Genomic DNA, 56042 nt, shown 5'->3' on the forward strand with positions numbered 1-56042 from the left:
GCTGTCGTAGGCAGGAGTCATCGCCAGCGGATCGATCGCGGCCACCGCCTCAAGGATGCGGCCCACGTCCGCTTCCGGTGCCTGCACCTCGAAAAGATGTGCCTCCGCCATGCGCAGCGAACGGGTTTCGAATGGAATGTTCATTTCCGGCCTCCCTTGTGCCGCACCGGGTTTGCCGCGATCCTGCTGCCATCTAGCTGGCAGCAGAGATGGGCAAGGTTCAGATCCATGAAACCGATCCGCATGCTCGATCTCATCGCGCTCCTGCGCGGGCGCCGCCGCCCGCTGACGGCGGCCGAGATCGCCGAGCGGCTCGGCGCCTCGCGCCGCACGGTCTATCGCGATATCGCGGGCCTGCAGGCCATGGGCGTGCCGATCGACGGGGCGGCGGGCGTGGGCTACATCCTGCGTCCCGGCTTCGACCTGCCGCCCCTCAATTTCACCGCCGAGGAGGTCGAGGCGATCGTCGTGGCCCTCGCCCTGCTGGCGCGCACCGGCGACCGGGGGCTGGTGGCGGCGGCCGAAGGGGTAGCCGCCAAGATCGCCGCCTCCGCACCCCGGCAGGCGGCAGCGACGCTTTCCGCTTCGGGCTGGCACGGCCTGCCGGAGGCGGGCGCCGACCCCGCCCTCCTGCGCCGCGCCATCCGGGATGAACGGCGGATCGCCTTTCACTACCGGAATGCCGGGGGAGACGAGAGCACGCGCGCCGCCCTGCCCCTCGCCCTCGTCTATTACATCGATTCCACTGTCCTCGCCGCCTTTTGCGAAGTCAGGCAGGATTTCCGCCATTTTCGCCTCGACCGCATGAGCGATTGTTACCTCCCCGGCGGCGGTTTCAAGGGGCGCGGCCGGGCGCTGCGCGCCGACTGGTCAGCCCGGGAAAGCGCAGCCCCGCCGGAGCCTGCCCGCGCCTGACGCTTGCCCTGCAAGCGGCTCCGGATCGCCTTGCCTTGGCGAAGCGATCCCGCTCTGGCCAATGACAAACTTTTGCCGCAGGCCACTGCCAATAGCCGTCGACAGAAACGCACCCAACTCCAAACTACCAGGACGCGAATCATGAAAAGGGTCTTCGCAGCCGCAGCCATCGCGACGCTGTTTGCCGCTACTCCGGCCTCGGCCGGCATCCCCTACGGATATTATGAGTTCGGCGAGATGGTCAGCGAACTGCCCGCCGAGGCCGCCGATCTGTTCGGTCAGCAGGCGACGCTCTGCCATCTCGTGCGCAAATATCACATTGCCTACATCCCGCTCTTCTTCCGTTCCGAGGGCTATGTCATCGCCGCCAACCATTGCGCAGCGGCAAGTTACGTCCCGCTGACCGCCGACCGGTTCGCGGCGCTGCAAGCCATGGGCATTGTCCCCAAATCTCTGCCTGCGGTTCCGTCGCTGTCCCTCGGCCAGCGCAGCCCGCCCGTTGCGATCGGCCTTCTCGTCGCCGCCTTCGTCATGGTCGTCGCTTCGGCGAAACGCCGCCAGCGGCGCCGGGTCGCGGATCTTGGCGACCTTCCGGACGCGACAAAGGCGCTTCTCGACATGCTCGCGCACGCGGCGACAGCATGCGGCGTTCCACGGACGGAGGCGGCCCCCCTCATCGCAGTGCTCGCCACGCACTTCTCTACGACGCCGGTTCAGGCGCAAGAGGTGCAGCGCGGCGCCGATATTGCCCTCGCCCGAAGCCTGCCGAAGCCGCGCCCGGTGGATATATCGATGCTTGCAAGGGCCGTTCCGACCGCCCATCGTCAAGCAGCGATGGAAGCGCTCATGACCCTTGTGGAGACGCAGGGCGCGTTGCCACCCAGCGCCCTGCCCTTCCTTCGCCACCTGTCTGCCCAGCTGAAGGCCGATGCCGGTCTCGCAAAGCGGCGCGCCTACGCCAATGTCTCGCCCGGTGGTCCGCTGCATGGGTTGATACGACCGGCAAAGGATCATGATCCGCGGCCGACCGGAAGCCACGACGAGCCGCCCCGGGCAGCACCGACAGCAACCGCCTCCGCCCCCGAACCGACCGTGAGCGCGGGTTTCCATACCGTGGCCGAGCCGCTTCCCCCCGGAACCCGCGTCGCGTTCGAGATCATGTGCCGCGCGGCGCTCAAGAATGGCCTTCCGGGACCATCCGAGGTCGAGGCCATCCAGGCGATGAGCCAGCTGCTTCTGCGGATGCCTCTCGATCCCACTTTCCTCGCGCGGATGATCGCTGCCGCGGCCAACCTGCCCGATCCCCCCGATTTCGCCCTGCTGCTGGCGGGTCTGAGTGCGCCGGAAAAGGAGAAACACGTGCGCATGGCGCTTCTCGTCGCGTCGAGCCGCGGCAACACCAGCCCGGCTGCCGCCGCCTTCGTCGCGCAACTGGCCAGGGCAGCCGGGCTCGATGATGCACGCCTGCGCGCGCTTTATGCAGAGCTGGAAGAGGCCTGAGGAGGCCCCGAGCCGATCTGACGGGCGCGGGGCTGGTTTTGCCGACTTGGCGGCCGGGTCGGCCGCTCCTATTGCGGTGCGATGACACACATACTCGCGCCCGCCCGCTTCGCCCCTCTCCTCCTCGTGCCACTTCTCGCCGCCTGCGACGATGTCGGCCCGGTCGCGACCAAAGCTGCCACCCGCCTTGTCCGGGACGCCAGTGCCAGCGGTCCGGGCTGGGCGGCGGACATCGACCGCCCGCTGGCCGAGATCACGCTGGACGGCCGCGCAAGGATCGGGCCCGTGACCCATGACGATGGCCCGAACGGCCGGACCTTCCGTGGCCAGTTCGACGGTCAGTCCTATGCGCTCCTTATCAGCGCCGGTCCTTGCGTGCAGGGCTCCGAGGGCGCGCCGACATCTTTCGAGTTCCACGCGCGCCTGACCATCGGCGACCGGGTGCTCGAGGGCTGCGCCAACCGTGGCCGGCTCAGGCGGTGAGGGCATGGACTTCCGCCCCGCCACGGGCTAGCGAGACCGTATGAACACCAATGACCGCCCGCTTCTGGGCGTCGTGCTGATGCTTGGCTTCTGCACGATCGCGCCCTTGATCGACGTTGCCTCGAAACTCGCGGGACAAGCGGTTTCGGTGGGCTCGATCACCTTCGGGCGGTTCCTCGTGCAGGCGGTGCTGATGGCGCCGATCCTCATCGCCATGGGGCTGTCCGTGCGCCTTTCGGGCCGGGCGCTGACGCTGACCCTCGCGCGCGCCCTCGTCTCGGTCATCTCCACCTGGTGCTTCGTCGCCGCGCTGCGGTCGATGCCCTTGGCCGACGCGCTCGCCATCGTGTTTCTGGAGCCGTTCATCATCCTCCTGATCGGCCGCTTCGCGATGGGCGAGCAGGTCGGGCCACGGCGGATCGGCGCGGCGGTCGTCGGCTTCGTCGGCTCGCTTCTGGTGATCCAGCCCGCCTTTGCCGCCTTCGGCCTGGTGGCGCTCCTGCCGCTCGGCACGGCGGTCAGTTTCGCGCTTTACATCCTGATCACCCGGGCGCTCTCGGCCCATGTCCATCCGGTCGCCATGCAGGTCCAGACCGCCTTCGTCGCGGGCGCCCTCTGCCTGCCCTTCTCGGGGCTCGCGTGGCTTGCGGGTGACCCGACGCTCAGCCTCTCGCTGCCGTCGGGCATTTTCTGGCTCTGGTGCTTCTGTGTCGGCCTCGCCGCCACGATCAGCCACATGTCGATGACCTATGCGCTGAAATTCGCACCTTCCGCCACACTCGCGCCTTTGCACTATCTGGAAATCGTGCCCGCCGCCCTCTTCGGCTATCTGGTCTTCGGCGATTTTCCGAACGCCGTCACCTGGGCGGGCATCGGCGTGATCGTCGCCTCGGGCCTTTACATCATCCACCGCGAGCGGATCGCCGCCCGCAGTGTCAGCGCAAGCCGTGCGCTGACAGAAGCCCCGTGACGGCGCGGTCCAGCTGATCCGCGGGCAGCACCACCAGCATCCCCGTCCGCGCGAAGGCCAGATCGACGGCCCCCGTCGCCTCGTTCGAGGTGCCGATCCTTCCGTCGGGCGACAGCACCAGCCCGTCGATCGGCCAGCGCAGGCCGCTTGAGCGCCCTTCGATCGCCGCCATCGGGAAAAGCGACAGCCGCGTGCCCGCCGCAAGGTCCAGTCGGAGGCGCGGCGGGGCGGCGAAAATCAGGTCCGTCTCGTCAAGGATGATGCAAGGTTTGCCCGCATGGCGCACCAGCGCGTTCATCACCGACAGGGTGTGATCGGCCCGCGCGCCGGTGAACCCCAGCCCGAGAATCAGCGGCGCCCGGACGCTCAGCAGGCACTTCTCGAAATCGGTCGTTTCCTGCTCGGCGATTCGCATCTGGCGCTCGGCCGGGATCGCGGACAGCGTCTCGGCCGTCACGGAATCGAAATCCCCGATCACGAAATCGGGACTAAGCCCTTCAGAAACCGCCATATTCGCGCCACCATCGACGGCTATCAGCGTTGGCGCCCGCTTCAGGATTGATCGAAGCAGGCCGGGGTTTGTTAGGCCCCCGCCCAAAAAAGTCACTGGTTCTTGGAATTCAACAGTTCTGTCTGGCATGATGAGTTTATTAGCGATTGTGGCAACGGCGGGTGCGGGCGGTCCGAAAGAATCCTTTAATTTACCTATATCTGTTCATGCTCGCGAACCAGTTCTGAGGTTCGATGAAGAGGAACGCCGTGATGGAAGGCAGACATAGAATGGTCGGGCCAAGCAAGATTCTCACCGTTTCCTACGGGACCTTTTCCTGCACGCTGGAAGGGTTCGACGAACCCTTCGTGATGATGAAGGCGGTCGCCGAATATTTCCGCGACCTCGCCGCCGAGGACCGGTATTTCGGCGCAGAGCCGCCGGTGCCGGACGCCGAGATGCTGCAAAAGATCGCCGAGCGCGAGATCCATCGCCGGGTCGAGGCGAAGCTGGGCGAACATGGCGTGACGCTGCGCCAGTCCGATCCGGTGGCGGAACCGGCCCCGGTCGCCGCAGCCGCGCCCCTGTCGGCCCCGATGCCTGCTCCGGCGCCCGCCCCGGCTGCTGCGCCTGAAGCGGCTCAGCCCGAAGAGACGGCACCAGTTGCCCCCGCCGCCGAAGAAACCGCGGCACCCGTGCCGGTCGAAGCCGCCCTCCCGGAAGAAGCCGCATTGCCGGTCGAGCCCGAACCCGCCGCAGCTGCATTGCCGGAGGCGGCGCAGGAAGACACACCGGAACCCGCCCTTGAGGTGATGGCCGAGGCCGCGCCCGCCGAAGAGGTGCCCGCCGACGATCTGATTGAGGCTGTCGCAGACGAAGAGGAGGCCGATACGGCCGAGATCGAGGCAGACGCGATCTCGACGGGCGCGGCGATCGAGGAGACTGCCGAAGCAGAGGCTGAAGCGCCGCTCGCCGCCGCCCCCCTCCCGGTCGCGCCCCCCCTGCCCGCCGCGCCGGAGCCGGTGCTCGAGGCGCCCGCCCCCGATTCGATCGCCGCCAAGCTCATGCGTATCCGCGCCGTGGTCGAAGGCGTTCGCGCCGCGCAGACCGCCGATATCGGTGACGATGACGAGGCCGACAGCGAAGGGATGGCCGCCGCCGGGCCGCAGATGGAAGCGGATTTCGGCTTCAGCCTCGACCCGAGCGACGACAAGCCGGAACTCGTGGCGGCAGAGGCCGCGCGCGCGGCCGAACGTGCCGAAACGGCGGCGGAAAAGACCCCCGACGAAGCGCCGGAACCGATCCGCGCCGAGGCTTTGGCCGAGGCGCCTGCGCACTATCTCGAGGATGACGAAACCGACCTGCCGCCCCTGGCCGAGGATGACGCGCTCCTGTCGCGCCTGACGGCGCTGCGCGAGGAAGCCCAGATCACGCCGGAAGAGGCGCCCGCCAAGACCCCGGCGCCGGAGCCCGCGCCGCAAGGCGCCGCGCCCTGGGCGCCGCCGCCCGGCTTCGATGACGACGAGGACATGGCCGAGGCGCCCGCCGAAGAGCGCGCGCCCGAGCCGGAGCCCACGAGCTTCTTCCAGCGCGCCCGCGCCCGCGTGATCCGCATCGGCCGCCGGATCGGCCACCCCGAAGAGGCGGAGGACCATCACGCGCCCGCCGCCGGTGACGATCATCTGGCGGATGCCGCCGGCGCGGACGAGGGCCATGATGTCGAACGCCTGATGGAAGAGGCGCGCCAGAAACTGGAAGGCGCCGAAAGCCGCCGCAAGTTCACCTCGATCTCGCATCTGAAGGCAGCCGTGGCGGCGACGATCGCCGACCGCAAGATGAACGATGGCGAACCGAAGGCGTCGGCGGGCGACGAGGAGGCCGACCTCGACCGCTATCGCGAAGACCTGTCGCGCGCCGTCCGTCCGCACCGGCCGACCTCGATGCAACCGACCACCGCGCGCCCCGCCCCCGTGGCACCGCTGGTGCTCGTCTCCGAACAGCGCGTCGACCGCCCGTCGGCTGGCGGGCGGGAAACCAGCATTCGTCCGCGCCGCATCGCCTCGGACGTCGAGACCGGCTTCGACGATGAAGACCATGAGTTCGACGGCGACGAGGAAATCTCTCCCGACAGCGTGAGCAGCTTCACCGAATTCGCCGAAAAGCTCGGCGCCCACGATCTGACCGAACTTCTGGAAGCGGCCGCCGTCTATACCGCCTCGGTCGAGGGGCGCCCCTATTTTTCGCGGCCCCATATCCTCAGGAAGGTCGAATTCGCCTCGTCGCGCAGCGATTTCAACCGCGAGGACGGACTCAGGTCGTTCGGGATGCTCCTGCGCGAAGGCAAGATCATGAAGATCAGCCGTGGCCAGTTCGCTGTCGCCGAAGCCTCGAAATACATGATCGAGACGCGCCGCGCCGCCAACTGAAACGCGGGATTTCCGGCTTGCGGGGGGCGCCCTTCCGGGCGCCCTTTCACTCGTCGGGGTCCGCCTGCCCGATCCCGCGGAAAAGCGGCTTCAGGGGCAGCGCCCAGGCGAAGGCAAGGATGGCATAGAGCGGCACTTCCGCCCAGATCGGCAGACGGCCGAAAGTCCGGTCAAGCCAGTTCACCAGGCTGACGGCCAGGATCACATAGACCGGCAGGCCGACGAGCAAGGCGACAAGGGCAAGGCGCTTGCGCGTGCGATGGGTCATGGTCGGGCCTCCTGAGACGGGGCCGCTCCTCCCTCCTTGCAGTCGGTCCTCGCTTGATCAGCGAAGAGCGACGGACCGGAGCGATGAGCGGCCGGTCAATCCGCGAACGGATCGGTGACAAGGATCGTGTCGTCGCGCTCGGGGCTCGTGGACAGCATCGCCACCGGGCAACCGATCAGCTCCTCGATCCGGCGGACATATTTGATCGCCGCGCCCGGCAGATCGGCCCAGCTGCGCGCGCCCTCGGTCGATTCCGCCCAGCCCTCGATCTCTTCATAGATCGGCGTGCAGCGTGCCTGCTGGTCCGCCGCCGTGGGCAGGTAATCCAGAACCGTCCCGTCCAGATCGTAGCCGGTGCAGATGCGGATCACCTCGAACCCGTCCAGCACGTCAAGCTTGGTCAGCGCGATGCCGTTGATCCCCGAAATCGCGCAGGTCTGGCGCACCAGCACCGCGTCGAACCAGCCGCAGCGGCGCTTGCGCCCGGTGACGGTGCCGAACTCGCGCCCCCGCTCGCCCAGCCGCTGACCATCGGCGTCAAAGAGCTCGGTCGGGAACGGCCCCTCGCCCACCCGCGTCGTATAGGCCTTCACGATGCCCAGGACGAAGTCGATGGCATTGGGCCCGAGCCCCACGCCCGTCGCCGCCTGGCCTGCGATGACGTTCGACGAGGTCACGAACGGATAGGTGCCGAAGTCGATGTCCAGAAGCGAGCCCTGCGCCCCCTCGAACAGGATCCGCTTGCCCGATTTCCGCGCCTCGTTCATCACCTTCCAGACCGGCGCCGCATAGGGCAGGATCTCGGGCGCGATCGCCCGCAGATCGGCCAGCAGCGCCTCGCGGTCGATCGGACCCAGGCCCAGACCCGCGCGAAGCGCATTGTGATGCACCAGCGCCCGATCCACCCGCAGTTCCAGCGTCGCATCGTCGGCCAGGTCCGCCACCCGGATCACCCGGCGCCCCACCTTGTCCTCATAGGCCGGGCCGATGCCCCGCCCGGTGGTGCCGATCTTGGCCACCGAATTCTGGCTTTCCCGCGCCCGGTCCAGCTCGCCATGGAACGGCAGGATCAGCGGCGTGTTTTCCGCGATCATCAGCACCTCGGGGCTGATCTCCACCCCTTGCGCGCGGATCGCGGCGATTTCCTTGACCAGATGCCAGGGGTCCAGCACCACGCCATTGCCGATGACCGAAAGCTTGCCGCCGCGCACGACACCCGAGGGCAGCGCGTTCAGCTTGAAGACCTTGCCGCCGATGACCAGCGTATGGCCCGCATTATGCCCGCCCTGAAAACGCGCGATCACGTCGGCGCGCTCGCTCAGCCAGTCGACGATCTTGCCCTTGCCCTCGTCGCCCCACTGGGCGCCCACAACGACGACGTTTGCCATGAACCCGGTCCTTGCCTTTCCGTCAAACCCTGCGTCCTATAGCGATGGCGGACCGGCAGCGAAACAGCAAAATCGCGCGCACCCCGGCCGGGCGAGGAGAAGGAGGCAAAGATGGGCATCATCCTGCGCTGGCTCGGGGCCTTCGCGCTGCTGTCGGCCACGTTCAACCCGACCGAAATCAACTATGTCCGCTGGGCCGAGGCGAACTATGCGGGCCAGTTCCCGCTTGTCCTTTTTCTCGGGCTTCTTCTCGCTGTCGGCTACATGATCTATGTCGTCGCCACCCTGCGTTCGATCGGCGCCTTCGGCATCGTGCTCATCGCAGCGATCTTCGGCTCGGCGCTCTGGGTGCTGATCGACTGGGGCGTGCTGACCTTGCAGAACCAAAGCCTAAACATGTGGCTGGCGATCCTTGCCCTCTCGATCATCCTCGGCGCTGGCCTGTCGTGGAGCATCCTGCGCCAGCGCCTGTCGGGCCAGGCCAGCGTCGACGAGGTCGAGGGCTGAGATGTTCCTCTACATCACCCTTGGCACCAACGACCTCGCCCGCGCCCGCCGGTTCTATGACGCGGTCATGCCCACCCTCGGCCTGATCCGCCGCGCCGACGAGCCGACAGAGGTGGGCTATGGCGCGGCAGATGACAGCCGCACCCGGCTCTGGATCACCGAACCTTTCGACGGCAAGCCCGCCACCGTCGGCAACGGCTCGATGCCCGCTTTCGAGGCCGAAAGCCGTGCCGCCGTCGATGCCTTCCACAAGGCAGCGCTGGACCAGGGCGGCACCGACGAGGGCGCGCCGGGCCTCAGGCCCTTTGGCGCAAGCTTCTACGCCGCTTACGTCCGCGACCCCGACGGCAACAAGCTCTCGGCCGTGTGCGAAGGGCCGACCTGATCGCGCCTTCGCCCTTGCGCCCCTGACACCTTGCGCCTAGATAGGCGCGTCAGCCACAAGACCCGGGTCCCATGGAAAACGTCATCCTCACCGTTCACCTGATCCTTGCGCTTCTCCTCATCGGGGTCGTGCTTTTGCAGCGGAACGAAGGCGGCGCGCTTCTGTCGGGCGGCGGCGCCATGACGGCGCGGGGTGCTGCCAACGCGCTGACCAAACTGACCTGGATCTTCGCGGCAGGCTTCATCGCCACCTCGATCACGCTCACCGTCCTCGCCGCGCGCAATGCCGCCGGTTCGTCGGTGATCGAGACCCCGCCCGCCGCCGCGCCTGCAAGCGAGACACCTGCCGACGCACCGGCGACGCCCGCGCTGCCGGAAGGCGATCTTCTGCCGCCTCCGGTTGAATCGGCCCCCGCGGACAGCGCGCCCTCGAACTAGGCCAGACCACTATTCTTGGGAGGGCGCCACAAATCGCCCTCAAAATCTTGCGGTCCGGTTGCGGGTCCGGGCCGAATCGGATATATCTTGACTCCCGTGATGCTGCGCGCCGGAAGGCCTGCGGTCAGAGAAAAACATTTCCTCACGGGGGCAGGTCCGGACATGGCGCGTTATATCTTCATCACCGGCGGTGTGGTCTCTTCGCTTGGCAAGGGGCTGGCATCGGCGGCATTGGGCGCGCTCCTGCAGGCCCGCGGCTATTCGGTCCGGCTCCGCAAGCTCGACCCCTATCTGAACGTCGACCCCGGCACCATGTCGCCCTTCGAACATGGCGAGGTCTTCGTCACCGATGACGGCGCCGAAACCGACCTCGACCTCGGCCATTACGAACGTTTCACCGGCGTCCATGCCCGCAAGACCGATTCCATCTCCTCCGGCCGCATCTATTCGAACGTGCTGGAGAAGGAACGCCGCGGCACCTACCTCGGCAAGACCATCCAGGTCATTCCCCACGTCACCAACGAAATCAAGGACTTCCTTCGCATCGGCGAGGACGAGGTCGATTTCATGCTGTGCGAGATCGGCGGCACCGTGGGCGATATCGAGGGGCTCCCGTTCTTCGAGGCCATCCGTCAGTTCATCCACGAACGCCCGCGCGGCCAGTCGATCCTGATGCACCTCACGCTGCTCCCCTACCTCGCGGCCTCGGGCGAACTCAAGACCAAGCCTACCCAACACAGCGTCAAGGAACTGCAGTCGATCGGCCTAGCCCCCGACGTGCTGGTCTGCCGCTCCGAACATCCGATCCCCGACCGCGAACGCGAAAAGATCGCGCTCTTCTGCAACGTCCGCCCCGACGCGGTCATCCCGGCCTACGACCTCTCCACCATCTATGAGGCCCCCCTCGCCTACCATCGCGCGGGCCTCGACCAGGCGGTCCTCGACGCCTTCGGCATCTCGCCCGCGCCCAAGCCGAACCTCGACCGCTGGACCGACGTGATGGACCGGCTGACCCATGCCGAGGGCGAGGTGCGCGTGGCCATCGTCGGCAAATACACCCAGCTGGAAGATGCCTACAAATCCATCGCCGAGGCGCTGACCCATGGCGGCATGGCCAACCGGGTGCGGGTGAAGGCCGAATGGATCGACGCCGAGATCTTCGAGCGTGAAGACCCCGCCCCCTGGCTCGAGGCCTTCCACGCCATCCTCGTCCCCGGCGGCTTCGGCGAGCGCGGGACCGAAGGCAAGATCAAGGCCGCCCAGTTCGCCCGCGAAAAGGGCGTGCCCTACCTCGGCATCTGCCTTGGCATGCAGATGGCGGTGATCGAGGCCGCCCGCAACATGGCCGGCGTCACCCGCGCGGGGTCGGAGGAGTTCGACCACGAGGCCGGCGCGAAACGGTTCGAGCCGGTCGTCTATCACCTGAAGGAATGGGTGCAGGGCAACCACACGGTTCAAAGGAAGGCCGACGACGACAAGGGCGGCACCATGCGGCTTGGCGCCTATACGGCGATGCTGGCGGAAGGGTCAAAGGTGGCCGAGGTCTATGGCGCCGCGACCATCGAGGAACGCCACCGCCACCGCTACGAGGTCGACATCAAATACCGCGACCGGCTGGAAAAATGCGGCCTGATCTTTTCCGGCATGTCGCCCGACGGGCGGCTGCCCGAGATCGTCGAATGGAAGGACCACCCCTGGTTCATCGGTGTCCAGTTCCACCCCGAACTGAAGTCAAAGCCCTTTGCCCCGCATCCCCTGTTTGCGGATTTCGTGCGGGCGGCGAAGGAAGTGGAGCGGTTGGTGTAGACTATTGACTTAGTGATGTCGACAAGCTACACGTCAAAGCACCGAACCGACACGGAGCTTGGGCGATGAGAACACTTGGATTTTGGAACAATAAGGGCGGCACAGGAAAGACGAGTCTGACTTTCCAGTCAGTCTGTGCTTTTGCGCAGATGAATGCGGAGAACTCTGTTCTGATCGTCGACGTCTGTCCGCAGGCCAACCTAAGCGAGCTTTTGCTCGGGGGACAGGAAAACACCGGCGGTCAAAACCTCCTGACACTGCATGGGATGCCAGGGAGGAGGTCAATCGGAGGTTATTTTCAAGGTCGCCTACCGAAGCCATTCGATAGAAGCGGAATAAATCCGAACGCCTTCATTTCAAGACCAAGCGACTACAACGCGAAAATTCCGGGCAATATTTCTTTGCTTGCTGGCGACCCCTTGCTCGAACTTCAGGCGAACGCTGTCTCAACCTTGGCCAATACCCAAATTCCCGGAACAAACAGCTGGGCGGCGGTTGCAAGCTGGTTAATTGACTTCTTCGACTGCCTGAATGGTCAGTTTGATTACATTTTTATTGATATGAATCCGAGCTTCTCGATGTATACGCAAATCGCTCTTGCGGCGTGTGATCGAATCGTTCTTCCTGTTACAGCTGATGATTCCTCGCGGCGCGGGATTCAGAACGCGATGAGTCTAATCTACGGACTTCAACTTCCGTCAGACATCTATGCGCAGCATAACTTTCACACTCGTATGAAGAACGGCGGAATTGAGCTTCCGACTATTCACATGATCGCCAAGAATCGGCTTACTCAATACATCAACACCGCAAAAAGTTATGCCGCTGTATTAAATGGAATTACGAAAGACGTAGAGAGAATTTTGAAAGATCATCCTGAATACTTTACGTTTAACACTGTTGACGAAGGTATGTTTGAAATGAAGGATTTTCAAACCTCTGGCGTCGTCGCCTTTGCGCGCGGAACTCCTTTTTCAAGCATGCCTTCTGGCACATTAAGCGTCGCGGGTCAGAGAGTGAAGGTTAATGCCTCGCAATTGCTTCAGAATCGAGAAAAAGTGGAGAATTTTGCGGCAAAGCTTTGGACCTAACTGGATAGAAATGACATTTTGCGTGCAGTCCGCTAGCCCATAGCCTTCAGAGGACCGACAGGGAGCGCGCCAGTGGCGCGTTGCCCGGTCCGATTGGCGCTGACGCAAGGCAGCGCCAAGGGGTGAGGCGGGATCGAGGAACGGTCCGGTGGACCGTTCCCCCGCCGAACGCCCGCGCGCACCGCGCGGGCCGGGCTCTTCGCAGAACCGGACGATCGGGCACGGGCGGCGCCTGCCCTGGCGGGCGCGAATGCGCCGCCGCCCTGAGGGCGGGCGCCGACCGTGCGTCGGGCGCGCGGACGGGACAGCGGCCGCCGGTCGCGGCGCCCGGGGCGCGATGGCCCCGGGCTTTGGCGGACGGATCGGCCCGTCTTAACGCTTCGCGAACCATAAGCGCGCAGCCTGTCCCCCATGCGCAATCTCACCTCGCCGCTCGCACCCGAGATCTGGCTCCGTGACCTCTTCACCTCGAAGGCGGTGCAGGACGGCGCCGTGATCCGTCGCAAGGCACGCGACATCGAACGGTTCGCGGGGATGGAGCGTTTCATGGCCGAGGTGCAGCGCCGGGGCTATCAGGTGGCCGAGACCGGCGGCCAGATCATCATCTTTTGCAACCGCGCCCCCGTCCGCTGGCTGACCTCTCCCCCCGCGCCGCCGCCGATTTCTTGAAAAGAAATCGGTCCGAAATCCTTCAAGGATTTCGGCTCCCGCCCCCCTGCCGACCCTTTCCATTTCCTTTGCGCCCCGCCCGCCCCTGTCGGGACGGATGCGGGACGGATGCGGGACGGGATACCGACGCTTGCGGGACGGTGGTTTCAGTGGAAATCGCGGCTGGGGAACAGCCGCTTGGCCTGCTCTCTCGGGTGCATGGCACGGGGGGGCTGGCGGGGCGGTTTGCGGGGCTGGCGGGGGGCCTCGTCGGCCCCGGGGCGGGTGATGCCCACTGCCCCGTCCAGCGGATGGCCAAGCTCCGACAGGCGGTGGGAGATATCCTCGATCTCGTCGGCGATCAGGTGGGTGACGATCCCCTCCCGCTCCAGCCGGCCGGTGACACGCAGAAGGCGGCCGCCCATGACAGCGCGGCGGAAACGTTCGTAAACCTTTGGCCAGACAACGATATTTGCGACGCCCGTCTCATCCTCCAGCGTCAGGAAGATGACGCCCGAGGCAGTGCCCGGCCGCTGGCGGGTGATGACGAGGCCGCAGACCGAGGTGCGGCGGAGGGGGGCGGCGACCAGCCGGTCATGCGGCAGAAGCCCCGGCAGCGCGGGGCGCAGAAGCTCCATCGGATGGGCGCGCAGCGTCAGGCGCAGGGCGATGTAATCCTCCACCACCTCCTCGCCCAGATGCATGGGCGGCAGCGTGACGCGCGGCTCTCGCACCCCCTCGCCATCAACCGGATCGGAAAACAGCGGCAAAGGCCCCGCCCCCTTTATCCCCCGCACCTGCCACAGCGCCTCGCGGCGGCTGAGACCCATCGACAGGAAGGCATCCGCCTCGGCCAGCCGTTCCAGCGCCGCCGGAAGAAGCCCCGCGCGCAGCCACAGGCTTTCGGGGTCGGGATAGCCGTTGCCCCGCGCGGCGACGATCCAGCCTGCCTCCTCCTCTCGAAACCCCTTGATCTGGCGGAAGCCGAGCCTCAGCGCCAGCGCCCCGTCGGCGCGGCGTTCCAGAAGATTGTCCCAAGCACTGCTGTTCACGCAGATCGGCCGCACCTCGACCCTGTGGTCGCGCAGGTCGCGCACGATCTGGGCGGGGGCGTAGAACCCCATCGGCTGGGAATTCAGCAGCGCGCAGGCGAAGACCGCCGGATGGTGGCACTTGAGCCAGGACGAGACATAGGTCAGCATCGCAAAGGCCGCCGCATGGCTTTCGGGAAAGCCGTAATCGGCAAAGCCCTCGATCTGTGAAAAACAGGCCTCGGCGATCGCCTGATCATAGCCGTTGGCCCGCATGCCCGCGATGAACCGGTCGCGGTGGGCGCCGATCGTGCCCATGCGGCGGAAGGAGGCGAGCGAGCGGCGTAGCTGGTCGGCCTCTTCGGCGGAATAGCCCGCGCCGACCACGGCGATCTGCATGGCCTGTTCCTGAAAGAGCGGCACGCCAAGCGTCTTTTCGGTAACCCGGGCGAGCGCGGGGCCGAACGGTTCCGGCGCCTCCAGCCCCTGGCGGCGCCGGATGTAGGGTTTGACCATGCCGCCCTGGATCGGCCCGGGGCGGACGATGGCGACCTCGATCACCAGATCGTAGAAGGTTGCGGGTTTCATGCGTGGCAGGAAATTCATCTGCGCCCGGCTTTCGACCTGAAAGACCCCCACCGCATCGGCGCGTTGCAGCATCCGGTAGGTTGCGCGGTCCTCCTGCGGCACGCTGTCGAGCGTGAGGCGGGTCCGTTCATGTTCCTCCAAGAGGTCGAAGGATTTGCGCAGGCAGGTCAGCATGCCAAGCGACAGGACATCGACCTTGAGGATGTTCAGCGCGTCGATATCGTCCTTGTCCCATTCGATGACGGTACGACCCTCCATCGCGGCATTCTCGATCGGGCACAGTTCGTCGAGGCGGCCGCGCGTGATGACGAAGCCGCCGACATGCTGGCTGAGATGGCGGGGAAAGCCGATGATCTCGCCGATGAGGCGGATGGTCTGCGCCAATCGCCGGTTGGTGGGATCAAGGCCCAGTTCGCGGATGCGCTCGGGCTCCGCCCCCCGGTTGGACATGCCCCAGATCTGGCCCGACAAGGCGGCGGTCACATCCTGGGACAGGCCCATGACCTTGCCCACCTCGCGGATCGCGGCGCGCGAGCGGAAATGGATCACGGTCGCGCAGAGACCCGCGCGGTGGCGGCCGTATTTTTCATAGATCCACTGGATGATCTCTTCCCGCCGCTCATGTTCGAAATCGACGTCGATGTCGGGCGGCTCGCCCCGGTGGCGCGAGATGAAGCGTTCGAAGACCATGCCGATCATGTCGGGGGACACATCGGTGATGCCCAAGAGGTAGCACAGCACCGAATTGGCCGCCGAGCCCCGCCCCTGGCAGAGGATGCCGCGCCTGCGCGCCTCGGTCACGATGTCATGGACGGTCAGGAAATAGGCAGCGTAGTTCAGCTCGCCCACCAGTTTCAGTTCCTTTTCCATCAGCCCCAGAACCCGGTCGGGCGCGCCGCCGGGATAGCGACGCGCAAGCCCCTCGCGCGACAGCCGTTCCAGCCGGGCCTGCGGGCTTTCGCCATCGGCCACCTCGTCGGGGTAATCGTAGCTGAGCTCCGAGAGGTCGAAGCTGCAGCGCGCGGCGATCTCCAGCGTGCGGCGCAGCGCGGCGGGATGATTGCGGTAAAGCCGCGCCATGTCGGCGGCGCCCTTCAGGCGGCGTTCGCCGTTGGGCAGCGCCCGGGTGCCGATCCGGTCGATGGTGATGCCTTCGCGCAGGCAGGTCAGCACGTCGGCCAGCTGACGGCGCGATGCGCGGTGCATCAGCACATCGCCCACCGCCACCATCGGCGCCGAGGCGGCAAGCGCCAGATGGGCGCAGGCGTCGAACCAGGCCTGATCGGAGCCGTCATAGCGCGGCGCGGCGCCAAGGAAGACCTGCCCCGGATAGCGCCGACGCAGCCGCTGGACGGGCAGGCGCGCGGCGGCAAGGTCGGCGGCCAGACCGGCAGGCGGCAGGGCGATCAGGATCATGCCCCGGCACCCTTCTTCCAGATCGGCCAGCGTCAGGTGACATTCGGCCTTGCCCGCGCGGCGCTTGCCGAGTGTCAGAAGCCGCGCCAGCCGGTGATAGGCATCGGGGTCGGCGGGCAGGGCCAGCCAGTGGACCGGACAGTCCGTCAGCACCAGCCGCGCGCCGACGATCAGCTTCGGCAGGACGGGCTTTTCGGGCACGACAAGGTCCTGCGGCGTGCCGATCACCTGCCGCGAGTTGGGATCGACCCGGTGGGAGGAGCGGATGCGCAGCTTCTCCTCGGCTTCTTTCCTCAGGGTCTTCAGCGCCGACCAGGCGCGCACCACGCCCGCCAGCGAATTGCGGTCGGTGATGGCGATGGCGTCGAGCCCCAGCTCAGTGGCGCGCAGGACCAGTTCCTCGGGGTGGGAAGCGCCGGTGAGGAAGCTGAAGTTCGAGGTGACGCACAATTCGGCATAGCGCGATCCGTCCAGCAAGGGATGCGGCATTCCGGCGGGGGTTGGCAGGGCGGCGGGCTTCGTCACGCGAATTCCCCCTGCACGAACCAGCCGGGATTTTCCGGCGTGTGAAAGAGCCACAGCCGACGGCCCTCGCGCGTGTCGACCTTCCAGTAATCGCGCAGGCCCGTGCGCCAGCCCTCATCCTCCAGCCACCATTCCGGGGCGATCCGTTCGGGGCCGGTGGCCTGCCCGGTGGTCAGCGCCATCCGCCGCCAGCGGAACCGGTCGGGCGGGCGGTTGCCCCGGCCCGTGATCGGTTCGGGCGCAAAAAGGCTCAGGGGCCGCGGGCGAGGGTTCAGCCAGCCGCCTTCGGGGCGGCTGAAGGCGGCTGGCGCAAGGGTGAAGGCGCGTTCGGGGATATGGCTGTCGGCAGGCAGGAAGCGGCGGATATTTTCCAGCCCGATTCTTGTGCCGATCCGGGTGATGAGGTCATCGAGCCGTTCGGGTTCATGGCGCGCCTCGCCGATGGCGATCTGCTGGGCGGCCAAAGGTTCGACCGCCACCGCCTCCAGCCGGATCTGGTCGATGCCGTAGCCCGCATCCACTTCGGCGATACCACGCTCGAAGAGCGGCAGGATGCGGGCGGGCTCGCGCATCGGGCCGGCCAGGCGCAGTTCGACCTGCCGGCTGGCCTGATCGACGCGCCTGAGGGTCAGCTGCAACCGCCGCGCCCCCGCGCCGTTCGCCTTCAGCCGCTCGCAGAGCGGCCCCAGAAGCCGCGCCGTGGCCGCCATCACGTCGGCGACCAGACCGATCGGTTCGGGCAGGGTCAGGCGCAGGCCGTAATGCGGCGGCTCGGCCAGGGGCGAGAGCGCCTCGGGCGCCTCTCCCAGCGCCTGATCGAGCCGCATCAGAAGGTCCGGCCCGAAGCGGCGCGAAAGCGGCGCCCGCGCGGTGGCCAGAAGATCGCCGATCCGGCGCAGGCCCAGCCGTTCGAGGCCGGTCGAGACCTCCGCCTCCAGCCGCAGCGCCGCGACCGGCAGGGGGGAAAGCGCCGCCCCTTCGTCCCCCGGCAAAGCGATCCCCTCGCCGTAATGGGCCAGCGCCCAGGCCGCGCCACGTGTGCCCGCAAGCCCGAGCCTCAGTTCCAGCCCCGCCCGCGCGGCGCGGGCGCGCATGTCGGCCAGCATCGCCGCCTCGCCGCCGAACAGATGGGGCGTGCCGGTGATGTCCAGGACCAGCCCGTCCATACTCTCCACCCCCACCCAGGGCGAATAAAGCCGGGCCCAGCGGCTGAGCGCGGTCAGGAAGCGCGCGTCGAGGTCGGGCCGCGCCGGGCGGCTGACCAGATCGGGGCAGAAGGCGCGGGCGTCGGCAAGGCTCATGCCCCGGTGAAGCCCCGCCTGTTCGGCCCGGATGTTCAGGCAATAAAGCCGCTCGGCATTCTGTTCTTTCAGCGTCAGGGCAAAGGGCGCCTCAACCGGGCAGGTCCGCAGAACCCGGTCGCTCGCCAGCCGGGGAAACCACATTGAGATGACGCGTTTCTTCATTCCAACGGACATGCCAGGCGCCAAGTGTTCCTGATTTGTTCTTGATACTTTCCCACCGCATCAGAGTCGAGTCCCGCGCGCCCGGATCGAAGAGAGGCGTGGCGCGCCAGCGGGTCTCGGCGGCGTTCGAGCCCATGCCTTCGGGGATGAGGCAGAGCCCGGTCGCGCGCCCTGCCTTGGCGGCGAGCTGAAGCCTTCTCCCCTCGCGCAGGTCCAGGGGCCGGGTGACCTCCACCACCACGAACGGCGCCGCGCCGTCCTTCAGCGCCTCTTCGGCAATGGCGAGACTGTCGGTCTGGTCCTTGCCGAGGGCCAGAAGCAGGCGCGCGGGATCGAAGAAGCGGGCAAGGGCGACCGGGTTCACGCTGTCGGCAAGCCAGCCCTCGCGCACCCAGATCACCGGACCCGTGGCGGACGCGGCGGCAATGGCGGCAAAGGCGAAGGCACCGGGGCCGCAGACCTCGTGCACACGCGCCCGCCGCAGGGGGAAGCTGGAAGAAAAGCCGGTTCGCATGCGCTGACGCTAGCCGAAAAGCCGACGCATTCCAACGCCCCCTTGTGACGGCTTCAGCGCAGCCGCTGTTCGGTGACCGGATCGAAGAAGAGCGCGCTGGCCGGATCGAAACCGACCTGAACCGGCGTCCCTTCGGCAATCGTGTCGTCATTGCGGGTCTCGACGATCAGCCGCACCCCGCCGGGCGCCGTGAGATAATCGTAGGACACGCCGCCAAGCCGTTCGCGGATATCGAGCGTGATGGCCGAGGCACCGGGCGTCACCGTCAGATGCTGCGGGCGGAGGCCTACAAGCACCGTTCCGCCATCGGCGGGCAGCGTCACCTTCGTGGCGATCGTCTGATCCCCAAGGGCCGCGATGCGCACCCTGCCCTTCTCGACCCGCCCTTCAAGGAAATTCATGCTGGGCGAGCCGATGAAGCCCGCGACGAAGCGGTTGTCGGGGTCGCTGTAAAGCTGCATCGGGCTGCCGACCTGTTCGATCCTGCCCGCGCGCAGGACGACGATCTTGTCGGCTAAGGTCATCGCCTCGACCTGGTCGTGAGTCACATAGATCATCATCGCGCCGATCTCCTTGTGAAGCCGCGCGATCTCGACCCGCATGTCGACGCGGAGTTCCGCGTCGAGGTTCGACAGGGGCTCGTCGAAGAGAAAAACCTCCGGTCCCCGCACGATGGCGCGACCGATGGCGACGCGCTGGCGCTGGCCGCCGGACAAGGCCTTGGGCTTGCGGTCGAGATAGGGATCGAGCTTCAGGATGCGGCTCGCCTCGGCGACCTTCGCCTTGATCTCGGCCGCCGGATGGCCGGTCATCTTCAGGCCGAAGCCCATATTCTCGGCCACCGTCATATGGGGATAAAGCGCGTAGGTCTGAAAGACCATCGCCACGCCGCGCTCGGCGGGGTCGAGAGCGGTGACGTCGCGCTGCCCGATCCGGATCGCGCCGGACGTGGTCTGTTCCAGCCCCGCCACCATCCTCAGAAGCGTGGACTTGCCGCAGCCGGAAGGGCCGACGAAGACGCAGAATTCGCCATCGCCGATATCGAGGTCAACGCCGTGAATGACCCCGACGGGCCCGAACTTCTTCACGACATTGCTCAGCGTCACTCCGGCCATACTCACCCCCCTAGTTGGTCTCTGGAAACTGCCAGGTTTCCGCCTCGGCGCCGACGGCTTCGGCACACTGCAGAAGCCGGGGTTTCAGCGCATTCAGTTCCTCAAGCGTGTGACGCGAGGTCGAGGTCGCGATGGACACCGCGCCGATGACCCGGCCAGACCGCGACCGGATCGGCGCCGCGATCGAGATGATGCCGCGCTCGTGCTCCTCCCGGTCGAAGGCGACACCTTCGGCGCGGATCACCTCAAGCTCGGCCATGAGCGACGCCGGCTCGGTATGGGTGGCGGGCGTATAGGGATGGAAGGATTGCTGCGGCATGACCTTGTCGCGGGCGGCATCCGGCAGGAAGGCGAGGATCGCCTTGCCCACGCCGGTGCAATAGGCGGGTGCTACCCGGCCCGCCTGGGCCAGCGTTTCGAACATGTCGGTCGACTTGCGCTTGTCGACGAACAGGATATGGCCGCTGTCGATCTGCGCCAGATGAATGGCCTCTCCCACCTCCGCCGCCAGCGCGTCGAGATGCGGGCGGGCGAGCGGCGCGAGCGAACTGTGCGCCCAGGCATTGTGGGCAAGGCGCACGAGCCGGACGCCAAGCGCATAGGCGCCGCTGTCGGCATCCTGAGTGAGCATGCCCTGATTCACCAGCGTCTGCAGCAGGCGGTAGAGCGTGGCCTTGGGATAGCGCGAAATCGCCAGAAGCTCGGAAAAGCGTACCGACCCGCCCTGATCGGCAACCATTTCAAGCACGTCAAGCGCCTTGCCCACCGTTCCGTCGGCATGACCCTCGCTGCCCATGCGACCACCTCTGCGACTCAGTTGACAGGATAGAGGATAGCGAACATAGTTTTCAATATTCAAGACTTAGTTTCACTTAATGGAACAAAGTCGGGAGGATACAATGGTCCATTACGCAAGGGGCGCGCTCGCCCTGACGGCGGCTTTGCTGATGACGACAGCAGCCGTTGCCCAGGACAAGCGCGTGGTGAAGTACAATGCCGACCACGATCAGGCGCCGCTTGCGGCGATGGAACGGGTGATCGCCGATCTCGAGGCCGCGAACCCCGACATCGACATCCAGCTGAACAATTTCGACCATGAAGGCTACAAGACCGCGATCCGGAACTTTCTGACCGCGGATGCCCCCGACCTTGCCAACTGGTATGCGGGCAACCGCATGGCGCCCTTCGTCAATTCCGGTCAGTTCATGGATGTCTCGGATGTCTGGGAAGCGAACGGGTTGAAGGATTCGTTTGGCTCGGCGCTCGCCTCGATGACCATCGATGGCAAGCAATGGGGCGTGTCCTATATGCGGGCACTTTGCCCCGACGCGATCCTTCTCCAATATGTCAACCCGATGGCAATCGACACCTGGTCCATCGCCGCGCGTTACCGGGATATCCGGCAGGTTGGCCTCTGCCATTCCGTGCAAGGCACTGCCCATGAACTGGCCCGCGATCTCGGGATCGACCCTGAAACGCTCGTCTATCGGGCGGGCGGCATCAATCATATGGCCTTCTACACGGAGTTCGGCCAGCGTCAGCCTGACGGCTCCATCCGCGACCTCTACCCCGCGCTGCGCGAGGGCTACCGCGCGGGCCGCATGCCGCTCGAAAGCAGCTGGAACCCGCGCTGCCCCAACCTCGTGCGCTACGAGGTGATGATGCATCTGGGGTATTTCGTCACCGAAAGCTCCGAACATTTCGCCGAATATGTGCCCTGGTTCATCAAGTCCCGGCGCCCCGACCTGATCGAACGCTTCCGCATCCCCCTGGACGAATATCCCAAACGCTGCGAGGAACAACTCGTCAGCTGGAAGGCGCAGGCCGCGAGCTATCGCACGGCCGAGCGGATCGAGGTGAACCAAAGCCACGAATATGTCGCGACGATCATGAATGCGGTCACGACCGGCACGCCATCGGTGATCTACGGAAATGTGGCGAACCACGGTCTTATCCCGCAGCTTCCCACGGGCTCTGCCGTCGAGGTGCCGTGCCTCGTCGATGCGAACGGCATCCAGCCGACGCCCGTCACCGACCTCGCCCCGCAACTGACCGCGCTGATGCGCACCAATGTGAACGTACAGGAGCTTACCGTCGCCGCCCTTCTGACCGAGAACCGCGACCATATCCATCATGCCGCCATGCTTGACCCCCACACGGCGGCCGAGCTTGACCTCGGACAGATCCGCGCGCTGGTCGACGATCTGATCGCCGCGCACGGCGAGTGGCTGCCGACCTGGGCACGCGGGGCAAAAGCCGCATGAGACTTGCCCTTTCATCTTGGTCCAAATACCTCCGCCGGAGGCTCCCGAACCCTCCGCTATTCCCGAAGGCAACATGACAAAGAACCGCCGCAACCGCGCCTGGTATGGCAAGCTCGACAAGGATGGGTTCATCCACAGAAGCTGGATGAAGAACCAGGGTTTCCCCGACCATGTCTTCGACGGCCGCCCGGTGATCGGCATCTGCAATACCTGGTCCGAACTCACGCCCTGCAATTCGGGGCTCCGCGACCTCGCCGAAGGCGTGAAGCGCGGCGTGTGGGAGGCGGGCGGTTTCCCGGTCGAGTTTCCGGTCATGTCGCTCGGCGAGACGCAGATGAAGCCGACCGCGATGCTTTTCCGCAATCTTCTGGCGATGGATGTCGAGGAATCGATCCGCGCCTACGGGATGGACGGCGTCGTGCTTCTGGGCGGTTGCGACAAGACCACGCCGGGACAACTGATGGGCGCGGCCTCGGTCGATCTGCCCGCCATCGTCGTCTCCTCCGGTCCGATGCTGAACGGCAAATGGCAGGGCAAGGATATCGGCTCGGGCACGGACGTCTGGAAATTCTCCGAAGCCGTCCGAGCGGGCGAGATGACCTTGAAGGATTTCATGGCGGCGGAAAGCGGCATGAGCCGCTCGAAAGGCGTCTGCATGACGATGGGCACGGCCTCCACCATGGCAAGCCTTGTCGAGGCGATGGGGATGAGCCTGCCCACGAACGCCGCCCTTCCCGCCGTCGATGCCCGCCGCATGGCGCTGGCGCATCTGACAGGCAGGCGCATCGTCGAGATGGTGGAGGAGGACCTGCGCCCGTCGAAAGTCATGACCCGCGCCGCGCTCGAAAATGCGATCCTCGCCAATGCGGCGGTCGGTGGTTCCACCAATGCGGTCGTCCATCTGCTGGCCATCGCGGGTCGCGTTGGCGTGGACCTGACGCTCAAGGATTTCGAGATCGGGTCGGACATCCCCCTCCTCGTCAACTGCATGCCCTCGGGCAAATATCTGATGGAGGATTTCTGTTACGCGGGCGGGATGCCGGTGGTGCTGAAGGCACTCTCCGCGCACCTGCGCAAGGCCATGACGGTGATGGGCAAGGACATCTCTGCCTATGCCGAAGGCGCCGAATGCTGGAACCGCGACGTGATCCGCCCCTTCGCCGATCCGGTGAAGCCTGCCGCCGGCATCCGGGTCCTGAAAGGCAACCTCGCGCCGGACGGCGCCATCGTGAAACCGTCCGCCGCCACACCCGCGCTTCTGGAGCATGAAGGCGTGGCGCATGTCTTTGAGAGCATCGAGGACATGAAGACCAATATCGACCGCGAGGATCTGCCTGTGACGGCAGAGACGATCCTCGTCCTGAAAGGCTGCGGGCCGAAGGGCTATCCGGGCATGCCGGAAGTGGGCAACATGCCTATTCCGCGCGCGCTGGTGAAACAGGGCGTGCGCGACATGATCCGCATTTCCGACGGCCGCATGTCCGGCACCGCCTTCGGCACGGTGATCCTGCATGTCTCGCCCGAGGCGCAGGTGGGCGGCACGCTGGCGCTCGTGAAGACCGGCGACCGGATCAGGGTGTCGGCCAAGGCCGGTGTGCTGGAGCTTCTGGTCAGCGACGCGGAGCTTGCCGCCCGCCGCACCGCCTGGGTGCCCGAGGAAAGCCCCTATACGCGGGGCTATGCGAAACTGTACATCGACCATGTCCTTCAAGCCGACCGGGGCGCCGACCTCGATTTTCTCGTCGGCAAGGATACAAGGCCGGTGACGCGGGAGAGCCATTGATGCTTCGGGCCGGACAAAATTCTTCGAAGAATTTTGCCAAGAGTTTTGCAAAACTCTTGGCGACAGACGGAGCCGAGCGATGACCCTTTCAGCGTGCTTTCCCGACCTTGAAGGCGCCTCGGTCTTCATCACCGGCGGCGGGTCGGGCATCGGCGCCAGCCTGACCGAAGGGTTCCTCAGGCAGGGCGCGAAGGTCGCGTTCGTACAGCGCTCGGATTCGGCCGCCTTCTGCGACGAGATGGAGGCGGCGACCGGCAACCGGCCGCTCTTCATCCGCTGCGACATCACCGACACCGGGGCGCTCAAGGCCGCCGTCGATCAGGCAGCGGAGGCGCATGGGCCGGTGCGGGTGCTGGTGAACAATGCGGCGAACGACAAGCGCCATGACGTGATGGAAGTCGACGAGGCGTTCTGGGGCTGGTCGATGGCCATCAATCTCAAGGCCTATTTCTTTGCCATTCAGGCGGTCGTGCCCGGCATGAAGGCACTGGGCGGCGGGTCGATCATCAACTTTTCCTCGATCAGCTACATGATGGGAAATGCGGGCTACACGCTCTACACCACCGCGAATTCCGGCATCAACGGCATGACCCGCAGCCTCGCGCGCGAATTCGGCCCCGACCGGATCAGGGTCAACGCGCTCGCCCCCGGCTGGGTGCTGACGCAAAAGCAGAAGGACCTGTGGGTGACACCCGAGGGCCTGGCGAAACATCTCGACCGCCAGTGCCTGAAGGATACGCTCGGGCCCGAGGATGTGGTGGGCGGCACGCTGTTCCTCGCCTCCGACATATCGAAGATGATGACCGGGCAGGCGCTGGTGATCGACGGCGGCGTAGTGGTGACAGGATGAGCGGCCCGGTCGAACGCGCCGCATGGGTCGCCATCGACTGGGGCACCAGCAACCTGCGGCTCTGGCGCATGGGTGCGACGGGCGAGGTCCTGGGCGAGGCGCGATCGGGCCTCGGCATGGGGGTGCTGAAGCCCGGGGAATTCGAGCCGGTCCTGTGTGACCTGATCGCGAACGACCTGCCGGAAAGCGGCCGCCTGACAGTCATCGCCTGCGGCATGGTGGGGGCGCGGCAGGGCTGGCAAGAGGCGCGCTATGTCGCGGTTCCCGCCCCGCCACCCGGCATCACGCAGGCGCTGAAGGTCGAAACCCGCGACCCGAGGCTTTCGGTCCATATCCTGCCGGGCATGAGTCAGGCCGCACCTGCCGACGTGATGCGCGGCGAGGAAACCCAGATCGCCGGGTTCCTGTCGGCGGAGCCCGGTTTCGACGGCGTCCTCTGCCTGCCCGGCACCCATTGCAAATGGGCCCATATCAGCGCGGGCGAGGTGGTGAGTTTCCGCACCTTCATGACCGGCGAGATCTTCGCGCTTCTGTCGGGCCACTCCGTGCTGCGCCATTCGGTGGCCGCCTCGGGCTTCGACGCCGAGACATTCGCCGCCGCGGTCAGCCATGTCATGTCGCGCCCGCAGGCGCTGGCGGGCGACCTCTTCTCGATCCGGGCCGAGACCCTTCTCGACGGGCTGGGTGCGGTGCAGGCGCGCTCGCGCCTCTCCGGCCTTCTGATCGGGGCGGAGCTTGCCGCCGCGCGGCCCTACTGGCTGGGGCAGGAGATCGTCATCCTCGGCGAGGGCGGGCTTGCCGCCGCCTACCGGACGGCGCTTGAGGCGCAGGGGGCGGATGCCCGCAGGGTCGATGCCGCCCGGCTGACGCTCGCGGGCCTCACCGCCGCCTGGCGGGCACTTGCCGGGGCGGTGGAATGACCGCCCGGCGCCGGACGCTCGGCGTCTGCTACTACCCCGAACATTGGCCCGAGGCGCTCTGGGCCGAGGATGCGCGGCGGATGGCCGACGCCGGTCTGACCTGGGTCCGGATCGGCGAGTTCGCCTGGGGGCGGATCGAGCCGGAACCGGGGCGGTTTGACTGGGGCTGGCTCGACCGGGCGATCGGGACATTGGGGCGCGAAGGCCTCAAGGTCGTGCTTGGCACGCCGACCGCAACGCCGCCGAAATGGGTGCTGGACCGCCATCCGGACATGCTGGCGGTCGATGCGGAAAGCCGCCCGCGCAAGTTCGGCTCGCGGCGGCATTATTGCTTCAGCCACGAGGGTTACTTGCAGGAATGCCGCCGGATCGTGACCGAGATCGCGCGGCGCTATGGCCGGAACCCGCATGTGGCGGCCTGGCAGACCGACAATGAATATGGCTGCCACGATACGGTCCTGTCCTATTCGGTTGCCGCGCGCCGAGCCTTCCGCGACTGGCTTCGCGCCCGCTTTCCGGCGAAAGGCGGAAATGGCGGCGACATCGGCGCGCTGAACCGGGCCTGGGGCAATGTCTTCTGGTCGATGGATTATGCCGATTTCGACGATATCGACCTGCCGAACCTGACGGTGACCGAACCGAACCCGGCCCACAGCCTCGCCTTCCGGGCCTTTTCCTCCGATCAGGTCGCGCGCTTCAACCGCGCGCAGGTCGAGATCATCCGCGCCTATTCCGACGCGCCGATCGCCCACAATTACATGGGCCGGGTGACCGAATTTGACCATTTCAAGGTCGGTGCGGACCTCGATATCGCGTCTTGGGACAGCTATCCACTTGGCTTCCTCGAAGACCGGGTGGGCGCGAGCGCGGAGGATCAGCGCCATTTCGCCCGGCAGGGCGACCCGGATTTCCAGGCGTTCCACCACGATCTGTACCGCGCGGTCGGGCGCGGCCGGTGGTGGGTGATGGAGCAGCAGCCCGGGCCGGTGAACTGGGCGCCCTACAACCCCGCGCCCCTGCCCGGTATGGTCCGCCTCTGGACATGGGAGGCGTTTGCCCATGGCGCCGAGGCGGTGTGCTATTTCCGCTGGCGGCAGGCGCCCTTCGCGCAGGAACAGATGCATGCGGGCCTTATGCGCCCCGACAGCGCCGAAGCACCGGGGCTGGCAGAGGCGCGGACGGTGGCGGCGGAACTGGCCGATGCCCCAGAGGTCGCACCGGCCCCGGCGCCGGTCGCGCTGATCTTCGATTATGCGGCAGACTGGGCCTGGGCGGTGCAACCGCACGGGCGGGGACTGAGTTACTTCGATCTGGTCTTCGCCCACTACCGGGCGCTGCGGCGGGCGGGACTGTCGGTGGATATCCTGCCGCCCGACGGACGGGATTGCGACGGCTATCGCGCGATCTTCGCGCCGGGCATGATGCACATGCCCGAGCCAGTGAAAGAGGCGCTGGCGTCATGCGGCGCCGAGGTGGTCATCGGCCCGCGCAGCGGCGCGCGCGACGGGCATTTCTCGATCCCGGTGCCGCTGCCGCCCGCCTTTCCCGGCCTCGACGTCACGGTCGCGCGGGTCGAAAGCCTCAGGCCCGACATGCCGCTGCCCGTCGCGGGCGGCGGCGCTGTCACCGGCTACCGTGAGGCGCTCGACACGACATGCGAGGCTTTTCTGCGGCTTGAGGACGGCCAGGCCGTCGCGGTACGCGCCGGGCGGATCAGCTATGTCGGCGGCTGGGGCGACGCGGCGATGCTGGACCGGCTGGTCGCCGCGATTGCCGGGCGCGCGGGTCTCGACACCCTTCGTCTGCCGAAGGGCGTCCGGGTCCGCGACAGCGGGCGGGAGCGGTTCTGGTTCAACCACAATCCCCATCCCGTCGAGTGCGCCGCGGGCATGATACCCGCAGCCGGAGTCATCCGTCTGCGCACGGACGCCGACTAGTCCTGTCCTGCCCACCTGCCAGAGGTGGCGACAAGGTCCGCCTCCTGCCCTGTCGCGCCGCACAGGGTGCGTGAAACCCGCCACTCATGCCGGCAGAGCAGCCCGGGAAGATCAACGCAGGCTGTACACGGCGCTTGCGGAATGCGAAAGATGGCCCCAGGGGCCGCGGAAATCGAGGGGCGGCAGGGGTTAGATGGACGTTCCAATCGGATTCTCGAATACGATTCTGCCGCTCTTCATTCTTTGCGCGGCGGCGATTTCCCTGCCGCGGCTGATCGTGCCAAAGGAAACCCGGTCCCAGCGGATGGTCGTCTCGGGTGTCCTGCTGTCGGCCTTTCTTGTCCAGTCCTTGTCCACCGCCCTCACGGGCTATCTCTTCGCCCAGACCGGCGCCAATGTCGGCGGGGCCTTGTCGGACGCGCCGGGCGAGACCATGTTCTACCTGATAAGGAACTCCTTCCTGCCTATGGTCGCATGGGGCCCGCTGATGATCGTTTCCTGGCTTTCGCTCTCCCGCCGGACAGAAAGGCTGCGCGGGCAGGATCTGGCGCGGGAACGGCTGAGGGAATGACGGGCCACGGGCGTCCGGAGACGAGGCAGCAATGAGACGGCTGATCGAAAAGGGGCTGATGTTCGGCAATCTGGTCGCCGTGGATTCGCCCGCGCTGGTTGAGCGCTACAACCGCGCGCTGGAGCGGCTGACCGGCAAGCGGACGGCTCTTTCGGATTTCCATATCGACCTGTCGGGCTACAGCCCGGAAGTGGGCGACGAGCTGGGCGACCACCTTTACCTCAACCCCAACGGCATGAACCGCCAGTTCATCCTTCTGACCACCGAACAGAAGGAAGCACCGCTGCTGAACGCCAAGTTCTCGACCTCGCGCGGCATTCTCGTGCGCTACATCGCGGAAAACGAAGAGCAGCTTTTCTCGCTCACCGCCCGCGACGCCGTGGCGGGCGAGTTGGAAAATACGATCTTCAAGCTTTCCACGCCCGGACAATTGCTCGACCTGCGGCAGGTGACGGTCAGGGCCGACACTGCCGGACAGGCGGTGAAGGGGGCCAAGAAGATGCAGGGCCTGATCCACCGGTTCCGGACCGAATATGACGCCTGGTACGACGATGCGCTGATCGGCGAGATGATCGATCTGGCCAAATCGACCGGCGACATCACCCGCAACCCGATCCGGCTGAGCGAGAAGGCCTACGATCAGGGCAATTTCTGGACCGCGCATTTCGGCGGGATCTATCTTTTCCCGAAGGTCGACTTTCCCGCCGCCATCTCCGTCGGCCCGAAGGAAGGGCTGGGCCGGATGCCGATCGCCTATACGTTCGACCTTGGCGACCGCAATCAGGTCGCGAAATTCCTCGACCTCAACGATCTTGCCGAACCGGTCGTCCATGCCCGGGGCGCCGATGCCGCCGCGATCCTGCGGCAGAAGATGGATTTCATCCTCGTCGATTTCGCCGCGCGCGCGGGGATCGACCATGGCGCGGGCACGCGGGCGGAACTGCGGCTGATCGCGAATACGCTCGCCGCGCAGCTGCCCGAGGAGTTTCACGGGCTGGCCGCCATGCTTCGCTGGGCCGAGGCGGGCGGCACATGGCCGCGCATCACCTCCGACCATCCGTCCTATTTCTACACGCTGCGCGCCAAGGCCGGACCCGACCGCGATCTGGTCAACATGCTTCTGGCCGAGCTTTCGCCCCTCGACATCCGCCAGACCTTCATCTGCCACAAGGAGCTGTTCTACCGGCTTTATTCCGGCTGGTCCGAGGCCAAGCAGGATTATGTGGCGACCTTCCTTGCCGCGGAATATCAGATGGACAGGGTCGGCACGCGCGAGGCCCTGTTCGGGCCTGAACCCGACATGGGCGACCATCTGCCCGATCTTGTCGCCCGCGTCGGTCCCTGGGGCGCCGTGCGCGCCAAACCTGCCCGAAAGGACAGACGATGATCGCCATCCTCCGCCTTCTGGTCTTTGCCTTCATCGGGCTGTCGGTCTTCTACCTGCTGCTCGGCGCCTACTGGCGATCGCTGCGCCGCGAGGCGCTGGAAAAGCAGTGGGACGCGGCCCCGCCCGAGGGCGAGGGCGAGAGCGAACGCGCGGCCTTCATCGCGAAGGGCATGGAGGCCTACGAGCACGGGCTGAAGAAGAAACTTCTCTGGCTCGTATACATCATCCCGATGGCGCTGATCGTGGTCATCGCCTATGTGCAGAACTATCAATAGGGGGCGCCGATGTCTGGCTATCTGGTCTGGGGGCTGATCCTTCTTCTGGTGATCGGGGGGGCGCTCTTTCTGCGCTACCGCTATCCCGAGGGCAGCACCGGGCGGCGGCGGATGAAATGGTCCTTCTGGGGCCTGGTGTTCCTGATCGTCGGCCTCTTCCTCAATTACACACTGCCAAGCCATGACGTGGTGCGGATCACCAATACCTACAATCGACTGACGACGGTTTCATGGGAAAACGCCTGGGCCTATGCCTCGCCCGACACCGGCACCGGCGAGGGGGCAGAGACGCGCGACATCCGCTTCATCGAGGCGGTGCATGACGACGACAGCGTGGTCGTGTTCCGCAACGAGGATACCGGCTGGGTCTGGCCGCCCTATTTCAAGTACGACAGTTCGAACCTCCATGCCGAGGCCTCGAACCTGAGGTCCGACAAGGCCGCGCCGCAATGGGTGATGGTCACCTATTACGGCTGGCGCCTGCCGATCCTGTCGATCTATCCGAACGCGGTGAAGGTCCGCGCCGTGGACAGCCCGGATGCGACGGTCCTGCCGTGGGTGAATATCCTCATCCTTTCCGCGCTTGCGCTTCTCGTGCTGATGTTGCGGCGGATGTGGCTTCAGTTCCGCGAGCGGACCATCGATCCCGTAGTGGAAGATGCGGGCGATTTCCTTGAAGGGATCGACGCGCAGGCCGATGCCGCCCGGGCGCAGGCGCGCGGCATGGTGGGGCGCTTCAAGGCCTGGCTAAACACCTGGCGGGCAAAGCCGAAGGGTTGAGCGGCCGCACGAGGAGGCTGCGTCAGCAGCAACGACGAGAGCGCGGATCAAAGATCGCGGAAATAGGGATCGACCGCCCAGTAGGTCTCCAGATCGGCGGCACGTCCCCGCGGCAGGCCGAGCGCCTCCATCGCATAGAGATCGGCGCCAAGGAGCGCCGCGAGCCGCCAGGCCTGCGCCGCATCGTCGCGGGCGGGGCTGCCGGGGCCGAACGTGGCCTCGATATCCGCCGCCGCCGTCGCCAGCGTGAAGATCAGCTCCGAGGGCCGCGCCTCCGGCCAGGCGTGCACCATGTCACGAACGACCGAGCGCCAGCCATCTGGCGCCTCGAGCAACTTCTCGATGGCAAAATGAACTTTTTCCACGCCGGCAGCCCCACCTGCTGCCTCGATATAAGCAGAAATCCCCTCCCGCGGCTACTTTGCGTCAAATTTGATCTGATTCTGGCGTCAGAAGACACCCTCCGTGCCAATTGTTGGCAGTTGCATCTCAAACGCAGACCAAATCCTGACCAACTGGTCAAATTTCGCGGTTGATCGGATCGCGAGCTTTGGCTAATGTCGGGGGCAGTTTCCACCCGTTTGATCCGGCCACGCGCGCCGCCCCGAGGTCCTCCATGTCCCTGAGCGCGAAAGAAACCCCTGCCAATTTCCCCCGAAACCCGGGCGTGCCCCTGCAGACCGACTGGTTCGACGCGATTGCCGTCAACACATCGGCCGCCGAACGGCGTGCCGCCACTCTGACCACGCGGCGGACCGTGAAGAAGGATTTCCAGGCCGCCTGGCTCGTCAATGCCATCCGCTGCATCGACCTCACGACACTGTCCGGCGACGACACGCCCGACCGTGTCGCGCGGCTTTGCGCGAAGGCCCGGCGGCCGCTTTCCGACGAGATCATGCGCGGCCTCGGCCTCGACCATCTCACCACTGGCGCGGTCTGCGTCTACCCCTCGATGGTCCCCGCCGCCGTGAAGGCGCTGAAGGGCACCTCGATCCCCGTCGCCTCGGTCGCCACCGGCTTTCCGGCAGGTCTCACCCCCCTCCCCCTCCGCCTGGCCGAGATCAGGTACGCGGTCGAGGAAGGCGCCGAGGAAATCGACATCGTCATCCACCGCGCGCAGGTCCTGAACGGCGACTGGCAGGCGCTCTATGACGAGGTCGCGGCCATGCGCGAGGCCTGCGGCGCCGCGCATATGAAGGCGATCCTTGCCACCGGCGAACTCAGGACGCTGCGCAATGTCTACAAGGCCTCGATGGTCGCGATGCAGGCCGGGTCGGATTTCATCAAGACATCGACCGGGAAAGAGGGCGTGAACGCCACGCTTCCCGTCTCGCTCATCATGGTGCGGGCGCTGCGCGACTACGGACGCCTGACCCGCCACAAGATCGGCTTCAAGCCTGCGGGCGGCATGAAATCCGCCAAGGACGCGATCGCCTGGCAGATCCTGATGAAGGAAGAACTGGGCAACGACTGGCTGCAGCCCGACCTCTTCCGCCTTGGCGCCTCCTCGATGCTCGCCGATATCGAACGTCAGCTCGAACATCATCTGACCGGCCGCTATGCGGCCGCCCACCGCAACGCGATTGCCTGAGGGTCCCATGTCCAAAGTCACGGAAATCCTCGCCACCATGGATTACGGCCCCGCCCCCGAAGCGAACGGCGAAGTGGTCAAATGGCTGAAGGCGCGCGGCAGCTTCGGCCATCTGATCGGTGGCGCCTTCACCACGCCTGCCAAGACCTTCGCGGTTCAGAACCCGGCAACGGGCGAGGTTCTGGCCCATGTCTCGCAAGGCTCCGCCTCTGACGTCGAGGCCGCCGTCAAGGCCGCCCATGCCGCCCTTCCCGGCTGGTCGCGGCTGTCGGGCCACGACCGCGCCAGATGGCTCTACGCGCTGGCCCGCGCGGTGCAGAAACGCGAACGCTTCCTCGCGGTCCTCGAAACCATGGACAATGGCAAGCCGATCCGCGAAACCCGCGACATCGATGTGCCGCTCGTCGCCCGCCACTTCTACCACCATGCCGGCTGGGCCGAGATGCTGGAAGACGAATTCCCGGGAATGGGCCCGGTCGGCGTCTGCGGCCAGATCATCCCCTGGAATTTCCCGCTCCTCATGCTCGCCTGGAAGATCGCGCCCGCGCTCGCCGCCGGCAACACCGTCGTCCTGAAACCCGCCGAATACACGCCCCTCACCGCCCTCGCCTTCGCCGAGATCTGCGTGGAAATCGGCCTGCCCAAGGGCGTCGTGAACATCATCACCGGCGACGGCGAAACCGGCGCGGCGCTGGTCGCCGCTGAGGTCGACAAGATCGCCTTCACCGGCTCGACCGAGGTCGGCCGCGCGATCCGGCGCGCGACGGCCGGAACGGACAAGAAGCTGACGCTGGAACTTGGCGGCAAGTCGCCCTTCGTGGTCTTTTCCGACGCCGACATCGACGGCGCGGTCGAGGGCGTGGTGGATGCGATCTGGTTCAACCAGGGTCAGGTCTGCTGCGCCGGATCGCGTATTCTGGTGCAGGAGGTCATCGCCGAAGATTTCACCCGCCGCCTCAAGGCACGCCTCGCGAAACTCCGCGTCGGCGATCCATTGGACAAGTCCACCGACATGGGCGCGCTCGTCGATCCGGTCCAGCTGAACCGCGTCTCCTCGCTCGTCCGCGAGGGCGAGGCCCAAGGCGCCACGCTCCATCAGGCGCCGTGCGTCCTGCCCTCGAAAGGCTCCTTCTTCGCGCCGGGCTTCTTCACCAATGTCGCCCCCGCCAACGTCATCAGCGAAGTGGAAATCTTCGGCCCCGTCGCCACCCTCACCACCTTCCGCACCCCTGACGAGGCGGTCGAGCTGGCCAACAACACCCGCTACGGACTTGCGGCCTCGGTCTGGTCGGAAAACATCAACCTCGCGCTTGACGTGGCCGCCCAGGTCAAGGCCGGCGTCGTCTGGATCAACGGCACCAACATCTTCGACGCCGCCGCCGGTTTCGGTGGCTACCGCGAAAGCGGCTTCGGCCGCGAGGGCGGGCGCGAAGGCATGCTCTCCTACCTCGCCGACGCGCCGGTCAAGGCAAAGGCCGAGGCCGCGCCCATCACCCCCGACACCGCGCCCCACCCCGAGGCGTCGGGCCGCGCCGACGGCATCGACCGCACCGCGAAACTCTATATCGGCGGCGCGCAGAAGCGCCCCGATTCAGGCTATTCCTATGCCGTGATGGCGAAGGGCCGCACCATCGGCCTCGCGGGCCTCGGCAACCGCAAGGACATAAGGAACGCGGTCGAGGCCGCACATGGTGCCAAGGGCTGGGGCAAGGCCACCGGCCACAACCGCGCGCAGGTCCTCTACTACCTCGCCGAAAACCTTTCCCAGCGCGCCGCCGAATTCACCGAACGGCTGAAATCGGCGGGCACCCCCAAGGCCGCGGAAGAGGTCGAAACCGCCATCCGCCGCGCCTTCTGGTATGCCGCGCAAGCCGACAAGTTCGACGGCGCGGTACATTCGACGAAATCCGCCCATGTGACGCTCGCGATGAACGAACCCTATGGCGTGATGGGCGTGGCCTGCCCGACCGACGCGCCGCTTCTGGGCTTCCTCAGCCTCGTCCTGCCCGCCATCGCCATGGGCAACCGGGTCATCGCCCTGCCCTCGCAGAACATGCCGCTCGCCGCGACCGACCTCTATCAGGTCCTGGAAACCTCTGACCTGCCGGGAGGCGTGGTGAACATCGTCACCGGCGCGCGCGACGAACTGGCCAAGACCCTTGCAGGTCACGACGATGTGGCCGCCCTCTGGTATTGCGGCTCGCCCGACGGCGCCCGCATGATCGAGGCGGAGAGTGCCGGCAACCTGAAGGTCACCTGGACCCCCGAAAACCGCGACTGGCTCTCGCCCGCCGGTCAGGGCAAGGCCTTCCTGACCCGCGCGACGCAGGTCAAGAACATCTGGGTGCCCTACGGCGAATAGGGCCGCTCATCCGCCCTGTCAGGCGTCTTCGCTGCATCCGACATCGATGAGCCCACGAAAGGGCGCGAAGAGCGGCCCGGCGGACTTCAGAAATCGAAGAGATCGCTCAGGAAACTTTCACGCTTCTTCGGCTTTCGACGGCGATAATCGTCGTCATCCTCATCATCGTCGCGACGGCGCGGTCGCTCGCGCCGTTCCTGCGCGAAGGCCGGTGCTGCGGCCTGCGGCTCCGGCAGGGGAACGGCGGCCTGCGCCCGGTTGCCCATCAGCGGATCGGCGCCCGTCGCCCGGTCGATGATCTTGTCGAGCTCCCCCCGGTCCAGCCACACGCCCCGGCAGGTCGGGCAATAGTCGATCTCGACCCCGTTGCGGTCGGCCATCACCAAAGTCTCATTGTCGACAGGGCAGCGCATGTCCGTTCCTTTCCTTGTTCCCGATCGAGATAGGGTGCCCGTCGCCCATCGCAAGTTCTCCCTTGCCAGAAGCCGCGCTCTCAGCCATTTTCCGCGCGAGCCGTGACGATGGCGTCGTCACAGGGGTTGCCCCACAGGCCACCCCGACGCTTGCGGGCCAAAGCCCCGCGACTGTCCTGTACGCCGGGACCTTTCGGGGTCTCGGTCACGCACAGACCCCATTCACAGAGGTCTGAAATGACGGAACGCCCACAGCAATACCGATTCCACCAGGGGGACCGCGTCCTTCCCTTCGCCGCATCCGAATATGACGCCCGCCTTGCCGGACTGCGGCAGATCATGGCCGACCAGGGGGTCGAGGCCGCGATCTTCACCTCGATGCACAATATCGCCTACTATTCCGGCTTCCTCTACTGCTCGTTCGGGCGGCCCTACGGCCTTGTCGTCACCCCGACCCAATCGGTGACGATCAGCGCCGGCATCGACGCGGGCCAGCCCTGGCGGCGCTGCCATGGCGACAACATCACCTACACCGACTGGCAGCGCGACAATTACTGGCGCGCGATCCTCTCGGTCACCGGGCCGGGCCGGGTGATCGGCTATGAGGGCGACCACCTGACGCTCCTGCAAAGCCAGAAGCTCGACGCGTTCCTCTCGCCGAAGGCGAAGGTCGACATCGCGCCCGCGACGATGAAAAGCCGGATGATGAAATCGAAGGCCGAGATCGAGCTGATCATCCACGGCGCGAACGTCGCCGATGTGGGCGGCTTCGCCATTCGCGAGGCGGTGAAGGAAGGCGCGCGCGAGATCGACGTGGCCATGGCCGGCCGCGATGCGATGGAACTGGAAATCGCGCGTCGCTTCCCCGACGCCGAGTACCGCGACACCTGGGTCTGGTTCCAGTCCGGCATCAACACCGACGGCGCCCACAACCCGGTCACCGCCCGCAAGCTCCAGCGCGGCGACATCCTCAGCCTCAACACCTTCCCGATGATCTCGGGCTATTATACCGCGCTCGAACGCACGATGTTCGTGGGCGAGTGCGATGCGGCAAGCCGCCGGATCTGGGACATCAACGTCGCCGCCCACGAATATGGCATCAGCCTTTTGAAACCCGGCGCCTCCTGCGCCGAGGTGACGCAGAAGCTGAACACCTTCTTCGAGGAACATCAGGTCCTGCAATACCGCACCTTCGGCTACGGCCATTCCTTCGGGGTCCTCAGCCACTATTACGGCCGCGAGGCGGGACTGGAACTGCGCGAGGATATCGACACGGTGCTGGAACCCGGCATGGTCATCTCGATGGAACCGATGCTGACGATCCCCGACGGCCAGCCCGGCGCGGGCGGCTACCGCGAGCATGACATCCTCGTCATCACCGAGGACGGCAATATCGACATCACCAAATATCCCTACGGGCCGGATTTCAACATCGTCGGCTGACAGGGTGGGGAGGCTCTGCCTCCCCACACCCCTCCGGGATATTTGCAAACGGAAGAAGCAGGGCCGCCCTCAGGACATGAGGTCGAAGGCCACGGCCCTTGTGTCCAGTCCGTTGATCCGGAAGGACAGGAGCTGCTCGCCCGGATAGTGGCGCCGGGTCGTCATCTCGCGGAACGGGTGGCTGAATCGCAGCCGCCCGCGAGGCAAGCGTCACCGCCATCTCCAGCCGCTCGCCCATCGCGACCCTGGCGGTGGCCAGTTCCGGCACCGGCTCGGCGATCTCGGGCGGCCCGCGGGCCAAGGCCGGACATATGGCGGGCAAGGTGCCCGGCCATCGCGCGGACGAGGTCTGGCGAGAAGAAGGTCTAGCAAGGTTCCCTCTCCGGATCGAACCACAAGTTGCAGTCGGGAAACAGTGGCCGGGTCATCACAGGGTGAACGGCTTTCGCTTGCGGCAGAAACTTTGCTAGGTATGTCCGGGACAGACCTCTCGCGCGGACGGAACATGCCAGTCACGACCCCAGCGCCCTCACGGCGCACCTTCATCGCCCTGGCCGGATCGGCCGCCCTGTCGGCTTGCGGGCCAAAGCCGCCAGCGGCGGACGATCCGGTGACGCGCTATGGCTTCACCCCGGTCGAAGGCTACGGCCCGCTGGACGACAACGGCTATCACCTGCCGCCGATCCCGCCGAACTATCTGGAATGGCCGAACCGGCGGCAGCTGGTCTTCTACGAAGGCGAACGCCCGGCGGGAACGATCGAGATCGACCCCCACGCCAAGTTCCTCTACTGGATCATCGGCGACGGCACCGCCTGGCGCTATCCGATCGCGGTCGGCCGCGCGGGCCTGACGCTCCGGGGCCAGACCACGATCCGCCGCAAGGAGGTCTGGCCGGGCTGGCAACCCACCGCCAACATGCTGCGCACCCAGCCCGAGGTCTATGGCCCCTTCGCGCGCGGCGTTCCGGGCGGCCTTGCAAGCCCCCTCGGCGCGCGGGCGCTTTATCTCTACCGGGGCGGCAAGGACAGCCATTACCGCATCCACGGCACCAACGATCTGGATTCGATCGGCAATTCGGGGTCTGCGGGCTGCATCCGGCTTTTCAACCACGACATCATCGACCTCTTCGACCGGATCGACATCCCGACCGAGGTCAACATCCGTACGCTCGAGGACAGCCAGCGCCTTCTTGGCCCGGCCAACACGCCGCGCGGGGTCGAGCTGCCGCCGAAGATCATCTCGCCCGAGACGATCTACGGCGCCACAAATGTCGCGACTGACCCCGGAACCTGACACGTTTCAGGTAAGGATCACATAATCCTTCCGTGTGCTCTCGATCACTTCCCATGTCCCGCGAAACCCCGGGCGGATCAGGAAACTGTCGCCCGGGGCTACCTCGAACGCTTCGCCGCCATCTTCGGTGATCACCGACCGGCCCGAGAGGATCCGGCAATATTCCCATTCGTCATAGCTGATCCGCCACTTGCCCGGCGTCGATTCCCAGATGCCTGCATAAAGCCCGTCCCGTTCCTCGGCGTTCCAGGTCGTATGGACCGGATCGCCCTTCAGCACCTTTTCGGGCGCGGGGCGCGTGGTTTCCGGGTCGGCGGCGGCAGGCGTGAGGCGCAGAAAGGCGGACATGGCAGGCTCCTTTTCGTTTGCCTTGGCCTAACGCGGCGCGGGCCGCCGGGCAAGCCGCAGCGGCAGGCAAGGAAGTGCTGGAAACCATGCTGCGGCGCAGCTAGATTACCTGCAGCAACCTCGGGGGGACGAAGATGAGCGCAACCGGCGTCGAGAAACGCATCACCCCCCCGGACATCCGCGCCCGCAAGGGGGCCGAGCCGATCGTGATGCTGACGGCCTATACCTGGCCCATCGCCCGCATCGTCGATCAGCATTGCGACATCGCGCTCGTGGGCGATTCTGTGGGCATGGTCGTGCATGGCCTGCCCTCGACCCTGCCGGTGACGCTCGAGATGATGATCCTGCACGGGCAGGCGGTGGCGCGCGGGCTGACCCGCGCCATGTTGGTCATCGACCTGCCCTTCGGCAGTTACGAGGAAAGCCGGGAACTGGCCTTCCGGTCGGCTGCACGCGTGATCCGCGAAACGGGTGCGGCGGCGGTGAAGCTCGAGGGCGGCGCGCATATGGCGGACACGATCCGTTTCCTGACCGAGCGCGGCGTGCCGGTCATGGGCCATGTCGGGCTGTTGCCGCAGGCCGTGAACACCGTCGGCGGCTACAAGGTGCAGGGCCGTGGTGCCGATGGCGACCGGGTGCTGGCGGACGCCCGCGCGGTTGCGGATGCAGGCGCCTTCGCCATCGTCCTTGAAAAGATCCCCGCCTCGCTTGCCGAGGAAATCACCGCCGCGGTCCCAGTGCCCACGATCGGCATCGGCGCCTCGGCCGCCTGCGACGGCCAGGTCCTGGTCACAGACGACATGCTTGGCCTCTTCACCAGCTTCCGGCCGAAATTCGTCAAGCGCTTTGCCGATCTCGGGCCTGCGGCGGACGAGGCAATCAAGGCCTATGCGGCCGAGGTCAGGGCGCGGACCTATCCGGCGGCCGAACATCTCTTCGCCGACGAAGCGCCAGGGAAGAAGGGCTGAGCGATGCGCACGATCCGCGATCTTTCGGTCCTCCGGACCCGTGCGCGCGACTGGCGCGAGGCGGGCGAGAGCGTGGCGGTGGTGCCGACGATGGGGGCGCTGCACGAGGGGCATCTCAGTCTCGTTGCCGCGGCGAAGGCAGCCTGCGACCGGGTGATCGTGACGCTCTTCGTGAACCCCAAGCAGTTCAACAATCCTCAGGACCTTGCGAAATATCCGCGCACCGAGGCGACGGATGCAGCAATGCTGCAGCCGCTGGGCGTCGATGTCCTGTTCGCGCCTGATGCATCTGTCGTCTATCCGGACGGGTTCCTGACCAAGGTCACGGTTGCCCGACTGCAGGATGTTCTGTGCGGCGCCCACCGGCCCGGCCATTTCGACGGGGTGGCGACGGTGGTGACGAAGCTTCTGCTGATGACCGCAGCGGATACCGCTTTCTTCGGCGAGAAGGACTGGCAACAGCTGCAGATCATCCGCCGTCTGGTCGAGGATCTGAACATTCCGGTCGATGTGGTGGGCTGCCCGACGCTGCGCGAGAAGGACGGGCTTGCCATGTCATCACGCAATCAGCGCCTGTCGACGGCGGACCGGGCGCGGGCACCGGCGCTGCATGCCGCGATGATGAAGGCTGCCGAATCGGCCCGGGCAGGTGGGGACGTCACGGCGTCCCTGTCCGCAGCGCGTGATGCGATCCTCGAGGCGGGCTTTGCAGAGGTCGATTATCTCGAACTCCGCCATGGCGCCACGCTGGAGCCACTCGACCGGGCGGCGCCCGAGGCCCGTCTCTTCGCCGCCGCCTGGATCGGCGGCGTGCGGCTCATCGACAATATCCCCCTCGCCTGACCCGTCGCATGGCCGGGCCGCTCGCCTGGCCCTTGCGCGCGCTCTTCGCTCTGGCCCCGTTTTGGCGGTTGCGCTGAGAACGGCCGCTTCTTAGGGTCGCCCTTGGAGGTCTTGCATGCAGCCTGGACCGCGTAATCTCATCACTGATGTCGCCGGACTACGGGTCGGCAATGCGGCCGACGCGCGGCTCAAATCCGGCGTCACCGTCCTGACGGCGGACCGCCCCTTCACCGCCGCAGTCCATGTCATGGGTGGCGCGCCGGGAACGCGCGAGACCGACCTTCTGGCCCCGGACCGACTGGTGCAGGAGGTCGATGCGCTTGTCCTGTCGGGCGGGTCGGCCTTCGGCCTTGCCGCCGCCACCGGCGTGATGGAAGGGCTGAGGGCCGCGGGTCGCGGCTATCCGGTCGGACCGGTACGGGTTCCGATCGTTCCGGCAGCCATCCTCTTCGACCTTCTGAATGGCGGCCAAAAGGACTGGGCCGACAATCCCTATCCCGTACTCGGCCGCGCGGCTCTCGCCGCCGCCGCCGAAGAATTCGCGCTCGGCACCGAGGGCGCGGGCCAGGGCGCCACCTTGTCGGGCCTCAAGGGCGGGCTCGGCTCGGCGTCTGCGATCCTGCCCAATGGCATGACGGTCGGCGCGCTCGTTGCCGTCAATGCGCTCGGCTCGGCGATCGCGGACGGAGCGGGGCGATTCTGGGCCGCGCCCTTCGAGTTCGGCGCCGAGTTCGGCGGCCTCGGCCTGGCGCAGGCCGCAAGCCCGGACCGCGATCCCTTGCCTTCGAAAGCACCCGGAGAGGCCACGACCATCGCCATCGTCGCCACCGACGCCGCGCTCAGCAAGGCGCAGGCCCATCGCATGGCAGTCGCCGCCCATGACGGGATCGCGCGGGCGCTGGTGCCGTCCCACACGCTCCTTGACGGCGATCTCGTCTTTGCCGCCGCGACTGGCGCACGTCCGCTCGCCGATCCGATCGCCGACCAGTTCGCCCTCGGCCATGCGGCAAGCGCCTGCCTTGCCCGTGCCATCGCGCGCGCCGTCCATGCGGCACGGCCGGAACCCGGCGATCTTCTGCCCGCCTGGAGGGAGCGTTACCGCAAGTGACTGCCACCGATCTCTATGCCGATCCGAGCCTGGCGGCCTTTTACGATCACGACAATCACTGGGACGCCGACGACCGGTTCGTCGCGGCGCTCGCGGAGGGGCGCCCGCGCATCCTCGATCTCGGCTGCGGCACCGGGCGGCTCGCTATCGGGCTCGCTGCACGGCCGGGCGCGCGGGTGACGGCCGCAGATCCGGCCCGCGCAATGCTCGACATCGCCCGTACCAAACCCGGCGCCGACAAGGTGCGCTGGATCGAGGCGGACGCACGCCACCTGCGCCTGGAAGAGCGGTTCGATCTCATCTGCCTGACCGGCCATGCCTTTCAGGTTTTCCTGACACGGACGGACCGGCGGGATGCGCTTTTGACCATCGCCGCCCATCTCGCGCCGGAGGGCCTGTTCATCTTCGACTGCCGCAATCCGGAGCGCCGCGAATGGGAGGAATGGACGCCGGAGCGAAGCAGCGAAACCAGAGACCTGCCGGGGATTGGCCGTGTGACAAGCTGGAACGAAGTAGCCTGGGACGCAGCGCGAGCCGTCGCCCGGTACGAGACCCTCTATCGGATGGAAGACGACGGCCAGCTCTTTCACGCCACATCCGAGATCGCCTTCCCGGGACGGGATGAGCTTGCGGACCTCATCGCGGACGCAGGCCTCGTCGTCGATCGCTGGCTCGGCGACTGGCAGGGAACGACTTTCACGCCCGGCATGGCGGAGCTCATTCCGATCGGACGGCTCCCCTGACCCTCTTTCGTTCGGAAATATCCTCCGGGAGAGCGCGAGAGGGTGGAAAACCCTCTCGCTCCCCCTTCAGCCCAGAAGCGCTGCCATCAGCGGACTGTCGGCGACCTCCAGCCCCTCGATCACGTTGAAATGGTGGCGATCGGGCTCTACCGTCACCGGGCAGGACCAGGCATTCCCCAGCCGCCGCGCCTGATCGAGGAAGCGCGGCCGCTCGATCCCGCCGACCCAGACATGCACCGGCGTACCCGGTCGGCGCTGCAAGAGCGCGGGGCTTTCCGCCTTTGCGACCGCCGCGTCGATCTTCAGATCGTCATTCATCGCGGTTTCCATCAGCGGCCTGAGATCGCTCAAGGGCGAGATCGGCACGACCTGTGCGATCCGCCCCGCGACCGCGCCCGGAAGGCCGATATCCGTCGTCGCCATGCGCGCCGAAAGATGCCCCCCCGCCGAATGGCCGGTGACGACGATCGGCCCGGCGATCCGTCCGGCGGCGGCGATCAGGGCGGAGCGAATCTCCGCCGTCATCTCTGGCAGGCTCGCTGAGGGCGCAAGCGTATAGGCTGGCAGCGCCACCGCCCAGCCCGCCGCCACCGGTCCCGCCGCAAGATGCGAGAAATCGCGCGGCCCGAAGGCTAGCCAGTAACCGCCATGGATGAAGACCACGAGGCCAAGGGGCTCGCCTTCAGGCAAGAAGAGGTCGAACCAGTGCCGCTCGCCCGCGCCATAACGAAGGCCGGGTTCCGCCCTCGCTCCCATCGAATCGCGAAAGCTTTCGGCCTTCCGCGCCCAGCGTGATGGAAAATCTTTTCCATCTGCTAAATATTTTGAATTGGCAAACGCATCGTCAAAGCGCATATATTCCCCCGTCAACCGGCTCTTCCGGCCCTACCCATGCCTGCCCCGTCCGGGGGCAATCCACAAGAGGTCTGCCATGCTCGATACCGTCACCGATCTGAGGTCGCTTCTCAAGGACCCGTCGCTTCTGGCCACGCAAGCCTATGTCGCGGGCGAATGGGTCGATGCCAGGGACGGCAAGACCTTCGCCGTCACCAACCCCGCACGCGGCGATGTGATCTGCCAGGTGCCTGACCTCAGCCGTGCCGACGCGACGCGCGCGATCGAGGCGGCCGACAAGGCGCGCCACGGCTGGGCGGCGATGACCGGCAAGGAACGCGCGGCCGTCATGCGCAAGTGGTACGACCTGATGGTCGCCAATGCCGACGACCTTGCCGCGATCCTGACCGCCGAGATGGGCAAGCCGCTTGCCGAGGCGAAGGGCGAGATCCTTTACGGCGCCTCCTATGTCGAATGGTTCGGCGAAGAGGCCAAGCGCATCTATGGCGAGACGATCCCCGGCCACCAGCGCGACAAGCGCCTGACGGTGATCAAGCAGCCGATCGGCGTTGCCGCCTCGATCACGCCCTGGAACTTCCCCAACGCGATGATCGCCCGCAAGGTCGCCCCCGCGCTTGCCGCGGGCTGCGGTTTTGTCGCCCGCCCCGCCGCGGAAACCCCGCTGTCGGCGCTCGCCATGGCTGTGCTTGCCGAACGCGCGGGCCTGCCCAAGGGCGTCTTCTCGGTCATCACCTCGTCGCGCTCCTCCGATATCGGCAAGGAATTCTGCGAAAACCCGGCGATCCGCAAGCTGACCTTCACCGGCTCGACCGAAGTCGGCCGCATCCTCCTGCGACAGGCCGCCGACCAGGTGCTGAAATGCTCGATGGAGCTTGGCGGCAACGCGCCCTTCATCGTCTTTGACGATGCCGACCTCGACAAGGCGGTCGAAGGGGCGATGATCTCCAAGTTCCGCAACAACGGCCAGACCTGCGTCTGCGCGAACCGCATCTATGTGCAGGCGGGCGTCTATGACGCTTTCGCCGAGAAGCTCGCGGCGGCGGTGAAGAAACTCGCCATCGGCGACGGGCTGAAAGAGGGCGTGACCACCGGGCCCCTGATCAACCAGGGCGCGGTCGAGAAGGTCGAGGAACATATCGCCGACGTCCTCGCCGGCGGCGGCAAGATCGTGACCGGCGGCAAGCGCCATGCGCTCGGCGGCACCTTCTTCGAACCGACCGTGGTCACCGGCGTGACGCCCGACATGAAGGTCGCGACAGAAGAGACGTTCGGACCGCTCGCCCCCCTCTTCAGGTTCGAGACCGAGGAAGAAGTGATCGCGCGGGCCAACGACACGATCTTCGGGCTTGCCTCCTATTTCTACGCCCGCGACATCGGCCGCATCACCCGTGTTCAGGAGGGCCTGGAATATGGCATGGTCGGCGTGAACACCGGCCTCATCTCGACCGAGGTCGCCCCCTTCGGCGGCGTAAAGCAGTCCGGCCTCGGCCGCGAGGGCAGCCACCACGGGATCGAGGACTATCTCGAGATGAAATACATCTGCCTCAGCATCTGATCGGTGGGGCAGCGGAAAATCCTTCGCGAAGGATTTTCCGCCCGGGCGACAGCGGGGTCGAAAAATCTTCGCGAAGATTTTTCGACCTCAAGCGTCCGGGCGGCTGCCTCGCACCATCAGTTCGACCAGCGCGAGCACTTCGGGCTTGATCTGATCGCGCGGCGCGCCGACGAAGCGTGCCTGCAGCGACAGGTGCACCACGCCGTGAACCGCGGCAAACAAGGTCTTCGCCCGCGTCACCAGCAGTTCCGGCGTCAGATCAGGCCGCAGGGTCGCGAGCGGGGCCGCGATTTCCCGGATCAGCACCTCATGGGCATCGCGGTACCAGTCGGGCATCGGCGTGCCCTCGGGCAGGCGGTGATTGAAGAGTGCCTTCCAGAGCGCTAGGTTGTCGAGCGCGAAATCCACATAGACGGCGGCCAGCTCCTTCAGCGCCGCGCCCGGATCGCGGTCTGCGGGCAGGCGGAGCGCCAGTGCCTCGCCCATGCGCGCGAGCGTGCGGACGTTCACTTCCATCACCAGATGGTCGAGGTCGGGAAAGACCGTATAGAGCGCACCCAGCGCGCAACCCGCGCGTTCCGTCACGTCGCGCGCCTTCAGGCCGCTCAAGCCATGCTCGGCAATCAGCGTCTCGGCGGCCGCCACGAGCCGGGCCCTCAGATCCTCGCGCTTTTCGTCGCGTTTGTTTCCCATATCGATCCACATTGTTTTTTGAACAGTGTTCAGATTTTTCTTGAACGACGTTCAGACTTCCCGCATACCAGCGCCATGAACATCGTTCATATCAAGGGAGACCAAAATGTTCAACCTGCTCGTCACCTACTTCCGCGGCGCCAGGGCCGACCGGACCGAACAGCTGGCCGACGCGATCGCCCTGCCGGTCCTGCGGCAACAACTGCGCGACAGTGCCGCCTCGGTCGAAACCGCCCGCCGCGCCGTTGCGGTCGTCATGGCCCATGCCGAACGCGAAAAGAAGAATGCCGACCGGATCGCGAGCCAGAAGGCCGATCTGGAGGATCGGGCGCTCGCCGCCCTTGCCGCAGGCAAGGAGGCGCTCGCCGCCGAAGCCGCCCAGACCATCGCCCATCTCGAGGCGGAACATGATGTGGCGCTGCGCGCCATCGCCACCTACGAGACCGAGATCGCCAATCTGCGCGCCATCGTCTCGGACAGCGAACTGCGCCTGAGGGAACTGGAGCGCGGCCAGAAACTGGCGGTCGCGACCGACAAGACCCAAAGGCTACGCGCAGAAATGCCGCAGATCGCGACCTCCTCGCTTGCCCAGGCCGAAGCCACGCTCGCCCGGCTGCAGGAACGCCAGGCCCATGCCGACGCCACCCGCCTTGCGCTGAACGAACTCACGACCACGTCGAACGCCGCGATGATGCGCGACCGCCTCGCGGCGGCAGGCTGTGGCGCGGCCCTGCGCCCTGATGCGCAAGCGGTGCTTGAGCGCCTGAAGGCCAAGATCAACTGATCTGACATCACACCAGACACATAGTCCCAGGAAAGGAACATCCCATGCAAGACGCAGCCTATCAGCGTGTCTATTCGAACACGTTCGCCATCTTCACCATCTTCAACTTCGTCGTTGCCGCCGCGATGATGGCGGGCGGTATCTACAACATGGACGCCACCTTCGCAGGCAAGGGCTTCTACGCCATGTCCGCCCTGATGCTCGTCTCCTCTGCGATCGCCATCACCAACACCCTGCGTGACCGCGAAGAAGCCCAGCGCCTGCACAACAAGATCGAGGAAGCGCGCACCGAGAAGCTCCTCATGGAAGTGAACACCTCGAAGAACATCTGATCCCTCTGGCGCCGGGGCTTGCCCCGGCGCCACCGCCATCGGAGAACCGACCCATGACCCAATCGCACCCCAGCCTTATCCGCCGTACCGGACGTTTGCTTGGACGGTCGGCCTTTTTCCTTACCCTTGCGCTTGTTGCCGGGCTGACCGCGACCGCGCTCACCGTGCATCTCCAGGGTACGGCGCTTTATCTCGCAGAGACGCTTCTGGCCGGGGCGGCACTGGGTGCGGCCCTATTGCGCCGCCTCGCCCGTCGCGCCGCCTGGGCGATGCTGGTGATGGTCACGCTGACGGCAGGGCTCTGGTACCAGACGATCACCCCGCGCGACGACCGGGCCTGGGCGTCGGACGTGGCCCATGGCGTCACCGCCGAGATCGACGGCGATCGCGTGACCCTGACCAATGTGCGCAACTTCCGCTGGACCTCCGAGGACGCAGCCGCCGAGGCCTGGGATACGCGCAGCTACGACCTGTCGAAACTCGCGTCGGTCGATATGCTGACCTCGGTCTGGGACAGCCCCGACATCGCCCATCTTCTGGTCAGCTTCGGCTTCGAGGATGGCGAACACATCGCCTTCTCGGTCGAAATCCGCAAGGAAGCGGGCGAGGAATTCAGCACCCTCGGCGGCTTCTTCCGCCAGTTCGAACTGGTGCTGATCGCGGCAGACGAAGAGGATATCGTCAAGCTGCGCACCAACTACCGTAAGGAAACCGTCAGCCTCTATCCGCTGGCGATCAGCGCCGAGGGGCGGCGGCGGCTCTTCCTCTCCTATCTTGATCTCGGCAACCGGCTCGCCGCGAAGCCGGCCTTCTACAACACCGTTACCAGCAACTGCGCCTCGACGGTCTATCGCACGGTCGGTTCCTTCAAGGAGGATGTGCCGCTCGACATCCGCCTTCTGAAGACCGGGCTCCTGCCGCAATATCTCGCCGATCTCGGCTATCTCGATCCCGCGGTTGCCGCGACGCCCGCCACGATCACCGCCCGCGCCCAGACCATGCCGCAGGGTGCGGATTTCTCGACCGGCATCCGGGTCAGATAGGATCACTCCGGCGTCAGATCCCAGGTCCAGTAGGTCGCGTCGGCGATCCGGCGCGCATCTGCCACGACCGAACGGACCTTGTCGGCAGGCACCTTGCGGCCCTTGGTCCGGAAACTCCAGCTCAGCTCCATATGGCCCGGTTCCGGCGCATATCCGGAGAAGGAGAAGAAGAACCCGTCATTGTTGATCGCCACCGACTCCGGCGGCAGGAAGTCAAGCGGCGCATTGATCACGATGACCTTCTTCGTCTCCTTCATCGCCGAGCCGAGCAGAAGGGGCGTCTCGCGCGGACCGGACAGGGCCACGACAAGGCGTTTGCCCCAGTTGTCGGCGAAGAACGGGAAATCACGGCCAAGTTCGGCAAGGAACACTTCATTGCGGGGAATGAAATAACCCGCGCGGACCCTGATTTCATTCTGTTCCACATCGTCCTGCAGCTTCGGCGGCGTAAGCTCCCTGATCCCTGGATAGACGCTCGCATAATAATCGAGATAGGCTTTGGCATTGACCAGGGCGGGCTCTTCGGCCCAGCGTCGGCGCTGACCGTTTGCCGCCTCGCCCTGAAACGCATCCTCGACGGTCAGATAGACACCGAGAAGGCCGAACTCGAAGGTCTCGGTACTGTCGACCAGCCAGCCCTGTTCCTGCAAAGGCACGACCGGCTGCAACCCCTCGGCAGTGCCATGGCCGATGGGCAGCGCAAACCCATAGTCCGGCGTCACCGCGACCCTCAGCCGCCCCGCTTCGTGCGTGGCGGTCGGGTCGACCCAGAAAGTCTGCAGGCCGATCCGGACGCGAACGATCATGTGGTCGAAGGCCCTGATCGCAGCCACTGCACCGGCAAGGCGGTATCCCTCGTCGATATCGGTCAAAGCGACATCGGCACCGATGCCGAGGGCGCGGAGCGACGTGACGAGAAGAAGCGACTTGTCCTTGCAGTCGCCGAAGCCGGCGGCGACCACCTCTTCCGGCGTGCGGGCGAAATAGCCGCCGACACCGACCTCGATCCCGACATAGCGGATTTCATCCTGCACCAGCCGCAGCGCAGCCGTCGCCTGCATCTCGCGGCTGGAATGCGAAGCCCTGATCGCATCGAGCTTCGCCATCCAGCTTTCCGGAAGGGCATAGGCCTTGTCGTAATAGGGCGAGAGCGCGTCATTCAGCGGCTGCCAGTCGCCCCAGGCGCCGTAGGACACTTTCGCCTCGCGCAGGTCCTCGACGGGTGTAAGCGCCTCGTCGGGGAACGGCATATGACCCCTGCGCCACCAGTCGAACCGCCTGACCGCGCCAAGATCGGCCTCGCGCCGCTCCACCCGGTCGGGCAGCGGCGCCTGATGGAACGGCCAGTCGCGCGGCCAGAGCACCGAATGGTGGACAAGCCCGACCGGCACGCCGAACTCCATCCCCGCGCCGCCGCTGCGGGTTGCCCCGTCAAACAGCGGCTCGCGACGGAAATAGACCGCATAATCGACCACATCGCCGACCCGCAGGTCGGGTATCTGCCAGTGAACCGTCAACTGCCCGTCGATGATCCCCGCATCGAGCCGCGTCTCGCGCCGGAAGATCTCTTCCTTCACCCGATCGGCATACTGGATCACCTCGTCCCCGCGCCGCACGTCGAGATGGACAAGGCGCAGGCTTTCGAAATTCGGGTCGAAATCGTACTGGACGGTCCCTGCCCGCTCCAGCCCCGCCCGGTCGGTCACCTGCATGACATAGCGGCCGTAGCTGATCTTGACCTCACCCTCATAGGCCGACTGGGAATCGTTCAGCAGATAGGCGATGCCGCCGTAGGAGGCGGCACGCAGCGCATCGGTCATCGGAGGCACCTCGATCGCTTCGACCCAGGGCGGCGCCGGGGCCTTGCCATAGTCGCCCGCAACCGCGGCCAGGGGCGCGAAAAACGCCAGACATACCATCCACATCAACCGCATCGTCACCTGCCGTCCCTGAACCCTGCCGCATCTCAGCGCATCGCCCGCAACCGCGCAACCCCCGAGAGAACCTGCCTCAGGACCGAAATGCTCTTCTGTCTTTTCTTTGGCCCCGGCCAAGGTTAGGGCTCTGTCACACGTCCAATGAATGTCATGCTGATGGACACGAGCGACGAAACCCTGGCCCAGGCCGCCGCGATGGGGGACCGCGATGCCTTCGCGGTGCTGCTCGGGCGGCATTACGACCGGATTTTCGCCCTCGCCTTCCGCCTGACCGGCCAGAGGGCAGAGGCCGAGGACCTGACCCAGGACATCTGCCTTGCGCTGCCTGCGAAGCTTGAAAGCTACCGGCGCACCGCGCGCTTCACCACCTGGCTCTACCGGGTGACGGTGAATGCCGCGCACGACCGGCGCCGCCGGGCGGCGACGCGGGCAAAGGCGGGCGACGGCTGGGGCGACTGGGAAATCGCGCGGCAGGCCACGATGGCCGAAGCCGCCGAGGCGCAGGACTGGCTCGCCACCGCCATGCACGGCCTGACGCCGGAATTGCGCGACACCGTGGCGCTGACCCTGGGCGAGGACCTCAGCCAGGCCGATGCCGCCGAGGTGCTGGGCGTTTCGGAAGGCACCGTCGCCTGGCGGATGAGCGAAGTGAAGAAACGCCTGCGCGCGATGGCGCGCGCGGAGGGCATGCTATGACCGACGATCTCGACGATCTCAGGAAAGCTCTGAGGGCGGTCGCGCCCGCCCCCGACCCGGCGGCGAAGGCGGCGGCACTTGCGCGCGCCATGGAAGCGTTCGATGCGAATGCGGCGCAGGCCCGCGAAGCCGCCCGCCAAGAATCCGCCGACCAACCGCGTCCCACGTCGGACCGCCCACGAAGGGCGGGGTTCCTGACAGGAGTACGCAAGATGCTTTCGAAACTGACCTCCCGCCCGATGCTCGCCGCGACGGCCTCGGTCGCCGCAATCTGCGTGGGCGTCGTCATCACACAGCCGGGGATTTGGCAAAGGCCCGATATCGCAGACACGGGACGGAAACCCGCTGCAGAACAGGCGCCGTCCAGCCAGTCGGCGGCGGTTGCGGCAGACACACAGATCGCGCCGCCACCCGCAGATGACCGGGCGCGCCAAACCGCTGTCACCACGGCCGAAGCGCCAGCCCCCGAAGCTGATGCTCCGCTGGCTGCTCCGCCAGCGCTGATCGACCAGGTGGCGGACGAGCCAGCCGTCGTTGCAGAGGAAGAGATGTCGGGCGATGCGCAGGCCGAAGGTCTGGCGCGCATGCCCAAGTCTGCCGAGGCCGATCCGAACGGCATGACGGCCTATTTTGAGGCCGCGCCAGCCAGCAACGCACTTTCCGACGCCGCGGCGCCCTCGCCCGAACCCAACACCGAGACCTTCTCGAACGACACGCCGAACCCGGTAAAGATCGTGGCCGAGGAACCGGTTTCCACCTTCTCGACCGATGTCGATACTGCCTCATGGTCGGTCGTCCGCTCCTCGGTCATGAATGGCTATCTGCCGCCCGCCGAAGCGGTCCGGATCGAGGAGATGGTGAACTATTTCCCCTATTCCTACCCCGCTCCCGAAGCCGGCGGCGCGCCCTTCCTCACCGAGGTCAGCCTGTTCCAGACCCCCTGGAACAAGGACACCCAGCTTCTGCGCATCGGCCTGCAGGGCCGTCTGCCCGCCATCGAAGAACGCCCGGCGCTGGACCTCGTGTTCCTGATCGACACGTCCGGCTCGATGGAGGATGCCAACAAGCTGCCGCTTCTGATCCAGTCCTTCAGGCTGATGCTCGGCCAGCTTCGCCCCGAGGACCGAGTGGCGATCGTCACCTATGCGGGTTCTGCCGGGCTGGTGCTGGAGCCGACGGAGGCGAAGGACCGCGCCAAGATCGAGGCGGCGCTCGGGCGGCTCGGCGCGGGCGGCTCGACCGCCGGGGCCGAGGGGCTTGAACTGGCTTACCAGACCGCAGAAAGCATGAAGGGCGAGGGCCGGATCGGCCGCATCCTGCTGGCCACCGACGGCGATTTCAACGTGGGCGTGTCCGACCCCGAGGGGCTGGAATCCTATGTCGCCAGGAAGCGCGAGAGCGGCACCTATCTGTCCGTCCTCGGCTTCGGGCGCGGCAATCTGGATGATGCCACCATGCAGTCGCTCGCCCAGAACGGCAACGGCACGGCCGCCTATATCGACACGCTGGCCGAGGCGCAGAAAGTGCTGGTCGATCAGTTGACCGGCGCGCTCTTTCCGATTGCCGACGATGTGAAGGTGCAGGTGGAGTTCAACCCCGCCGCCGTGGCCGAATACCGGCTGATCGGCTACGAGACCCGGGCACTCGCCCGCGAGGATTTCAACAATGACAAGGTCGATGCAGGCGAGATCGGCGCGGGGCTTCAGGTGACGGCGTTTTACGAGGTGACGCCGGTCGGCTCGCCCGCGCGGCTTTCCGATCCGCTGCGCTACGGCGCGCAGCCCGATTTCGAAGGCGATATCGCTGAGCTGGGCTTCCTGAAGCTGCGCTACAAGGACCCGGGCGAGACCCTGTCGAAACTGATCGAACAGCCGATCCCGCCTATCCCGGGCGAGGCCGACGAAGACGCCCGCTTCGCGGCGGCGATCGCCGGGATGGGCCAGCTTCTGAGCGAGCCGAAATATCTGGGCGGCTGGGGCTGGGATGATGCGATCGCCCTTGCCAATGGCGCGAAAGGTGCCGATCCCTATGGCTATCGGGCCGGGGCGGTGCAGATCATGCGGCTTGCGCAGTCCCTGAGAGGGAACTGAGGGGAACCTCGTCGTCGGCCTCCGGCCGCTCCTCGGCGAAGGGTGTGCGCGGCCCGCGCAGGCTCAATCCTGCACGGGCCGCTTGCCGGCCCGCCAGTCGCGCACCCGGTCGCTCAGCCCGTCGTGATCGCCCATCGGACGGGCGGGAATGTCGTCCCACCAGTCGTCGCGGTCGGCGCGCCGTTCGGGGTTCACGGCGTAATAGATGCGGTTCTCGGCCTTCGTCGCCTCGCCCACGACCAGAAGCCGGACGTCGCTGTCAGTGTTGTTGATGAACGTATGACACAGGCCGGTTCCGGCCGGAAAGCCCACCGCGTCGCCGGGCGCGAGCCGGTGCAAATGGCCATCGATCCAGGCGTCGGGCGCGCCCTCGATCACATAGACGAATTCCTCCTCGGCGCTTTCGGCATGAGGGTAGGAGCTGCGGTGCCCGGGCGGCAGGCGTTCGTGATGGATGCCGATCCGCGTCAGCCCGAAATGGCGGCCGAAAGCCGCACCGAGGCTCATCTTCTCGTCATCGCCGGAATAGGACCAGGCTTCCGCTTCCTCGATCTGATGCCAATGGGCGATGCAGGACGGTCGATCGGTCGGCATGAAACCTCTCCTCGGTGGACTGACCGGCAGAGTAGATCGCCTGGACGATAAAGAAAATGGCGCCCGCGGGGGCGCCATTCCGGCAAGGGCCGCTCATCGGGCGCGAACCGCGCCCTCTTCGCGAAGAGAGCGGTCACGCTCGATGAGCGACCCGGGGTCTCTCGGCTCAGGCCTCGATCGTCTCCAGCGCCTTCGCCTCGACCGTGTCGCCCTTGGCGATCTCGATCCGGCGCGGCTTCAGCGCCTCGGGCACTTCGCGGACAAGGTCGATATGCAGCATGCCGTCGGCATGGGTCGCGCCCGAGACGCGCACATGATCGGCCAGCGCGAAGCGGCGCTCGAAAGCGCGCGTCGCGATGCCGCGATGCAGATAGGTGCGCGGGCTCTCTTCGGCAGCCTTGCGGGCGGCGACGGTCAGCGCGCCGTCCTTCACCTCGACCGACAGCTCGTCGGCGGCGAAGCCCGCGACGGCGATCGAGATGCGATAGGCATTCTCGTCGGTCTTCTCGATATTGTAGGGCGGGTAGGCGGGCTGTGCGACATCGGCACTCAGCACCCGGTCCATCAGGTCGGCGATCCGGTCGAAACCGACGGTCGCGCGGTAGAGCGGGGCAAAATCATAGCTACGCATGGTCATCCTCTTCAAGCGATGGTCAGGGTCCGCCCCATATGGGCGCGGACAGGTTGATCGCCGGAACCCGCATGCGGCATCCCGGCCCCCTCCATCTGGGAAGACTTCGTCAGGCTTTCAAGGGCTTCGCAAGGCCTGCCTTCAGTTCCTCACGGTTTGAGGAATTTCGCCCCGTTCGCCCCGGCAGGCGCACCGATCTGCGGCAGACGGCTGAGCGTCACGCCCCCCTGCATTTCGGTCTCGGCACTGGCGAAAGCGCTGCGCAATTCGATTAGGGGCTCGCCGATCTGGGCGCCAAGCGAGACAAACTTGCCATCCAGTTCCGCCTTGGCAGAGACGACCGAAACGATGCGCGGCACGCCGCCCTCGACCCGGAAGATCGGCGCGCCGGACGAGCCGAAATCGACCGAGCAGGAAAAGACATTCATGCCCGGCTGCGGCCCGATCATCCGGCAGCTTTGCTGCAACGACGGCACCTCCGAGCGGTCGAATGCATAGGACACCACCTCGACCTGCTCATCTGTCATCGGGTCGGTGCCGATGGCGAAGGGTCGGACCTGTGTAAGCCGGATCGGCTGGTCCAGCTGCAGGATCGCCAAGTCATAGGGCACGCTGTTCACATTCTCCGGTCCGAGGAAGGCATAGGACGGATGAGCCATCGAGCGCCGCACGCCGCGATAGGCGACGGCGCGGCCATTGCGCCAACCGGCGAGGAATTTGAATTCCCCTGCGGAAAAAGGTCTGCCGCTGTACTGATCATACAGGCAATGGGCCGCCGTCAGCACCAGATCGGGCGCGATCAGCGCCCCCGTGCAGAAGGCACGGTCGGCGATGTCGATACGGCCGACCGCCTCCCAGCCCCGGCTCTTGTCCGCGGTCGCCAGCGCCTCGAGCGCCGAATCCTTCATGTCATCGGCCACGACCGGGCCAGCCAGTGCCGACATCAGCAACAAAAGCAGTGCAAGCGCACGCATCAGAGACTCCGCCAAACACCGTCGCGATACAGGACGGCTGCGGCGAGATTATGGCTCACATGGTTAAGAAGTCGCAATCATGTGGCGGCGCCCGTCGCAGGCCCAAGCGCCCGCGGCCGTGGCCCGCCGGTCGCCCAGTTGATCAGCTCGATCGTATGCACCACCGGGACCGCCGTGCCGGAGCCGATCTGCATCATGCAGCCGATATTGCCCGCCGCGATCACCTGCGGCGCCCGCGCCTCGAGCGTCTCGATCTTGCGCCGCTTCAGCTCGGCCGACAGCGCAGGCTGCAGGAGGTTGTAGGTCCCGGCCGAGCCGCAGCAGAGATGGCTGTCGGCGGGCTCGACCACCTCGAAACCCATGGCCCGCAGTAGATCCTTCGGCGCCGATTTCACCTTCTGGCCGTGCTGCAGCGAACAGGCGGCATGATAGGCGACCCGCAAGGGCTCGGGCGCCCTGCCCTCTGGCGCAAGCCTGACCAGCAGTTCACTGACATCGCAGGCAAGGCCTGCCACCGCCGCCGCATCCGCGGCAAGGTCGGAGGAGCGGAACATATGGCCGTAATCCTTCACCGTCGTGCCGCAGCCCGAGGTGTTGATCACGATGGCGTCGAGACCCTTCGCGCGCTTCTCTGCCATCCAGGCGCGGATATTGGCGGCGGCGGCGCCGTGCGCCTCCGCCTCGCGCCCCATGTGATGGGTCAGCGCCCCGCAGCAACCCGCGCCCTCCGCCACCACCACCTCGCAGCCGAGCCGGGTCAGCAGCCGGATCGTCGCATCGTTGATGTCGGTATTCAGCGCCTTCTGCGCGCACCCCGTCAGCAGCGCCACCCGCATACGCGGCGCGCCCTCGGGCGCGAAGCTTTGGGGATCGTCATTGCGGCTGACCGGCGGCACCTGTTTCGGCGCCATCGCCACCATCGCCCTCAGCCGCGCGTCGGGCAGAAGCCGCGCGAAGGGCCGCGCCATCTTCGCGCCCAAGAGCGCCAGGCGGAAGCGGCCGGGATGGGGAATGACTTTCGCCAGAACCCAGCGCAGCCAGCGATCACGCCAGGGGCGCCGGTAGGTCTTCTCGATATGGGCGCGGGCATGGTCGACGAGATGCATGTAATGCACGCCCGAGGGGCAGGTCGTCATGCAGGCGAGGCACGACAGGCAGCGATCGACATGGCGGACGACCTTCTCGTCGGCCGGTCTGCCGCTTTCGAGCATCTCCTTGATCAGGTAGATGCGGCCGCGTGGGCTGTCGAGTTCATCGCCAAGGATCTGATAGGTCGGGCAGGTCGCGGTACACATGCCGCAATGGACGCAGGACCTGAGGATCTCGTTCGCCCGCGCGAGCCCCGGGTCTTTCAGCTGATCGTCCGTGAAAAAGGTCTGCATCGCTCAACCCATCAGGCCGGGGTTCAGAAGATGCTTGGGATCGAACCTGTCGCGCAAGGCCCGCGCGAGCACCGCAACCGGCGGCGCCTCGGGCGGAAAGGTCGCGATCCGCGCCCGCGTCTCCGCCGCCGCCCGGATCAGCGTCGCGTGACCCGCGACAGGTCCAAGCCGTGCGCGCAGATCGGCCCCCGCCGCAACGCGCAGCCATATCCGCCCGCCGCCCCAGTCGAAAAGCGCATCCTCCGCCTCGGCCCGCGCCGCGATGCCCGGCGCGTCGGACGGTTTCACCGCAAGACACCAGACATCGCCCGGCATCTGGTGAAAGGCTGCCACATCGCGGACGGCCTGCCACTCCGCGCCGCCCTCGCCGATGTGGGACCAATCGCCAAACCGCGCGAGACGCGCGCAGAGCCGCTCCGCCCGATAGGCGACCGAGGGAGCGAAACCCTCTATCCGGATCAGCGTGCGTCCCGTGCCGCGATGATGCGCCGCCCCCGTCACCTCGAAAGGCGAGCCGAGCGCGTCGGCCATCGCCGCCACCGCCACCTCGGGCGAAAGGGTCTCGCACAGAAGCGTCGCCGCCGTCTCGGGCCGGGGCAGGAGCTTGAAGGCAACTTCGGTGATCAC

Annotated in this window: 55 protein-coding genes (2 of these 55 only partly in view); 34 read left to right on the forward strand and 21 right to left on the reverse strand. The window is 66.3% G+C overall.

Going from position 1 to position 56042, the window contains the following annotated elements:
* Window positions 1-144: the 5' portion of a YqfO family protein gene (locus P0645_RS05890; protein ID WP_284163649.1), read on the reverse strand. The gene continues 294 nt to the left of window position 1, outside the view; 144 of the gene's 438 nt are visible here — the first part of the coding sequence; the start codon lies at window positions 142-144; its stop codon lies beyond the left edge, outside the window.
* Between the two features lie 84 nt (window positions 145-228).
* Between P0645_RS05890 and P0645_RS05895 the strand changes: the two genes are divergently transcribed.
* The 4 genes from P0645_RS05895 (at window position 229) to P0645_RS05910 (ending at window position 3868) form a co-directional block, all read left to right on the forward strand.
* Complete coding sequence (locus P0645_RS05895; protein WP_284163650.1) at window positions 229-915, forward strand: helix-turn-helix transcriptional regulator; 687 nt, start codon at window positions 229-231, stop codon at window positions 913-915.
* Window positions 916-1056: 141 nt separating this feature from the next.
* Entirely contained in the window at window positions 1057-2415 is a 1359-nt protein-coding gene (locus tag P0645_RS05900) for a hypothetical protein (RefSeq protein ID WP_284163651.1), read from the forward strand.
* 81 nt (window positions 2416-2496) lie between these two features.
* Window positions 2497-2898, forward strand: a complete 402-nt coding sequence (locus tag P0645_RS05905; RefSeq protein WP_284163652.1) for a hypothetical protein — start codon at window positions 2497-2499, stop codon at window positions 2896-2898.
* 40 nt (window positions 2899-2938) lie between these two features.
* Window positions 2939-3868, forward strand: coding sequence for a DMT family transporter (locus P0645_RS05910; RefSeq protein ID WP_284163653.1), 930 nt, complete (start codon window positions 2939-2941; stop codon window positions 3866-3868).
* Here P0645_RS05910 and P0645_RS05915 read toward each other — a convergent pair.
* A complete protein-coding gene (locus tag P0645_RS05915; RefSeq protein WP_284163654.1) occupies window positions 3834-4508 on the reverse strand; it encodes a thiamine diphosphokinase in 675 nt (224 codons plus the stop codon). The two genes, P0645_RS05910 and P0645_RS05915, sit on opposite strands and share 35 nt — an antisense overlap.
* A gap of 140 nt (window positions 4509-4648) precedes the next feature.
* On the opposite strand from P0645_RS05915, the gene P0645_RS05920 reads away from it, so the two are divergent.
* Entirely contained in the window at window positions 4649-6784 is a 2136-nt protein-coding gene (locus tag P0645_RS05920) for a hypothetical protein (RefSeq protein WP_284163655.1), read from the forward strand.
* A 46-nt stretch (window positions 6785-6830) separates the two neighbouring features.
* On the opposite strand, the gene P0645_RS05925 is transcribed toward P0645_RS05920, so the two are convergent.
* Both P0645_RS05925 and P0645_RS05930 read right to left on the reverse strand, forming a co-directional pair.
* Entirely contained in the window at window positions 6831-7052 is a 222-nt protein-coding gene (locus P0645_RS05925; protein WP_284163656.1) for a DUF2842 domain-containing protein, read from the reverse strand.
* 95 nt (window positions 7053-7147) lie between these two features.
* Entirely contained in the window at window positions 7148-8440 is a 1293-nt protein-coding gene (locus P0645_RS05930) for an adenylosuccinate synthase (protein WP_284163657.1), read from the reverse strand.
* A 111-nt stretch (window positions 8441-8551) separates the two neighbouring features.
* Here P0645_RS05930 and P0645_RS05935 point away from each other — a divergent pair, with 111 nt between their 5' ends.
* The 6 genes from P0645_RS05935 to P0645_RS05960 all read left to right on the forward strand — a co-directional run bounded on the left by P0645_RS05935 (window position 8552) and on the right by P0645_RS05960 (window position 13335).
* Window positions 8552-8947 (forward strand): DUF6524 family protein, encoded by a 396-nt coding sequence (locus P0645_RS05935; RefSeq protein WP_284163658.1) that lies wholly within the window; start codon window positions 8552-8554, stop codon window positions 8945-8947.
* A gap of 1 nt (window position 8948) precedes the next feature.
* Window positions 8949-9332, forward strand: coding sequence for a VOC family protein (locus P0645_RS05940; protein ID WP_284163659.1), 384 nt, complete (start codon window positions 8949-8951; stop codon window positions 9330-9332).
* Window positions 9333-9403: 71 nt separating this feature from the next.
* Window positions 9404-9769 (forward strand): preprotein translocase subunit SecG, encoded by a 366-nt coding sequence (secG, locus tag P0645_RS05945; protein ID WP_284163660.1) that lies wholly within the window; start codon window positions 9404-9406, stop codon window positions 9767-9769.
* Window positions 9770-9931: 162 nt separating this feature from the next.
* On the forward strand, window positions 9932-11575 hold the full coding sequence (gene pyrG, locus P0645_RS05950; RefSeq protein WP_284163661.1) for a CTP synthase: 1644 nt from the start codon (window positions 9932-9934) through the stop codon (window positions 11573-11575).
* Between the two features lie 65 nt (window positions 11576-11640).
* Window positions 11641-12666, forward strand: coding sequence for a ParA family protein (locus tag P0645_RS05955; protein ID WP_284163662.1), 1026 nt, complete (start codon window positions 11641-11643; stop codon window positions 12664-12666).
* A gap of 411 nt (window positions 12667-13077) precedes the next feature.
* Window positions 13078-13335 carry an aspartate aminotransferase gene (locus P0645_RS05960; RefSeq protein ID WP_284163663.1) on the forward strand — a complete coding sequence of 86 codons (258 nt, stop codon included), beginning with the start codon at window positions 13078-13080 and terminating at the stop codon, window positions 13333-13335.
* Between the two features lie 146 nt (window positions 13336-13481).
* Here the strand turns inward: P0645_RS05960 and P0645_RS05965 are convergent, their stop codons facing one another.
* The 5 genes from P0645_RS05965 to P0645_RS05985 are packed head-to-tail and all read right to left on the reverse strand — an operon-like array spanning window position 13482 to window position 20765.
* A complete protein-coding gene (locus P0645_RS05965; protein ID WP_284163760.1) occupies window positions 13482-16838 on the reverse strand; it encodes an error-prone DNA polymerase in 3357 nt (1118 codons plus the stop codon).
* 32 nt (window positions 16839-16870) lie between these two features.
* Complete coding sequence (locus P0645_RS05970; RefSeq protein WP_502854481.1) at window positions 16871-18340, reverse strand: Y-family DNA polymerase; 1470 nt, start codon at window positions 18338-18340, stop codon at window positions 16871-16873.
* Window positions 18267-18854, reverse strand: a complete 588-nt coding sequence (locus P0645_RS05975; RefSeq protein ID WP_284163665.1) for an ImuA family protein — start codon at window positions 18852-18854, stop codon at window positions 18267-18269. Before P0645_RS05975 ends, P0645_RS05970 begins: the two co-directional genes overlap by 74 nt.
* A 53-nt stretch (window positions 18855-18907) precedes the next feature.
* Window positions 18908-19969: an ABC transporter ATP-binding protein gene (locus P0645_RS05980; protein ID WP_284163666.1), complete on the reverse strand. Its 1062-nt coding sequence runs from the start codon at window positions 19967-19969 to the stop codon at window positions 18908-18910.
* Between the two features lie 10 nt (window positions 19970-19979).
* Complete coding sequence (locus P0645_RS05985) at window positions 19980-20765, reverse strand: IclR family transcriptional regulator (RefSeq protein WP_284163667.1); 786 nt, start codon at window positions 20763-20765, stop codon at window positions 19980-19982.
* Window positions 20766-20868: 103 nt separating this feature from the next.
* Here P0645_RS05985 and P0645_RS05990 point away from each other — a divergent pair, with 103 nt between their 5' ends.
* The 9 genes from P0645_RS05990 (at window position 20869) to P0645_RS06030 (ending at window position 30736) form a co-directional block, all read left to right on the forward strand.
* Window positions 20869-22233 carry an extracellular solute-binding protein gene (locus tag P0645_RS05990; protein ID WP_284163668.1) on the forward strand — a complete coding sequence of 455 codons (1365 nt, stop codon included), beginning with the start codon at window positions 20869-20871 and terminating at the stop codon, window positions 22231-22233.
* Between the two features lie 73 nt (window positions 22234-22306).
* A complete protein-coding gene (locus P0645_RS05995) occupies window positions 22307-24016 on the forward strand; it encodes an IlvD/Edd family dehydratase (RefSeq protein ID WP_284163669.1) in 1710 nt (569 codons plus the stop codon).
* Between the two features lie 79 nt (window positions 24017-24095).
* Window positions 24096-24866: an SDR family NAD(P)-dependent oxidoreductase gene (locus tag P0645_RS06000; protein ID WP_284163670.1), complete on the forward strand. Its 771-nt coding sequence runs from the start codon at window positions 24096-24098 to the stop codon at window positions 24864-24866.
* Complete coding sequence (locus P0645_RS06005; protein WP_284163671.1) at window positions 24863-25786, forward strand: 2-dehydro-3-deoxygalactonokinase; 924 nt, start codon at window positions 24863-24865, stop codon at window positions 25784-25786. The genes P0645_RS06000 and P0645_RS06005 overlap by 4 nt, the downstream gene beginning before the upstream one ends.
* The gene (locus P0645_RS06010; RefSeq protein WP_284163672.1) at window positions 25783-27723 is read left to right on the forward strand and encodes a beta-galactosidase; all 1941 of its coding nucleotides are present in this window, start codon (window positions 25783-25785) and stop codon (window positions 27721-27723) included. Before P0645_RS06005 ends, P0645_RS06010 begins: the two co-directional genes overlap by 4 nt.
* Before the next feature lie 193 nt (window positions 27724-27916).
* Complete coding sequence (locus P0645_RS06015; RefSeq protein WP_284163673.1) at window positions 27917-28294, forward strand: hypothetical protein; 378 nt, start codon at window positions 27917-27919, stop codon at window positions 28292-28294.
* Window positions 28295-28325: 31 nt separating this feature from the next.
* A complete protein-coding gene (locus P0645_RS06020) occupies window positions 28326-29681 on the forward strand; it encodes a DUF6638 family protein (RefSeq protein ID WP_284163674.1) in 1356 nt (451 codons plus the stop codon).
* Window positions 29678-29956: a hypothetical protein gene (locus tag P0645_RS06025; RefSeq protein ID WP_284163675.1), complete on the forward strand. Its 279-nt coding sequence runs from the start codon at window positions 29678-29680 to the stop codon at window positions 29954-29956. The genes P0645_RS06020 and P0645_RS06025 overlap by 4 nt, the downstream gene beginning before the upstream one ends.
* Before the next feature lie 9 nt (window positions 29957-29965).
* Window positions 29966-30736: a DUF1523 family protein gene (locus P0645_RS06030; protein ID WP_349775070.1), complete on the forward strand. Its 771-nt coding sequence runs from the start codon at window positions 29966-29968 to the stop codon at window positions 30734-30736.
* A gap of 47 nt (window positions 30737-30783) precedes the next feature.
* On the opposite strand, the gene P0645_RS06035 is transcribed toward P0645_RS06030, so the two are convergent.
* The gene (locus P0645_RS06035) at window positions 30784-31101 is read right to left on the reverse strand and encodes a hypothetical protein (RefSeq protein WP_284163676.1); all 318 of its coding nucleotides are present in this window, start codon (window positions 31099-31101) and stop codon (window positions 30784-30786) included.
* 251 nt (window positions 31102-31352) lie between these two features.
* Here P0645_RS06035 and deoC point away from each other — a divergent pair, with 251 nt between their 5' ends.
* Window positions 31353-32327 carry a deoxyribose-phosphate aldolase gene (gene deoC / locus P0645_RS06040; protein WP_284163677.1) on the forward strand — a complete coding sequence of 325 codons (975 nt, stop codon included), beginning with the start codon at window positions 31353-31355 and terminating at the stop codon, window positions 32325-32327.
* A 7-nt stretch (window positions 32328-32334) separates the two neighbouring features.
* The gene (locus P0645_RS06045) at window positions 32335-34689 is read left to right on the forward strand and encodes an aldehyde dehydrogenase family protein (RefSeq protein ID WP_284163678.1); all 2355 of its coding nucleotides are present in this window, start codon (window positions 32335-32337) and stop codon (window positions 34687-34689) included.
* 86 nt (window positions 34690-34775) lie between these two features.
* Here P0645_RS06045 and P0645_RS06050 read toward each other — a convergent pair whose 3' ends face one another.
* Window positions 34776-35102, reverse strand: a complete 327-nt coding sequence (locus P0645_RS06050; RefSeq protein WP_284163679.1) for a TFIIB-type zinc ribbon-containing protein — start codon at window positions 35100-35102, stop codon at window positions 34776-34778.
* Window positions 35103-35339: 237 nt separating this feature from the next.
* On the opposite strand from P0645_RS06050, the gene P0645_RS06055 reads away from it, so the two are divergent.
* Window positions 35340-36545, forward strand: a complete 1206-nt coding sequence (locus P0645_RS06055; RefSeq protein ID WP_284163680.1) for an aminopeptidase P family protein — start codon at window positions 35340-35342, stop codon at window positions 36543-36545.
* A gap of 69 nt (window positions 36546-36614) precedes the next feature.
* Here P0645_RS06055 and P0645_RS19335 read toward each other — a convergent pair whose 3' ends face one another.
* Complete coding sequence (locus P0645_RS19335; protein WP_502854488.1) at window positions 36615-36752, reverse strand: YhaZ family DNA alkylation repair protein; 138 nt, start codon at window positions 36750-36752, stop codon at window positions 36615-36617.
* Between the two features lie 298 nt (window positions 36753-37050).
* Between P0645_RS19335 and P0645_RS06060 the strand changes: the two genes are divergently transcribed.
* Window positions 37051-37839, forward strand: coding sequence for a L,D-transpeptidase (locus P0645_RS06060; RefSeq protein ID WP_284163681.1), 789 nt, complete (start codon window positions 37051-37053; stop codon window positions 37837-37839).
* 6 nt (window positions 37840-37845) lie between these two features.
* Here P0645_RS06060 and P0645_RS06065 read toward each other — a convergent pair whose 3' ends face one another.
* Window positions 37846-38187, reverse strand: coding sequence for a cupin domain-containing protein (locus tag P0645_RS06065; RefSeq protein ID WP_284163682.1), 342 nt, complete (start codon window positions 38185-38187; stop codon window positions 37846-37848).
* A gap of 134 nt (window positions 38188-38321) precedes the next feature.
* Between P0645_RS06065 and panB the strand changes: the two genes are divergently transcribed.
* The 4 genes from panB (at window position 38322) to P0645_RS06085 (ending at window position 41849) form a co-directional block, all read left to right on the forward strand.
* Window positions 38322-39155, forward strand: a complete 834-nt coding sequence (gene panB, locus P0645_RS06070; RefSeq protein ID WP_284163683.1) for a 3-methyl-2-oxobutanoate hydroxymethyltransferase — start codon at window positions 38322-38324, stop codon at window positions 39153-39155.
* A 3-nt stretch (window positions 39156-39158) separates the two neighbouring features.
* Window positions 39159-39998, forward strand: a complete 840-nt coding sequence (gene panC, locus P0645_RS06075) for a pantoate--beta-alanine ligase (protein WP_284163684.1) — start codon at window positions 39159-39161, stop codon at window positions 39996-39998.
* Window positions 39999-40113: 115 nt separating this feature from the next.
* Window positions 40114-41106 carry a P1 family peptidase gene (locus P0645_RS06080; RefSeq protein WP_284163685.1) on the forward strand — a complete coding sequence of 331 codons (993 nt, stop codon included), beginning with the start codon at window positions 40114-40116 and terminating at the stop codon, window positions 41104-41106.
* Window positions 41103-41849, forward strand: a complete 747-nt coding sequence (locus tag P0645_RS06085) for a class I SAM-dependent methyltransferase (RefSeq protein ID WP_284163686.1) — start codon at window positions 41103-41105, stop codon at window positions 41847-41849. Before P0645_RS06080 ends, P0645_RS06085 begins: the two co-directional genes overlap by 4 nt.
* 66 nt (window positions 41850-41915) lie before the next feature.
* On the opposite strand, the gene P0645_RS06090 is transcribed toward P0645_RS06085, so the two are convergent.
* Window positions 41916-42704, reverse strand: coding sequence for a hormone-sensitive lipase (locus P0645_RS06090; protein ID WP_284163687.1), 789 nt, complete (start codon window positions 42702-42704; stop codon window positions 41916-41918).
* Between the two features lie 76 nt (window positions 42705-42780).
* On the opposite strand from P0645_RS06090, the gene P0645_RS06095 reads away from it, so the two are divergent.
* A complete protein-coding gene (locus P0645_RS06095; RefSeq protein WP_284163688.1) occupies window positions 42781-44259 on the forward strand; it encodes an NAD-dependent succinate-semialdehyde dehydrogenase in 1479 nt (492 codons plus the stop codon).
* A gap of 87 nt (window positions 44260-44346) precedes the next feature.
* Here the strand turns inward: P0645_RS06095 and P0645_RS06100 are convergent, their stop codons facing one another.
* Entirely contained in the window at window positions 44347-44952 is a 606-nt protein-coding gene (locus P0645_RS06100) for a TetR/AcrR family transcriptional regulator (protein ID WP_284163689.1), read from the reverse strand.
* Between the two features lie 106 nt (window positions 44953-45058).
* Between P0645_RS06100 and P0645_RS06105 the strand changes: the two genes are divergently transcribed.
* The 3 genes from P0645_RS06105 to P0645_RS06115 are packed head-to-tail and all read left to right on the forward strand — an operon-like array spanning window position 45059 to window position 47111.
* Window positions 45059-45736 (forward strand): PspA/IM30 family protein, encoded by a 678-nt coding sequence (locus P0645_RS06105; RefSeq protein WP_284163690.1) that lies wholly within the window; start codon window positions 45059-45061, stop codon window positions 45734-45736.
* Window positions 45737-45780: 44 nt separating this feature from the next.
* Window positions 45781-46068 carry a YiaA/YiaB family inner membrane protein gene (locus P0645_RS06110; RefSeq protein WP_267633490.1) on the forward strand — a complete coding sequence of 96 codons (288 nt, stop codon included), beginning with the start codon at window positions 45781-45783 and terminating at the stop codon, window positions 46066-46068.
* Between the two features lie 53 nt (window positions 46069-46121).
* Window positions 46122-47111, forward strand: coding sequence for an Lnb N-terminal periplasmic domain-containing protein (locus P0645_RS06115; RefSeq protein ID WP_284163691.1), 990 nt, complete (start codon window positions 46122-46124; stop codon window positions 47109-47111).
* Window positions 47112-47113: 2 nt separating this feature from the next.
* Here P0645_RS06115 and P0645_RS06120 read toward each other — a convergent pair whose 3' ends face one another.
* Complete coding sequence (locus P0645_RS06120) at window positions 47114-49045, reverse strand: DUF3857 domain-containing transglutaminase family protein (protein ID WP_284163762.1); 1932 nt, start codon at window positions 49043-49045, stop codon at window positions 47114-47116.
* Window positions 49046-49204: 159 nt separating this feature from the next.
* Between P0645_RS06120 and P0645_RS06125 the strand changes: the two genes are divergently transcribed.
* On the forward strand, window positions 49205-49744 hold the full coding sequence (locus P0645_RS06125) for an RNA polymerase sigma factor (protein WP_284163692.1): 540 nt from the start codon (window positions 49205-49207) through the stop codon (window positions 49742-49744).
* Complete coding sequence (locus tag P0645_RS06130) at window positions 49741-51834, forward strand: vWA domain-containing protein (RefSeq protein WP_284163693.1); 2094 nt, start codon at window positions 49741-49743, stop codon at window positions 51832-51834. Before P0645_RS06125 ends, P0645_RS06130 begins: the two co-directional genes overlap by 4 nt.
* A 63-nt stretch (window positions 51835-51897) precedes the next feature.
* Here P0645_RS06130 and P0645_RS06135 read toward each other — a convergent pair whose 3' ends face one another.
* From P0645_RS06135 to P0645_RS06155, 5 genes are all read right to left on the reverse strand, one after another.
* Entirely contained in the window at window positions 51898-52428 is a 531-nt protein-coding gene (locus tag P0645_RS06135; RefSeq protein ID WP_284163694.1) for a cupin domain-containing protein, read from the reverse strand.
* A 166-nt stretch (window positions 52429-52594) separates the two neighbouring features.
* The gene (locus P0645_RS06140) at window positions 52595-53059 is read right to left on the reverse strand and encodes an Hsp20 family protein (protein ID WP_284163695.1); all 465 of its coding nucleotides are present in this window, start codon (window positions 53057-53059) and stop codon (window positions 52595-52597) included.
* Between the two features lie 149 nt (window positions 53060-53208).
* Entirely contained in the window at window positions 53209-54033 is an 825-nt protein-coding gene (locus P0645_RS06145; protein WP_284163696.1) for a trypsin-like serine peptidase, read from the reverse strand.
* Between the two features lie 77 nt (window positions 54034-54110).
* Window positions 54111-55415, reverse strand: a complete 1305-nt coding sequence (gene glcF, locus P0645_RS06150) for a glycolate oxidase subunit GlcF (protein ID WP_284163697.1) — start codon at window positions 55413-55415, stop codon at window positions 54111-54113.
* 3 nt (window positions 55416-55418) lie between these two features.
* Window positions 55419-56042 carry the 3' portion of an FAD-binding protein gene (locus tag P0645_RS06155; RefSeq protein ID WP_284163698.1) on the reverse strand. 483 nt of this gene lie beyond the right edge of the window, so the window shows 624 of its 1107 coding nt (coding positions 484-1107); the start codon falls outside the window, past its right edge; the stop codon is at window positions 55419-55421.

Origin of the sequence: Frigidibacter sp. SD6-1, from assembly GCF_030143255.1 — a bacterium.
In the GTDB taxonomy this organism is placed as follows: domain Bacteria; phylum Pseudomonadota; class Alphaproteobacteria; order Rhodobacterales; family Rhodobacteraceae; genus TMP-24.

Bases quoted from the DNA above. Each gene is read 5' to 3' on its own strand.
- P0645_RS05895 (WP_284163650.1), top strand. From the start codon at position 229: ATGAAACCGATCCGCATGCTCGATCTCATCGCGCTCCTGCGCGGGCGC.
- P0645_RS05990 (WP_284163668.1), top strand. From the start codon at position 20,869: ATGGTCCATTACGCAAGGGGCGCGCTCGCCCTGACGGCGGCTTTGCTG.
- P0645_RS06145 (WP_284163696.1), bottom strand. From the start codon at position 54,033: ATGCGTGCGCTTGCACTGCTTTTGTTGCTGATGTCGGCACTGGCTGGC.
- P0645_RS05920 (WP_284163655.1), top strand. From the start codon at position 4,649: ATGGTCGGGCCAAGCAAGATTCTCACCGTTTCCTACGGGACCTTTTCC.
- P0645_RS06080 (WP_284163685.1), top strand. From the start codon at position 40,114: ATGCAGCCTGGACCGCGTAATCTCATCACTGATGTCGCCGGACTACGG.
- P0645_RS06135 (WP_284163694.1), bottom strand. From the start codon at position 52,428: ATGCCGACCGATCGACCGTCCTGCATCGCCCATTGGCATCAGATCGAG.
- P0645_RS05915 (WP_284163654.1), bottom strand. From the start codon at position 4,508: ATGCCAGACAGAACTGTTGAATTCCAAGAACCAGTGACTTTTTTGGGC.
- P0645_RS06140 (WP_284163695.1), bottom strand. From the start codon at position 53,059: ATGCGTAGCTATGATTTTGCCCCGCTCTACCGCGCGACCGTCGGTTTC.
- P0645_RS06115 (WP_284163691.1), top strand. From the start codon at position 46,122: ATGACCCAATCGCACCCCAGCCTTATCCGCCGTACCGGACGTTTGCTT.
- glcF (WP_284163697.1), bottom strand. From the start codon at position 55,415: ATGCAGACCTTTTTCACGGACGATCAGCTGAAAGACCCGGGGCTCGCG.
- P0645_RS05905 (WP_284163652.1), top strand. From the start codon at position 2,497: ATGACACACATACTCGCGCCCGCCCGCTTCGCCCCTCTCCTCCTCGTG.
- P0645_RS06095 (WP_284163688.1), top strand. From the start codon at position 42,781: ATGCTCGATACCGTCACCGATCTGAGGTCGCTTCTCAAGGACCCGTCG.
- P0645_RS06120 (WP_284163762.1), bottom strand. From the start codon at position 49,045: ATGCGGTTGATGTGGATGGTATGTCTGGCGTTTTTCGCGCCCCTGGCC.
- P0645_RS05900 (WP_284163651.1), top strand. From the start codon at position 1,057: ATGAAAAGGGTCTTCGCAGCCGCAGCCATCGCGACGCTGTTTGCCGCT.
- P0645_RS06065 (WP_284163682.1), bottom strand. From the start codon at position 38,187: ATGTCCGCCTTTCTGCGCCTCACGCCTGCCGCCGCCGACCCGGAAACC.
- panB (WP_284163683.1), top strand. From the start codon at position 38,322: ATGAGCGCAACCGGCGTCGAGAAACGCATCACCCCCCCGGACATCCGC.
- P0645_RS06010 (WP_284163672.1), top strand. From the start codon at position 25,783: ATGACCGCCCGGCGCCGGACGCTCGGCGTCTGCTACTACCCCGAACAT.
- P0645_RS06125 (WP_284163692.1), top strand. From the start codon at position 49,205: ATGGACACGAGCGACGAAACCCTGGCCCAGGCCGCCGCGATGGGGGAC.
- P0645_RS05995 (WP_284163669.1), top strand. From the start codon at position 22,307: ATGACAAAGAACCGCCGCAACCGCGCCTGGTATGGCAAGCTCGACAAG.
- P0645_RS06090 (WP_284163687.1), bottom strand. From the start codon at position 42,704: ATGCGCTTTGACGATGCGTTTGCCAATTCAAAATATTTAGCAGATGGA.
- deoC (WP_284163677.1), top strand. From the start codon at position 31,353: ATGTCCCTGAGCGCGAAAGAAACCCCTGCCAATTTCCCCCGAAACCCG.
- P0645_RS05910 (WP_284163653.1), top strand. From the start codon at position 2,939: ATGAACACCAATGACCGCCCGCTTCTGGGCGTCGTGCTGATGCTTGGC.
- P0645_RS06110 (WP_267633490.1), top strand. From the start codon at position 45,781: ATGCAAGACGCAGCCTATCAGCGTGTCTATTCGAACACGTTCGCCATC.
- P0645_RS06020 (WP_284163674.1), top strand. From the start codon at position 28,326: ATGAGACGGCTGATCGAAAAGGGGCTGATGTTCGGCAATCTGGTCGCC.
- P0645_RS06100 (WP_284163689.1), bottom strand. From the start codon at position 44,952: ATGGGAAACAAACGCGACGAAAAGCGCGAGGATCTGAGGGCCCGGCTC.
- P0645_RS06060 (WP_284163681.1), top strand. From the start codon at position 37,051: ATGCCAGTCACGACCCCAGCGCCCTCACGGCGCACCTTCATCGCCCTG.
- P0645_RS05930 (WP_284163657.1), bottom strand. From the start codon at position 8,440: ATGGCAAACGTCGTCGTTGTGGGCGCCCAGTGGGGCGACGAGGGCAAG.
- P0645_RS05940 (WP_284163659.1), top strand. From the start codon at position 8,949: ATGTTCCTCTACATCACCCTTGGCACCAACGACCTCGCCCGCGCCCGC.
- P0645_RS05985 (WP_284163667.1), bottom strand. From the start codon at position 20,765: ATGGGCAGCGAGGGTCATGCCGACGGAACGGTGGGCAAGGCGCTTGAC.
- P0645_RS05935 (WP_284163658.1), top strand. From the start codon at position 8,552: ATGGGCATCATCCTGCGCTGGCTCGGGGCCTTCGCGCTGCTGTCGGCC.
- pyrG (WP_284163661.1), top strand. From the start codon at position 9,932: ATGGCGCGTTATATCTTCATCACCGGCGGTGTGGTCTCTTCGCTTGGC.
- P0645_RS06105 (WP_284163690.1), top strand. From the start codon at position 45,059: ATGTTCAACCTGCTCGTCACCTACTTCCGCGGCGCCAGGGCCGACCGG.
- P0645_RS05970 (WP_502854481.1), bottom strand. From the start codon at position 18,340: ATGAAGAAACGCGTCATCTCAATGTGGTTTCCCCGGCTGGCGAGCGAC.
- P0645_RS05925 (WP_284163656.1), bottom strand. From the start codon at position 7,052: ATGACCCATCGCACGCGCAAGCGCCTTGCCCTTGTCGCCTTGCTCGTC.
- P0645_RS05980 (WP_284163666.1), bottom strand. From the start codon at position 19,969: ATGGCCGGAGTGACGCTGAGCAATGTCGTGAAGAAGTTCGGGCCCGTC.
- P0645_RS06000 (WP_284163670.1), top strand. From the start codon at position 24,096: ATGACCCTTTCAGCGTGCTTTCCCGACCTTGAAGGCGCCTCGGTCTTC.
- secG (WP_284163660.1), top strand. From the start codon at position 9,404: ATGGAAAACGTCATCCTCACCGTTCACCTGATCCTTGCGCTTCTCCTC.
- P0645_RS06050 (WP_284163679.1), bottom strand. From the start codon at position 35,102: ATGCGCTGCCCTGTCGACAATGAGACTTTGGTGATGGCCGACCGCAAC.
- P0645_RS05960 (WP_284163663.1), top strand. From the start codon at position 13,078: ATGCGCAATCTCACCTCGCCGCTCGCACCCGAGATCTGGCTCCGTGAC.
- P0645_RS06130 (WP_284163693.1), top strand. From the start codon at position 49,741: ATGACCGACGATCTCGACGATCTCAGGAAAGCTCTGAGGGCGGTCGCG.
- P0645_RS06015 (WP_284163673.1), top strand. From the start codon at position 27,917: ATGGACGTTCCAATCGGATTCTCGAATACGATTCTGCCGCTCTTCATT.
- P0645_RS06025 (WP_284163675.1), top strand. From the start codon at position 29,678: ATGATCGCCATCCTCCGCCTTCTGGTCTTTGCCTTCATCGGGCTGTCG.
- P0645_RS05965 (WP_284163760.1), bottom strand. From the start codon at position 16,838: ATGCCGCATCCCTTGCTGGACGGATCGCGCTATGCCGAATTGTGCGTC.
- P0645_RS05955 (WP_284163662.1), top strand. From the start codon at position 11,641: ATGAGAACACTTGGATTTTGGAACAATAAGGGCGGCACAGGAAAGACG.
- P0645_RS05975 (WP_284163665.1), bottom strand. From the start codon at position 18,854: ATGCGAACCGGCTTTTCTTCCAGCTTCCCCCTGCGGCGGGCGCGTGTG.
- P0645_RS06030 (WP_349775070.1), top strand. From the start codon at position 29,966: ATGTCTGGCTATCTGGTCTGGGGGCTGATCCTTCTTCTGGTGATCGGG.
- P0645_RS06045 (WP_284163678.1), top strand. From the start codon at position 32,335: ATGTCCAAAGTCACGGAAATCCTCGCCACCATGGATTACGGCCCCGCC.
- panC (WP_284163684.1), top strand. From the start codon at position 39,159: ATGCGCACGATCCGCGATCTTTCGGTCCTCCGGACCCGTGCGCGCGAC.
- P0645_RS06055 (WP_284163680.1), top strand. From the start codon at position 35,340: ATGACGGAACGCCCACAGCAATACCGATTCCACCAGGGGGACCGCGTC.
- P0645_RS06005 (WP_284163671.1), top strand. From the start codon at position 24,863: ATGAGCGGCCCGGTCGAACGCGCCGCATGGGTCGCCATCGACTGGGGC.